At 40.4% G+C, this 57,671-nt stretch carries 15 protein-coding genes (1 of these 15 running past the window's edge); all 15 read left to right on the forward strand.

Annotation, left to right across the window (positions count from 1 at the left end; genetic code table 11):
* Nucleotides 1-110: 110 nt before the first annotated feature.
* Entirely contained in the window at nt 111-578 is a 468-nt protein-coding gene (locus CTT31_RS18115) for a hypothetical protein (RefSeq protein ID WP_039496664.1), read from the forward strand.
* Between the two features lie 1,794 nt (nt 579-2,372).
* On the forward strand, nt 2,373-3,182 hold the full coding sequence (locus CTT31_RS18125) for a sulfotransferase (RefSeq protein ID WP_211856486.1): 810 nt from the start codon (nt 2,373-2,375) through the stop codon (nt 3,180-3,182).
* A 248-nt stretch (nt 3,183-3,430) separates the two neighbouring features.
* Nucleotides 3,431-4,486 (forward strand): fatty acid desaturase family protein, encoded by a 1,056-nt coding sequence (locus CTT31_RS18130; RefSeq protein WP_130127679.1) that lies wholly within the window; start codon nt 3,431-3,433, stop codon nt 4,484-4,486.
* Nucleotides 4,487-4,597: 111 nt separating this feature from the next.
* Nucleotides 4,598-7,039: a penicillin acylase family protein gene (locus tag CTT31_RS18135; RefSeq protein ID WP_260492689.1), complete on the forward strand. Its 2,442-nt coding sequence runs from the start codon at nt 4,598-4,600 to the stop codon at nt 7,037-7,039.
* 11 nt (nt 7,040-7,050) lie between these two features.
* Nucleotides 7,051-8,757, forward strand: coding sequence for a cyclic peptide export ABC transporter (locus CTT31_RS18140; RefSeq protein ID WP_260492690.1), 1,707 nt, complete (start codon nt 7,051-7,053; stop codon nt 8,755-8,757).
* On the forward strand, nt 8,754-15,041 hold the full coding sequence (locus CTT31_RS18145; protein WP_260492691.1) for a non-ribosomal peptide synthetase: 6,288 nt from the start codon (nt 8,754-8,756) through the stop codon (nt 15,039-15,041). Before CTT31_RS18140 ends, CTT31_RS18145 begins: the two co-directional genes overlap by 4 nt.
* An 86-nt stretch (nt 15,042-15,127) precedes the next feature.
* Entirely contained in the window at nt 15,128-19,369 is a 4,242-nt protein-coding gene (locus CTT31_RS18150; RefSeq protein WP_260492692.1) for a hypothetical protein, read from the forward strand.
* Nucleotides 19,370-19,380: 11 nt separating this feature from the next.
* Nucleotides 19,381-25,806 (forward strand): non-ribosomal peptide synthetase, encoded by a 6,426-nt coding sequence (locus tag CTT31_RS18155; RefSeq protein WP_260492693.1) that lies wholly within the window; start codon nt 19,381-19,383, stop codon nt 25,804-25,806.
* Between the two features lies 1 nt (nt 25,807).
* On the forward strand, nt 25,808-33,721 hold the full coding sequence (locus CTT31_RS18160; RefSeq protein WP_260492694.1) for a non-ribosomal peptide synthetase: 7,914 nt from the start codon (nt 25,808-25,810) through the stop codon (nt 33,719-33,721).
* Complete coding sequence (locus tag CTT31_RS18165) at nt 33,718-47,655, forward strand: non-ribosomal peptide synthetase (protein ID WP_260492695.1); 13,938 nt, start codon at nt 33,718-33,720, stop codon at nt 47,653-47,655. Before CTT31_RS18160 ends, CTT31_RS18165 begins: the two co-directional genes overlap by 4 nt.
* Complete coding sequence (locus CTT31_RS18170; RefSeq protein ID WP_260492696.1) at nt 47,655-53,234, forward strand: condensation domain-containing protein; 5,580 nt, start codon at nt 47,655-47,657, stop codon at nt 53,232-53,234. Before CTT31_RS18165 ends, CTT31_RS18170 begins: the two co-directional genes overlap by 1 nt.
* 12 nt (nt 53,235-53,246) lie before the next feature.
* Nucleotides 53,247-54,218: a TauD/TfdA family dioxygenase gene (locus CTT31_RS18175; protein WP_039491320.1), complete on the forward strand. Its 972-nt coding sequence runs from the start codon at nt 53,247-53,249 to the stop codon at nt 54,216-54,218.
* Nucleotides 54,219-54,237: 19 nt separating this feature from the next.
* Complete coding sequence (locus CTT31_RS18180; RefSeq protein WP_039491318.1) at nt 54,238-55,503, forward strand: phenylacetate--CoA ligase family protein; 1,266 nt, start codon at nt 54,238-54,240, stop codon at nt 55,501-55,503.
* 25 nt (nt 55,504-55,528) lie between these two features.
* On the forward strand, nt 55,529-56,743 hold the full coding sequence (locus tag CTT31_RS18185) for an aminotransferase class V-fold PLP-dependent enzyme (RefSeq protein WP_260492697.1): 1,215 nt from the start codon (nt 55,529-55,531) through the stop codon (nt 56,741-56,743).
* A gap of 12 nt (nt 56,744-56,755) precedes the next feature.
* A protein-coding gene (locus tag CTT31_RS18190) for a TauD/TfdA family dioxygenase (protein ID WP_260492698.1) crosses the window boundary here: on the forward strand, nt 56,756-57,671 show its 5' portion. 113 nt of this gene lie beyond the right edge of the window; 916 of the gene's 1,029 nt are visible here — the first part of the coding sequence; its start codon is at nt 56,756-56,758; its stop codon lies beyond the right edge, outside the window.

Genomic DNA, 57,671 nt, shown 5'->3' on the forward strand with positions numbered 1-57,671 from the left:
CGCTGCAATTAAAGTACAAAAATTATTTTATAATGTATTGAAAATTTTATATACAAGTCCATAGTAGAGGGAGCTATCATCTAACATTTTCAAGAAGAAGGAATCACACAATGAAAGCAACTCTCGCAATAATACTTTCATTCGCATTTGTTGCAACATGCTCCGCTCAAGAATCACAACTTAATTTGAAAGATTTCGCACAGCAGTATTTTGATAAAATGACCGCTACTCAAGCACCAACAGCGAGCGAGAAAGAAATTGAGGCTTACTTAGCGTTACTGACAGATGATGTGGGTCATTCTCATTTACCTTGGGTAACTGACGATTCACGGCAACCGAATGGAAAAGCTCTTAAGCGAAAAGGCATGATGTTTTATTTAGGTGCGCACACGAATTACAGTGCCGAACTCTTAGATGTATTTGTATTCAACAGCTCAGCGATAGCAATTAGATACAAAAACTATGCGAAAGGTATCCACCCTGAAACCAAACGGCCAATTGAGTATAGCCAAACCATGATGGAAGTGCTAGAAATTGAAGATGACAAGGTTGCTGTAATTCGTAAATATCATGAATAAGCAGCAGCCCTTTTACACTTTGTTGTAGTTCAATGAACTTGGACACTATTTTAGAGGATATCATTAGCATTCGACTAAAGGTATCGGATGGCAAAAAAGTGTCGAACATTTAGTAAAGAAGTTAAACTTGAAGCAGCTTGTTTATTTTTGGATAAAGGCTACTTTCTCCGAGATGCATGTCACTTTTTGGATGTAGGTGAAATCGTTTTAAAGTGCTGAGACAACAACTTAGGCTTGAACGCGACGGTGAAACGCCTAAGTACAAAGTTTTGCTCCCGAGCAACAAGAGATTCAAGAGATTCAAGAGGTTAAAACCAGAATCAACGTCAAAGAGATTGAACTTAGAGCACAACTAGATACTTGCTTCAACCTCAGTCGAGGCTTTGCGGATAGTCGTAAACTTTCAGTAATGCTTGCGGATTTAGATATTGATGCTGGTTTAATTAAGGTCAGGCGGGTAACGCGTGATGTGCAACTTGTGTCAAAAAAGAACAGGAGCACACACTAATAAAGTAGCGCTGAATGAACGTTCTGATATATCAAACCTGTTAAATCGAGAGTTCGATCTGCAAAATCCAAATCAAATGTGGTGTGGAGATATTGCAGTAGACATTGATTTATACGCGAAGCGAGTTGTCGGGTGGGCGATTTCAGAAAAGCCAGATGCTATTAGATAGAGCATATTAACAAAGAGGCAAGCTTAGAGGAGCTATGTTGCATTTAAATAAGGTGAGCAAGATGTTAGCATTTACTTGGTGAACTATTACAACTGGGAAGGTCGCATAGTTTTATAACGAGATTCAAGCTCCAGCTGTAGCAGAAGAAAAACTTAATTTACTGTGTGGAATTGGTCAACTACTACAGAGAGAAGGATTGACCGAATTGATTTTTGAAAACTAGCCCAATGGTTAAGTTGAGAATACCGTTGCTATATAAGATTCTTAATGATGAAGTAGATAAGGTGGCGAGACCTAACCAACCTAAAACATGGGTAGTTGATGGTAAATCCGATAATGGAAACGTATTAGGACTGCTTACTATTGCAATTAGTGGGTAGTCCCGACATATGAGTCATGTGGTTGTTCATCTGAAACAAATCTGTATATGAGGTATGAAGCCAGAAATATTGTTACTTCACGTTAAAATTATGTCGCTTTGGCTGTTAGCTATCATTAAAGGAGCACCGAGTGAGAAATAGTTCGACTACGTTTGGTTTTTTACTCTACTAAAGACAAGTGAAAGTTGGATGTACCTTGCTGTTGGAATGAATTTATATTATCGTCGAACTGTTGGCAGGCATGATGACTGGTTTAGTTATAAAAGACGTGATTTAGGCTTTTAACTTGAGAAAGACAGTCTAGGATTTAATGCTTAATTCTGACTATACGAATAAGCGATACCGTAAGTTGCTAAAGCAATTTGGTATGCGAGCAAGCATGGGGGCTCGTTGTGATAGCGCTGTTGCTGAAAAGTTCTTTGGTAGCTTAAAACAAGCGTGGTTTCTAAAATTTTTTCAATCAACTCACGAATACATAAAAAATGATGTTGCTGACTAGGTGAGACATTACAATTTAGAGAGACTGTAGTCAGCTAATAATGATCAGCCACACGCTGAGTATGAAAATGTTTTAAGAAAAGTGTTCGGCTGGAGTTGACCAGAAAATTCAAGCAATGGTGCAAGTAGTTTAACGTTATGCCTATTTGTTTGATATTAATAGTTTTTACAAGCTTATTTGTAGCTATTTAATCGTGCACAGTTATTTTTTTTGCTTATTAATTAATAAGGAATAGTAAGTGGATTATACCGACGATATTATAATTGATAGTCCAAAGTTACATTGGCCAATGGCCGAATACACAAAAGGGCATGAACCTCACTTTCTTTTTATAATTACACCGCCTTATTCGGGTAGTACTGCTTTGGCAGAAATTTTAAATACGAGCAATAAAACGATGCTTTTGCATGAAAGTGGTGAAGGTCAATGGCTTGTTCCTGGCCTATGTGAGGATGATAGATGGAATAGCAATAAGGTTATAGATTATGCATCTGTCAAATCTGTTTGGTTAAATCAATATCAAAAAACAAAAGCTCAAAATCCAAGTGTAAAAGTTGTAGTTGAAAAGAGCCCGTCCAATATGGTGAGGATAAAAACGCTTGCTAGTCAATTTGATTCTTGTTCATTTTTGGCAAATAACCGAGACCCTTATGCAAATTGCGCGAGTACTCTGTATCGTCATCATGAAGCGGATGAGCTTTCTCAAAACGAAAGGCTGGAGATACTTTCGGTCATGGCAGCAGCATGGTTGAAAAGAAGTATGACCATTTTAGAACTCGTTACTTCACTCAATATCCCGTTGGTTACTTATGAGAATTTTTGCGAAGACCCAATAATTCTATCTAGGGTGTTGGAGTTACCTGAAGGAGTAGCTGAGAGTATTGATCCGTATGCAAAAGTTCAGGTGAAAGACTATATGACCAATCAAATAGTCAATAAAAATGATATACAAATCAACCGACTATCATCAGCGGAAATCTCACATTTAAGTAGCATTTTTGATTGTTACTCTTTCTTATTGGAGCATTTTAACTACAAGATTCTATAAGGAATGTCTAAATAGTGAACACTAAAAAACATCTCATGCGTGAGATTCTTCCGATGTTAAAGAGGAGCACTTATTTGGTTCTATCACTGACATAGTAGCGTCGTGAGCCTTTAAAGTTTTTAAGCTGAGTTATTATAAGATACTCACTTCTGTCTAATCAATTAGCGTAAGGCTGTATTCTAATACAGCTTTTTAAAGATAAATATTTTGCAAAAATAAAAATTATTACATTAGATTCAAGGATATTTATGAGTAATGCCAATTCATCTCTGGATATGAAAATATCCAGAGAAACACTGAGGAAGATATCAAAACTCAAACGTGACAATTATAGTTGTCTATTAATAATTCTTTTTAATTGTTTAATAGTTGCTGTTTCTATATATGTGTGTGTTGTAGTTTCTTACATATTTTATCCACTGGCTGTGATATTGATTGGTTCTGTGCATCGAGTTTTCGCAAATTTGTTGCATGAAACCTCACATAATACATTCGCAGAAAACAAAATACTCAATCATATTGGTGGCACTTACCTCTCTAGTTATTTAGTATTTCATATGGCTGTTCCATACAAATGTTCTCACATGAAGCACCACAGTCACCTAGGAGATAGACAAGAAGATCCTGACTTTGAGTTTCATATTAGCTGTGGGCTATATGATAATTCTCAGCCAGTTCATTGGTTTATTATCAAAAATATTTTACTGTCTATGATTGGGTATAGATCCATTCAGTACATCAAATACATATTTAAGGATAGAATCTTTTTTGATATGACCGGTCAGTCAGATAAAACAAAACGTGAAGCGGTTCGAGAGCGCTGGGCCTTCTTCGTTTATTGGGCCGTATTGGCGTCCTTAATTGTATATTTTGGAGTTATCACTGAGTTTATTTTGTTTTGGCTTGTGCCTATGTTTACCGCTGGAATAACGATCGGCTGGCTGGCAGAGCTAGCAGAACATTATCCGCTGCCGGAATTAGAAAAAGAGAGTTTGTTTTTAACTCGTAATCGAAATGGAACTTGGCTAGAAAACTTTATAATTGGAAGGCACGGAGACAGGTATCATCTTATCCATCATTTAGCGCCTAATATTCCCTGCTATAAATACAAAGCAGCCCATCAAGCGTTATTAAATGAAGAAGCCTATCGTAATTGGAATGATATGTGTGGCGGAATTTTTACGTGGCGTAATGACAAAGAAGAGAGCTTAATTTCATTTATAATCAAATATAGAGATTGGCAAAAAACAAACCCTGATAGTGAATCATTTTGTACGTATTTAATTCAAAAGCAGGCTAGTTAAATGATTAGTTTCAGTGCTTAACCAAAAAAATGCTATGTAGAACATGGAAATATATAGTCTAAACATTGAATAGAAGTTAGTTGATTACTTCTTTTTATAGGAACATTTATAGTGTTAAAAAAACCATTACTTAGTCGATTTATTTTTCTTATTCTATTGCCGTTAGTCGCATTCTTAACTTGGCTAGGCTTTATTGCTCTTAGTAGTTTACCAAAGACAGACGGCAGTTTTGAAGTGTCTGGTATAGAAGCTCCGGTAGAAGTATTGAGGGATGACTGGGGCGTTGTTTTTATAGAAGCTAACTCAGATAAAGATGCTTTTTTTACTATGGGATATTTGCAAGCTCAAGAGCGATTATGGCAACTTGAAATACAAAAACGTATGGCAGGCGGCCGTTTAAGTGAAGTGTTTGGCAAAAGTATGGTTGAGCAAGATGTTTTTATGCGTAGTTTGGGTCTATATTCCGCAGCAGAAGCCGCTTTTGACAGCTTATCACCTGATGCAAAAATAGCTTTAACCTCATATGCTAATGGTGTGAATGCTTGGATTGATGAATCAGATGCGTTACCTTCAGAATTTATGATGTTTGACATTCAGCCTCAATATTGGAAAGAAGTTGATTCGTTAGCATGGATAAAGGTTTTTGCACTAAATTTAGGGGGGAACTACCTCGATGAGTTGGAGCACTATGCTGCATCTCAAGTACTTGATAATGACAAACTACATTTTATTTATCCCGACCTCAAAGGGGAGACTTCGCCGACAGAGGTAGCTAGTTTTTCGATCGAAAGTGGCTATTTAGCGTTAGCAAATGAGCTTTTTAATAAACAGAACATGCAACTACAACTAGGTGGAAAATTTGTAGGAAGTAATGCGTGGGCTGTCAGTGGGAAAGCAAGCAGTAACGGAGCTACCATACTAGCAAATGATCCACACCTAGGATTACAGATCCCATCGTACTGGTTTTTTGCCAACATAAAGGGAGAAGAAATTAATGCAAAAGGTGCGGCTTTAGTAGGGCTTCCCGTGATTTTGTTTGGACAAAATACGCACATTGCTTGGGGAGGCACTAATTTAGGAGCTGATGTTCAAGACCTTTTTGTGGAACAAGTTAACGTTCATAATCCGGAACAGTACTTAGTCAATGGAAAGTGGCAAGCCATTTCCGAAAGAACTGAGTTGATCTCAGTGAAGCAAGACTTTCCTGCTGCGATGAATAAACCACTTAAGCCCTTAAAAGTAAAAGTAAGAAGTACGCGTAATGGCCCAATAATAAGTGATGTATATGGCTTGATCGAAAACCCTGTTGCTTTACGTTGGACTGCTCTTGATCCTGATGACACGAGTTTTCAAGCATTCTATGAGTTGAATTATGCGAATGACTGGGACGACTTTAAAAGCTCTGCAAATAGTTTAGTCGCTCCAGCGTTAAATCTATTGTATGCAGATAACGATGGCCTAATAGGGCTTGTCGCAGCAGGTAAAATACCGGTACGTAAAACAGGTAAAGGGTTACTGCCATCTATCGGTTGGGATGATAGGTTTCAATGGCAAGGCTTTATACCTAGAAAGCAGTTACCTGAAATTAAGGATCCTCATTCAGGGTACATCGTATCAGCCAATGATAAAGCCTTTAGTGACGATTACCCTTATTTTATCAGTGCCAAATGGGCACCAACAGCTCGAGCTGAGCGAATTAGTGAATTGCTAGCGAATAAGTTAGAGTCTAATAGTAAGGTGACGATGATAGACAATGCGACGATTCAGGGTGATATAAAAGATTTGGCTGTAGCATCAATACTGCCATTATTGAAAGAGGTTCACTGCGAAACCACCACTCAATGCCAGGCAATAGAAGTGATTAAAAATTGGGACGGCAATATGACTAAATCACACGTAGCGCCGACAATAGTGACCGTCTGGCTTGATCATCTTCGTCAGACTTTATTGCTTGAAGATCTTCAAGCGCCATACAATAAGCTAGAACTTGACATGTTTTTAGGCAGGATCATAGGTAACCTAACAATTAGTCAAATGTTGGACATGCTTAGCACAGGACAAGAACATTGGTGTGATGGACCTAACTCTAGTAGTCATTCAAATTGTAATGGCGTGTTACTTTCGTCTTTGGATAGCGCTATCGAAGAGCTTACCAAACTGGCAGGAGATGATATGGAAGGTTGGATTTGGGGGGAGTTGCATAAAACGGTTTACCAGCACCAGCCAATTAGCCAAATAAAGTTACTTAAAGGGATTTTCGAGCGAAGTATCAATAATGGTGGCAGTGTGAATAGTGTAAATGTTGCTAATGCATCTTATCAACCATCTCAAGGCTATGAGCAAAGCTTTGGTGCAGGTTTTAGACAGATAATATCATTGGGTGGTGCGAGCGGGGAACACTGGTTTATGAATAGTACTGGGCAGTCCGGCAATATTTTGAGTAAACATTATGATGACATGGTTGAGCCTTTTAATAATCTAGAATATGCAACTCTTCCTTGGTTGTTAGTAAGCAAAAATCAAAAGTTAAGTTTATTACCCAAAAATAAATAAAGGCCTAGTTAATGAAATTATTTGATGCATTTATCCATAGGTCGCCAAACAAACTGTTTGCTGCGATAGTTTTTGGTTCATTAGCTGGTGTTGCGTACAGCTTGCTTATCCCTATAGTGTTAAACAGTATCACTGGAGATAGTCGTTTTGTTGCCGAAGATACAGCTAATGCTATCGTATTCGGTATTGAAGTAGCTAACCAGAGTTTTGCCACTGCGTTCTTGATTATTTGCTTATTTATATTTTTTGCTAGAACATTTTCCCAAATAACGTTAACAAGGTTAGCGCTTGATGTGACTTCTGATCTGCGCAAAGACATTTATCAAAATATAGCAAAAGCTTCGTTAATTAATTTAGAAAATGTTGGTTCGCCTAAGCTGCTAGCGACAATCACTAAGGACGTTGAAGACATAATGAGAGGCGTGAAAGTGTTGCCTGATTTGATTATTTCAATGGTTACTATTGTTAGTATGCTGAGTTTTTTGTTGCTATTAAATGCTGAAGCCTTTGGTTTTGTGTTGGCGGCTATTCTATTTGGTGCATTAACTTATCAAATTCCAATGTTAATTGGGCGTAATTACTTTATCAAAGCCAGAGAGAGGGTTGATGATTTGCATGAGGGCATTCGAGGCTTAATTTATGGCGCTAAGGAATTAAAGCTCAATACAAGTCGAAAAGAGCATTATCATCAAGTTGAGTTAAATGATGCAGAGTCTGGCTTGATTAAAACACAAAAGACAGCTTTGGCAATTGTTCGTAGCGCGATGAACTATGGTGACCTTATTGGCTTTTTTGTTATTGGAGTCATTACGTTCGTATTTGTTAATTACAGTGATATTAGTAGCGAAGAGCTGATTGGCGTCATAATGGCAATGTTATATGTTACCGGCCCTGTCGGGTCGATTTTAAATACTTTTCCAGAGTTGTCTATGGCAAAAGTTTCATTGCGAAAAATAACACATTTACGAAAGCTATTAGCAGAAGAAGCGTTTAATGAGTCAGTCGAGCCGATAAAACCTTGGCAGTCAATTACAGTTGAAAACTTGCGTTTTATTTATCCTAGTCAGGAAGAGGATACATCATTCTCTGTTGGACCTGTTTCACTTCAACTCAAGAAAGGGCAGGTTACTTTTATCGTGGGTGGTAATGGTTCGGGGAAATCTACATTAGGCAAAATGCTTACCATGCACTATTTACCAACAGCGGGCAGCATTAGCTTTGATGATGTCGAAGTAACAAAAGATAATATTAATAGTTACCGGCAATGTATTTCATCTATTTATTCAGACTATTACCTATTTCAAAGCCTGCATGGCTTAGGTAACAAATTAGATGAAGACAAAGTACAGAAGTATTTAACCAAATTAAAGCTGCAAGACAAAGTGACAATAGAAAATGGCCGCTTTTCTACACTTAAGCTATCGGATGGACAAAGAAAAAGATTAGCACTCCTAGTGGCTTATTTAGAAGAAAAGGATTTGTATCTGTTTGATGAGTGGGCGGCGGATCAGGACCCTGACTTTAAACACTTTTTTTATTATGAATTGCTAAAGGAATTAAGAGAGGCTGGAAAAGCCGTGATAGTAATAAGTCACGATGATAGATACTTCGACCTTGCCGATCAGGTCATTGTAATGGAAAGGGGGCTGCGCAGAGACGAGTCCAGTGTGACTATTCCTACCGAGGCGCCAGAAGAAAAACAAGAGGAATTTGTGTGAACACCCATATGATCCCAAATAAAATAGCCTTGACTTCAACCCAACGAGATATTTACTTTGCCCAGCTTAGATATCCTGCCAACCCATTGTATAATATTGGTGGCTTTATTCGTTTTAAAAATATAGACCCAAAGCGTGTGCAACGAGCGCATGCTCAGATGGTACGAAATCACGACGCGTTTGGCATACGTATTCTGTCAGAAGAAAGCGGTTTAGGGCAATATTTAACTAAAGTGCGTGATACGAGTTTACCGATAGTAGATTTTAGTGATAAGTCTGAGAGCGAAATTGATTTATGGTTAGATAAACAGTTTCAAACACCATTTGAAATCCATGACGAACCTTTGTTTCGTTCTTTCTTGATAAAAATGGCCAAGCGACATTACCGTTATGTATCATTAGCTCACCATATAGCGGTCGACGGCTGGGGATTTGCAAATCTCGCTAGGTTGATTGGTGTTTATTATAATCAAGACTTGGCTGGCAAAAGTGCACCTGAGTTGGAAATCAGCTGGCCTGATATCGTCGAACTGGATAAGTCATATGTAAGTAGTACGAAATACCAAAACGATAAAGCATATTGGCAAGAAAACCTTAAGGATTTATCTACTGAGCCACTTTTTTCGCCAGATTTGAATGTGTCTTATGAAGGCGAGGACTGCATTCCAAGTCGTAGGGAAATTAGCGTTTTACCGAAAGAAAAAGTTGTTGCATTGAAAAAGGCAGCAGCCGAATTAAACATCGCTTTCCCGCAATTGTTACTTTCAGCTTACGCACTATATTGGATATTGTCATATCGAAAAAAAGAATTAACGATAGGTGTTCCCGTTCATAATCGTAGTGGTCATAAACAAAAGTCTAAACTAGGTGTTTTTACTAGTATGAGCCCTTTACGATTAAACCTAGATGGTACGAATAGTTTTAAGTCAATCGCGGTGGAGATATCATCGCAAATAAAGCGAAATTTTCGTCATACAAAATTTCCTATTGGCGACATTTATAGTTGTATTAGTCGTTCCGCACAGAGAGCACCTTTGTATGATGTTGCATTTAATTTTCTGCATCTGGATAGTGATATAGAAATCGAAGGGCAAACAGCTGATCTTGTGTATTGGTCACACAGTCACGAACAAACACCAGCGATGCTCAATGTTTGGGAATACGGTGCAACCGACTATGTTGAGTTGCAACTCGATCACAGCTTAAAATGGCTCTCGCAATTGGCAGCAAGGCGTGTACTTGACGGCATTGTTAAAATATTGGAGCAGGTATTAGTCAACCCTGTTATATCAATTGACAGGCTTGATACTTTTGGTGAACAAGAGCGGGCGTTGTTAAGTCACCTTTCAACACCTTCACTTTTGCCAAATAAGTTAGGGCAAGACTCAATTATTAGCGCTTTTGAACACCAAGTTTTACAGACCCCAGATAAGATAGCCGTACTTGATAGTCAACATGAAGTAAGCTTTGTTGAGTTGAATATAAAGGCTAATCAATACGCAAGAGTATTACAAAACAGTGGAGTGGTTTGCGCAGATATAGTCGGTGTTTCTTTAACGAGAGATAAGGACTTACCCGCAATTTTATTGGCTATTTTTAAACTAGGGGCTGCTTATGTTGCTCTTGACCCTTCAATTCCAGAGCATCGTCTTGCGTCAATTGTTAACGACAGTGGCTTGAAACATGTCGCTGTGAGTGAGCAAGTTACTTTTCCGCGTTTGTCTAATTATCAAATTGTTGAGTTAAGTTCGGAAAAGGTCGTTGAATTGAATGGAGAGAATCTTAATTTAACTTATTCACCTAACGATCTTGCTTACTTAATTTATACGTCTGGTTCGACTGGTATACCAAAAGGGGTGGAGATCTGTCATAAGAACTTAATGGCTTTGATTAATTGGTCTTTAGAAGAGTTTAGCAAGAGTGAGCTTCGTTGTGTCCTTGCAAGTACTTCGTTAAGTTTCGATTTATCTGCATTTGAGTTGTTCGTCCCTTTGTCGTCGGGAAATTGTATATATGTAGTCGAAAACGCGCTGGAAGCGATGAGTACGTGTCCTGTGGTGTCTATGATAAACACCGTTCCCTCCGCGATGAAAGTATGGTTGGAGCACAGAAATATCCCTAAATCTGTCGTTGCTATAAATCTTGCAGGGGAGCCATTGCCAATGGCTCTTGTAAACGATATCTTCGAACAAAACTCAAGTCAGACTGTGCGAAATTTGTATGGGCCCTCTGAGGATACAACATATTCAACTTGTATGGCTTATACCGAAAAGGTACACATTTCCCCCGCCATTGGTAAAGTCATTAGTGGTAGTTGTGCCCTTATATTAGATCAGAGAGGGAAGGAGCTACCTGTTGGACATATAGGAGAACTTTACCTTGGAGGTAGTGGCGTAGCCAGAGGTTACCGAAACCTTTCTCAATTAACAGATGAAAGGTTTCTTTTTCTTAAAGCAAGCGACAATGAATCTATGAAATGGTATCGCACTGGTGACCTCGTGCGATTGGATGATGACGGTATTTTGCATTATGTTGGCAGAATCGATGAGCAGATCAAACTGAACGGTTTTAGAATAGAGACTAATGAAATTTCAACTGTATTGACTCAATATCCCAGTATTAATGATGCGCTTGTCGTTGCTAAAGTTCAATCAGAGCATAAGTTTTTGGTAGCTTATTACTGCGCAGCACAACCTATTGATAATAAGTTGCTATTTGAGCATATTAGTAAAATATTGCCAATGTATATGGTGCCTCAACATTTTTGTTTTTTAGCAGAGTTTCCGCTGAACAAAAATGGTAAAATAGATAAAACCAAATTACCTGATATTAAAGTAGAAAGTTTAACTGAGGCGTTTGTTGCCAAAAACGAAGTCGAACGGATGTTGTTGACTCTATGGCAAGATTTGTTAGGTGTCCAATCAATTCCTATTGATCAGAGCTTATTTGAATTAGGTGGTAGCTCGCTGTTGGCAATGAGAATGTTGGCTTTAATCAATGAGACTTTTGCGACACAATTTACACTTGTACAATTGTTTTCGCATGATACTTTGCCAAAGCAGTCAACACTTCTTCAACAAAACTGCGTCAAAAAGCATCAAGTTGTAATCAAGCGCATTGACTCAAACCGCGCTCCACTTTCGTTGGCTCAAAAACGTATTTGGTTCACTGAGCAAATGGCTGGTAATCAAACGATGAATAACATGGTGATTTCCTATAGGTTATCAGGTGCTCTCAACGTTGCAAAACTAAGACAAGCACTTGCAGATGTGGTTAAGAATAATGCAATATTGAGAACGACTTATCATCTAGATCATGAGTTGCCTTATCAGTTGGTAAGACATAATGCTTCCGTTGAGTTCGTTGTTGATAAACTGCCCGCAGGCGATATGAAAGATGTCCTAAATGATCTTTATGCCCAGAGGTTAAATAGCAAGTTTGACTTAGAGTCAGATACCATGTTGCGGGCCCATCTGTTCACAGAAGATGCTAGTACTAGTTACCTATTTCTTTCCTCTCATCATATTGCGTTGGATGGCTATTCGATTAATCTCTTGCTTAAAGAGTTGTCTGATATTTATGACTGCAATCTTAGTGGCAATAGGCGTGATTGTGATTTACCGCTAGAAGCGCCAGAGTATGGCGATTTTGCGACGTGGCAAAACGAAAATAAGCATCAAATTGATATAGATTTTTGGCAAACTAAGCTTGAAGGGGCGCCAAATTTACATGGGTTGCCCTTGGATAATCCAAGATTAAATAATACTCGCATTGATGGACGATGCTCGCGTACATTTGTCGATGACCAAACAACTAAACAGTTGATCAAACTGTGTGAACAGCACAAGCTGACTCTTTCTAGCATACTGTTTAGTTTGTATAGTTATCTGCTGATGGTATACAGCCGCCAGCAAGATATTATTATCGGTATTCCTGTGCTAGGTAGAGAGCATACTAGCTTGCAAAAAGTGTACGGTGTATTTATTAATATGCTGCCAATCCGAGTTCAGGCTAAGCACAATGAGTCACTTGTGAATTGGATGAGCTCTATACAGTCTGAACTTTTCGACGCTTTACCTCACCAGTCGACACCGTTTGAGCAATTAGTTGAACAATTAGCCACGGCTCATGATTCGAGCTATGCACCTATATTTCAGATCATGTTTAATTATCAAGAATATAGTTTCGATAATATGACATTACGGGAAGTATGCAGTGAACGATTAGTGCATGAACATAGTGCTGTGAAGTATGATCTAGAACTTCATGTAAACACCATGTCGGATGGGTTAGAACTTAGTTGGTTATACAACCAAGCTATATTCGATAGCACTACAATCAAGCAATGGCAGAATAGTTTTGAACTGTTGCTAAATACCTTTGTGTCAACCCCAGAAGCCAGCCTACACGAGTTAAACTTACTTAGCAGATTAGATTCAAGCAAACTGGTCCAGTGGAACAAAAGCAGTCGTGTACAAAATGCTGAGAAAAACTTCCTTGCAGCAATTTATCAAAATTTTGATTCGACAAGTATAGCGTTCGTAATGGGAAAGGATGTGATGTCATATAAGCAAGTGGGTGAGCTGTGCACCCGCTTTGCAAAGTCAATTTTAGCGGCTGGTGTCAATCAAGGAGATGTGGTTGGGATTATGTTACCGCGTGGTCAAGTGTTGCAATGTAGTATGCTTGCCACGATGCTACTGGGGGTAACATTTGTTCCTTTGCCAATAAATTTTAATGACACGCGATTAGCTTACATTATTAAAGACAGTGGCATTAGTCATATTATTACCAAAGATGAAGTTCGAGCGAGCAAGTTGTCGTGTTCGACTTTGATACAAGTGCTTGATATTGAGAATTATGATTTAGTCGCTTCAACAACAAAAGCGCTGCCAATCCGTCAACTTCATCCAGATGCAACGGCCTATATTTTATATACGTCGGGCTCGACAGGAAGCCCCAAAGGGGTGCCGATACACTACGGTGCTTTAAACAACTTTTTAAACGCAATGTTATTGGCGTTAGACTTAGGTAATGCGAAAACTTGGTTGGCCTTAACTACTAATTCTTTTGATATTTCACTTCTAGAATGGCTAGCGCCTCTAATTAGAGCAGATCGTTGTGTACTCGTTAGTGATGAGCAAGCTGCTGACCCTTTATTATTAAAAGAGTATATCGAACAACATGAAGTCGATGTTATTCAAGCTACCCCATCAAGGTGGCGGCAAATGATAGAATCAGGCTGGCAAGGAGGTAAGCGTTTAACTCTATTAACAGGTGGTGAGGCTCTAGATACACATTTGCAGCAATTACTGTCTGAGCGAAGTGGTACATTATTCAATTGCTATGGACCAACAGAGGCAACAATTTGGTCCTGTATAAACAGAGTCGACAGTCAGGCTAGTGAACGATGCCGCTTAGCCTTAGGGAAAAGTTTAAGCAATTATATCCATGCTGTAGTTGACGAAAATAATCGATTATTACCCATGGGAGCTATCGGAGAACTAGTAATCAGCGGTGTCAGTGTTACAAACGATTATCACAACTTACCTGAGTTATCTGCAACACGTTTTTTTGTTTGTCAACAGCATCCATATCAAGGGAAGCGCTTTTATTTGACTGGAGATTTGGTTCGTTTAGACGGCTCGGGTCGTCTGAATTATATAGGCCGAATTGACAACCAAATTAAAATTAGAGGGACTTTAGTTGAGCCAACAGAGGTTCAAGGGGCGCTGTGTTCATTGCCAGAGGTTAACCAAGCTTTCGTTTGTGCATTTGATAACGGGCGAGAGCAAGAGCTTGCTGCATATTTAGTGCTAAACGAAATAGCTTCTCTTGTTGATATACGAAATGCGCTACTAAAAATACTGCCCGACTATTTAGTCCCTTCTAGATTTGAGGTTTTCGATGAGATGCCGCTTACCAGTAACGGAAAAATTGATATTAAGGCGTTACCAAGCTTCAGCAGGCAAATGATTGTTGAACCAACTTTGGCTCAAGGAAAGACTCAGAAAATACTTGTTTCTCTATGGTGCAGTGAACTTGATGGAATCAATAAAAATGTATGCGTAGAAACAGACTTTTACTCGCTGGGTGGAAATTCTATGCATGTGGTTAGGTTAGTACGAAAGATTAATCAGCACTTTGACTTTATCGAGTTTTCGGTAGCAGATTTTTTGGCTGATAGTCGGATAACAACGATAGCCTCGCTATTAGATGAACGTACTTTCTATCAAAATTTGACGAGTGACGCGAGCGAATATAGCAGTATAACTGTGATCTAACAGAAATAAAAAGATGTTTTGTACTCAGTCAGTTTTGACGGCGATACGAAGTGTGTTGAAAATAAAAATAAACAGAATTTATCACTATGAATAACCAAGATATCGAAAAAGAAGAGTGTCATTTTTACTCAAGAAGTCATGAAAAATTAGTTGCAGAGCTTGCTAAAGATAAAAATAAAGCTGTAAAAGTAGCGACTGAAGTTGAACAACGACCTTTTCCAAAATTTGCTCTGGCCGAATTAGAATTATTTGAGATAAGTCCGTGGCCATTAGTTATCTCGCAGAAGTGGGAAGAACGCTTTGATAAATTCATAAAAGGAATTGGTCCAATATTGTGGAAGTCACTCTTGCTATATTTTGGTGATGATGCCGAAAAGTTTGCTGATAACACTGGACTCCCCGTTGTAGTTCTAAATATTCTCAAGGAGGCAACACTGGACCCTTACAATTTATTTGTTAGGCATGATGTGATGGTAAGTGGCAATGAGATCAAATTATTGGAAGTCAATGCAGGCACTGCGATTGGTGGTTGGGAATTGAGTTTAATTGAACGGCGAATGGCGGATGCATTGCACTTGATGACTGGTCTTGATTCTGATTCTGTTGCAGCAGCCTTGATATTTGAAAAGCTCTTTAATAGCTTGGCAACACAAATTAAAAGACTTAAAACACCTTACCATACAGGTAATATTCTTTTTGTTTTTGAACGAGAGCCTCCGCAGGATCTACTAAGACTGATTGGTAAACAATTACAAGAATATTACGTTAATAGTTCAGATTATGTGGCTGGAGAGGTTATTTTAACCAGCGGAAGCCTGGGGATTAGTTTTGGGGAAGAGGGTGAAGTCCGGTTTAATGGTACGGTGATTAACGGATTGCTGATGGCTGGTGCTAGTCTTGGTGTTTCTCTAACGCTCGCTGAGGTTAGCGGACATTTAGTTTTTCCTGATAGTTTTATTTATAAAATACTCGGTCAAAAAGCATTACTCGCTTTACCTCATAAACCTCAAGTAAAAGCAAAACTGGCTAGTAATGAGCGTGAATTTGTTGATAGGCATATACCTTTTACCGTCACAATGGATGAAGAAAAAGTAGAGTTTCGGGGACAAATTAGCGATTTAGCATCACTTTTGAGCGCACGACGTTCGGATTTTGTCATTAAAAAGTCCAGTTCTCTAGCTGGTAAGGATGTATATGTAGGTTGTTTTACTGAGCCAGAATTGTGGCAAGAATTAATAGAAATACTCTGTGGTAATGCACATTGGGTCGCACAAGAATATTGTGAGGCGGACAAATTCTTAGCCGCCGATAAATCCTGTAAAGTGGTTAAGTATACGCCGGTTTGGGGGGTTTTTGGCTTTGAAAATAGTTATTGTGGCGCTTTTGTAAGAGCTAGTATTGACTCAACTGAGGAAGGGAACGGAGTGATTAACTCTGCAACTGGGGCGTTGGAATTTGCGGTATTAGAGGAACAAAATAGTCAGACCGAAGAAGTTGGAGAACATCACTCAATTGATATTGCAGCGAGAGAAAACAGCTATAAGCTTGCTGCTTCTTATGGTCAATTAACCGATCAACTTGTTCAAAATAAATCGAAATTGGCACCGTTAGTTTCTGCTTTGTCAGAGCGTCGCTTTCCAGAATTTGCTCAGCGTGGATTAAATACATATCCATTAAGCCATTGGCCCTTGTTGATTGATCAAAACACTACTTCTAAGTTTGAAACATTCGTACAAAACTTTGAGTCGTTAATACGCCATGTTGTTGACTATTGTTTTGTTGAAAACTTGCAAAGTTGGAAAGATTACTTCGGTCAAGGGCAATTCTTACTTTCTCTATTTTCAGAGCAAGAAGTGAATTATGATAACTTGCTTATTAGACACGACACCCTTATCAGTAATGGTACGGTTAAGATGTTAGAAGCAAATGTTGGTTGTTCAATTGGCGGCTGGGAAATAGATTTATTTGAGGCATCTACTTTAGACGCTGTCGAAAAGCTTTTACCAATCGACAGGAGTAATTTTGCTGCGAGGCCTTTCTTACAAAATCTTTTTAATCACTTTTCTGTGGCGATAGAAAGATTATCGTTGGCAAACAAAAGTCGCAATGTGTTGTTTGTTTCTAAGCCAATGGAGCCTCACTTAGAAGAGTTATTTCAACAACAACTACAGCAGATGTATCAGTCGCAAAATGATTACTTGGGAGGCGAGGTTCTTTTTGGAACTGACCCACATCAAATTACATTTGAACAAGACAATACATTAACTTATCAAGGAAGGGCGTTTAATGCGCTAGTTATGCCTAATTTAAGTGCTTACCCTGAGTTAGCTTTTAATATCACCCGAGCGGTAATTGAAGGGTATGTTATAAGTGCTGATAGCCCTATGTTTGAGTTACTCGGTAATAAAGCAATGATGGCGCTATTTCACGAGGAGGATGTTAAAAACTCCCTTCCTGATTTACTTCGAGACTTTGTTGATTCCAGCATTCCATATACTGTAAAACTAGATAGTCCCGCGGTTAGTTTTGACGGAAAAGCCTGCTCTATAAAAGATTTATTATTATGTTATCAAGATCGGTTTGTCCTCAAAAAAACAGATTCTTCTCATGGTGTTGATGTCTATATTGGACGATTTTGTGATAAGGCAGAATGGCAAAAGCTGGTCTTACAACTTTTGGGAAGTACAGAGTGGATAGCGCAAGAGTATTGTGAACCTGATAGCGTAATTGGTGCAGATTACTTATCCAATGTTTCAGAGTTTTTACCTGTATGGGGATTATTTTCAGTTGAAGGACATTATGCAGGGGCACAAGTTCGAGCTGAAGACGTAAATCATAGGCATGGTGTCGTTAATACGCATCAAGGAGCTAGTGTATTTGTAGTTTTGGAAGACAAAAGTCCTCTTGCTAAAATATCCAATACTGCAAGCGATGCAAAAAAAAGCGCTACCAATATGCTTTATTCTGAAACATTTGCAGCTATGAGCGATTTTTATACAAGAAAAGGAACTCATACCGGTCATGTATTACCGTTTACTTTGGATGGCTTACCTAAGTTTATGGGATTTCATGAGGAGTTACATTACTTACCATTAGTTGTGTCTCAAAAGTTAGTTTTAGATTTCGAAGGTCTTATTTTGGGTTACCCAGGCGTTGTACTGCGAGCAATTCAGAGCATGTTACCTGATGAACAGACTTTTATTGAATTGCTGGATGAGTCACCTTTGCTTTTTGACGTGATGAGGGATTACGCCCCCAATCCTGCCGAACTAATGTTTAGATTCGATATTCATTGTGATGGCGAACAATTAACTATGCTGGAAGCTAACTTAGGTACAGTGATAGGTGGTTGGGAGGCTGACTGGTTAGAGCCAAGGGTGAGAGCACGTATTGCTGAATTTGAAGAGCAAAGCGAGCCCGAACTATATTACCGTCAAGTTACGCCTCAGATGTTCCGCAGTTTAATTGACTGTATTCTCGAAATGAAGCGAGAAAATGCAACGGGCATTATTTTGATTGGAACTGAAGCTGAAAGAAGTGAAGAATGGCTTAGCTTTGAAAGTGCACTTGAGCAGGTATTTGGTTCGGTCAAAAAAGGTGGATATGACCATGGGCGTCTTATTTTTTTCCACGAATGGCAAGAACTTGATTTTTCTTCACAGGGAAAAGTTTTTTACCAAGAAATTGAAGTTGATACCGTATTTACGGTAACTCCTCGATTGGAAAATCAAAAGGTAGGATTGTTAAATGCACAATTGATGTCAGCCTATTTAGCTAAAAACCTGGTTTTCCCCGACTCTCCGTTACACCAAGTCTTTGGTAACAAGTTAGTGATGCCTTTGCTCCATGACTACAAGAGCTCCGGTAAAGCAAGTAACGAGGATATTGCATTTATTGAGCGGTACATTCCTTGGTCGGCTAGGTTGAATTCGTTACTGCAAGAAAGTCATATCGACAAATTGGAACAGGTCAAGCAACACCGTCAAGATTACGTATTGAAAAAATCAGCTTCTAGTAAAGGGAGTGATGTTGTGGTTGGTAAGTACAGCGGGCAAACCCAATGGCTGGAGGCAATAGAAAGAGCGTGTGTTGAGGATGATTGGCTTGTGCAGCGCTATAGCCCAGCGTCAAAAGTTTACCTGCCTGATGGGGGAGAATTAATCGAGAATGACATGGTTTTGGCCGTATATGGTATGAGAGACCGTTACAGTGGTGCTTGGGCAAGGTTAGTGCGCAAATGTGATACAGGAGTTATCAATGTTGGTACCGGCGCTGTACCAATGTTAGTTCTTGAAGAGCTTAAACAACAGCAAATCGTAATTATTTGAAGGTAGTAAAGATGGAAATTAAAGAAATATTAGAGAAAAGCGTTGCGGCTGGATTACGAATTACGCTAAACCAACAAAACCTTCAAATTCACAGTGATGCACCGCCAGCACCTGAGCTATTGGCGATGATCAAGCAGCATAAAACGGCTATTGTGGCCTTTTTGCAAAAGCATATAGGTGATGTCAAGCAAACCGATGAGATTGCTGTAGTTAATGTGGATAATGGCTTTCCGCTGTCTATGCAACAACAAAGTTTGCACTTTATTGGACAATTATATTCTGATCATAGTCAGTACAATTTATGCCGGGTTTTTTCTTATCAAGGGCAGCTGGATATTAATGTAGCAAACCAAACTATTCATTATTTGGTTAATAGACATCCAATGTTGAGCTTACGCTTTGATGAACATGAAGGGGAAGTTTCACAACAGTTTGTCGATCTTGCTTCGGTATCTGTGCGCAGTGAAAGTGGAAATATAGAAAGTATTTTATTGAATGAACAGAAGCATCAGTTTGCGTTAGATGGTACACCGCTGATTCGTGTTATTCATGTTCCAATCGATGATAAAAGTGGTTGGTTATTGTTTAATTTGCCACACCGTGTGGTTGATGGGAAATCAATATCAATTGTTACTCAAGAGTTCGTGGAAGTATACCAAGCGATCTCGCAAGGTAGAGAAGCGTCATTGCCAGCACTGCCTATCAGGTATAGCGATTACGTCGCGTGGCAAAACAGCGCAGAACAGTTGAAAAAACACAGCGATGAATTACATTATTGGTTAAATAACTTACAGGAGTGTCCACCGCTTCATTCTCTTCAGTGTGACTTTCAACGACCTGCAATAAAGTCAACCGATGGAAAGATGTTCACGACAGAGCTCTCGGCAGAAATGAACCAGCGCATTGATGCGTTTTGCAAAGTAAATGCTGTGACACCGTTTATTTTGCTGCAAACTTTAATGGCTGTGTTAGTTAGTCGCTATAGCGGCGAAAAAGAGGTGGTTATTGGGACGCCGGTTGAATGCCGAAGCCACAAGCAGCTCGAAAATTTGGTTGGTTTATTTGCAAATAGCGTAGCGATTAAGAGTTCAATAAGTCGCAATATATCGTTTCGTGAACAGCTCGAAAATAATAAATTGCAAATACAACAAGCGATGTCGAATCAAGATGTCCCTTTGAGAAAAGTAGTTGAAAGTGTTAACCCAGACAGAGCAATGAGTCACTCACCTTTATTTCAATTATTTTTTAGCTTAGATAATGACTCTATCAATGATATTTTGCTTGATTCAGTAACACTCACTCCCGTATCACTTGGTGAAACCACGAGTAAATTCGACCTAGAACTAATGATAAAAAGGGGAGATAAGAAATCATTAGTTAATTGGCATTACGATCATAGGTTATTTACCGAGACGTCAATAGCTTCCTTTGCTCAAAGTTATTTGCAGTTGTTGGAGGAAGTACTCGATAATGTTGAAGTTCAATGCGAACAACTGGATTTAGACAGAAGCAGAGTGATACCTATAGCACTAGATCAGTCTGAAGGAGAGCTCTTACATAAATTGATAGAGCATCAAGCAGAGCGTTATCCAGACAAAGTCGCTATTGAAGGTGCTGATTCAAATATCAGCTACAAAGCTCTTAATGAAAAGGCAAACCAAGTTGCTCATTTCTTAATTAAGCAAAAGTTAAGTGCAGATGAATTTGTTGGGGTGTGTATTGAGCGAAGTATTGCGTCAGTCATTGCTATTCTAGGGGTTCTTAAAGCTGGTATTGCCTATTTACCAATTGATCCAAAACTACCTCAAGCTCGCCGTCAATACATTGTGAACGATGCTAAGATTTCACTGGTTTTGAGTGAGTTAAATGAAGACTTTTGGACATCGGTCAGTTTGTCAGACATCTTGCAAAGAGAGTATGCAACTTGCAATCCAAATATTGTTATACACCCTGAAAGTACGGCATATGCTATATATACTTCAGGCTCAACTGGTAACCCTAAAGCGGCGGCGATAAGTCATAGTAATGTATTTGCATTACTCAAAGGCTGTAACCGTCACTATGGTTTGAATGAACAAGACAGAGTTACTAATTTCCACTCTACATCATTCGATTTTTCAGTGTGGGAAATTTTCTCAGCGCTTACCAACGGCGCTACGTTATACATAGTACCAGAGCCACTTAAGTTAGATATTCGTTTGCTCACTAAATATATTACAGACAATGAAATAACCTTATTAAGCTTAACCCCGTCAGTATTTTACTTATTTGCAGATGAAATGCTGAAGCAAGGTAAAGCTCACAAGCTTCGTTATGTTGTGTTGGGTGGTGAAGCATTAGATAAACAGAAAATTCTTCCTTGGCTTGAAAGTCAGCATGACGGACAAGTACGTTTGATTAATATGTACGGAATTACCGAAACTACAGTACATGTGACTTTTCATGAGGTAACTCTTGATTCGAGTGACGCTTCTATCGGCGTTCCAATAGATGGTTATGAAGCGTATGTGGTCAATGAGCAAGGTAGCTTGCAACCTTGCAATGCTGTTGGAGAATTATGGATCGCGGGTAAAGGAGTTGCTAAAGGGTACTTAAATCGTGAGCAGTTAAATCGTGATAAATTTTCAGTGGTTGATCTAGGTGGCTACTCTAAACGTGTGTACAAAACAGGAGATTTAGCCTGCTGGAGCCCTGACGGAAGTTTGCGTTATTTAGGTAGACGTGATCAGCAAATTAAAATCAGAGGCTATCGGATTGAGCCTGGAGAGGTAGAAGCTGCAATACTGTCTTTAACTGAAGTCACAGGAACGGTAGTTGATAAAATAACATGCTCTACAGGTGAGCAGTTGGTCGCCTTTGTTAAGTGTAATTCTTCGAAAATAAAAAATATAAACGAAGTGATTAGCGCTAAAGTGAAGCAGTCTTTGCCTGCATATATGGTTCCTAACATCATTAAAGTAATCGAAGAAATACCTGTTACTCGCAATGGTAAAGTAGACAAACAGCGACTAATGGATACATTACAAGATATGGCTTTTGTTGAACGACTACCTTTATCTACAAATACAGAAGTTGAACTTGCAAATATATGGAAAGAGTTGATTGGTGTTTCACAAGTATTTGCAGATGATAACTTTTTTTCGCTAGGAGGACATTCACTCGTTATTGCTAAACTGATCGCGTTAATAGAACGCCAATTCGGTAAATCGCTTTCATTGACGTCTGTTTACGAAAACCCTCAACTTGCAGATCTCGCTCGTGTAATTGATGCGGCCAATTCAGAGAAACATATTATCGACAAGGTAAATGCACAGGTTGATGTTGAACCGACTCCAATGCAAAGCTCAATGTGGCTTGCATGTCAGATAGAAGAAAATTCGAGCAAATATAATATTCCAGTCACGCTAAAACTTGAGGGTACGGTAGATCAACAAGCTATTGTTGATGCATTGACCTCGATCGTTGAGCGTCATGAATCGTTGAGAACTCGGTTTTTGAAACGCGATGACAAATTGATTACTCAAGTTAACCCTGATATCAGTTTACAACATGAGTTTGTAGATCTAAGTGATCTAAGTCCAAACCTAAGGTTTGAAGCGCTCGCTGAGCATAAACGAATTGAAGGAGAGCGCAATTTCGATCTCAGTTCAGATACATTGATAAGAAGTCGGTTATTAAAATTTGAACCACTCGAGTATTATTTATTGTTAACGGTTCATCATCTGGCTTGTGATGCATGGTCAATCGATATTTTGTTTGATGAATTTAGCCAATTATATAATTGGACACACGATCGTCACACGCCAAAACTACCAAAATTAGATATACAATATTGTGACTACGCGGCGTGGTATAACGAGAAAAATACGTCGGCAGATATAGGGAAAAGCAAATCGTTTTGGCAGCAAGAACTGGCAGGAGCACCCTTGGTTCATAGCTTACCTTTGGACTTTGCGAGGGAAAAGTTGGTCAATAATGAAGCCGCTTATCATAAACAAGTGATTGGCGGTAAAGTGTATAGAGGATTAAAAGAGTTGGCACAAAGAGAAGCGCACTCTTTGTTTAATGTCGTTCAGCCACTGATAGCTTTACTATTAGCCCAACTAAGCAACGAAGATGATATCTTGATGTTATGTCCGTTTGCAGGGAGAGGTAATAATCAAACGGAAAATCTGATCGGTTTATTTAACCAAAACATTATTTATCGTACCACCCTATCAGCTAACGCTAGCTTTTCAGAATTGATATCAGACAGTCACGCGTGGTTTAAAAGGGCTGTTGAGCACCTAAACATCGCTCATGATGAGGTTGTCAAAAGTGTGGCTCCACTGCGTCAATACGGATTTACACCTTTGTGTCAGGTAGCTCTAAACTTTTTAGTAAAATCATCGCCAAAGCCCCAACTCAACGAGGTAGTCTGGACTGATATTTCACAAGAGTACGGTATTCAAGATTTAGATCTGCATTTTACTATTGTAGATACTGGAGAAGCGCTAGAGGTTCGGTGGCTATATAAAAAGTCTCTTTTCAAAAATGATACCATCTGTAATTGGGCAGATAAATTAGCAGCGCTCAGCGCTGTGACTGTAAATAATTCTGAAAAACCACTGGCTCAATGGCCTTCTTCTTCGTGGAAACATTATGAAAAGTTAAATAGCTTGTCTGTGTTTCCTACTGAAAGTGCAAACTATATTCATGAAGCGGTAGAGAAGATGGCTGATAAGTTTGCAGACAAAGTTGCAATCGTTGCACAAGACGCTCAGTTAGACTACAAAACATTGAATGATACGGCAAATCAATATGCTGCGTGCTTGATCGACAAAGGGGTAAAACCTGGACAGTACGTCGGAATCTGTGCTGAGCGCAATACTAACTTTGTTATAGCAATGCTTGCAGTACTAAAAGCTGGTGGCGCTTACGTTCCTCTTGTTCCAGATTTACCAGAAGATTATTTGGAAAATATTGCGTCAGACGCCGAAATAGACATTATTCTGACGGAGCAGGCTTTGTTACAGAAGTTTAATTTTCTGTCGTATAAACGAGTTATTCCAACAGATATGGCTTTTAGAAAAGTACTTTTAGCCAAGTACTCTACCGACAATGTAAAGCTAGAATTGCAACCTAACTCAGTACAACCTGCTTATGTGATTTATACTTCAGGTTCTACAGGTCAACCTAAAGGTGTAGAAGTCAGCCACAATGCGCTCGGTAACTTTGTTAAGCATGACCAGAAATTACTAGGAATGGATCAGCATAGCCGGTTACTTAATGTGTTCTCCTTCAGTTTTGATCCCGCTTCAGGCGTAATTTTTTCAGGGCTCACTGCGGGGGCTTCAATTAATATATGCCCGACACATGAAGAACTAGCTCCTTATATCGAAGAACACAAGCTAACTCACTTGATTTTCCCAACAGCCCTTGCGGCAGCTACGCCAGTAGGAGATTGGCCACATGTTAAAGTAGTGAGCGCTGGGGGAGAGGCCTGCTCTCCATCGCTCTCTCAAAAATGGGGAAATCAGTTTGAGTTTTTTAATCTATACGGACCTACAGAAGCAACTATTTACGCGTTAAATGATAAGTATGTTGCAGGCAAAAAGTTGACGATAGGTAAACCGATAAGTCACTCTGGATGCTACATAATAAACAAGCTCGGCCAGATTGTTGATGTTGGTCAAGTCGGCGAGTTGGTTATATTTGGAGCTAGTGTCGGGACGAGGTATTTAGATAATGAGTTAAATGAAGTTAAATACCCCGTGATACAAACACCTAGAGGCCCTGAAAAGGTTTATAAAACAGGTGACTTAGCACTGCTAAATGAAGATGGAAATGTCGAATATAAAGGAAGAATAGATTCACAATTAAAAATACATGGCTACAGAATAGAGCCTGCACAAGTTGAGGCTCAAATAATGACGCTACCTGAAATTAAAGAGGTAGCTGTAGTGGTACATAAGCCTGAAAAGGGTGAACCACAACTTGTTGCCTATTATAGCTCAAGTGACGGCAGCAATATGTTTGATTTTGATTCTCATCTAGAGGGGAAATTACCACATTGGATGTTGCCGTCATCGTTCATTTCTGTAGAGGCATTGCCACTGACTATAAATGGTAAATTAGATGTCAAAGCGCTCCCTCAGCCTTTATTGGAAAAAACAGAGATGGTTCTGCCAAAAAGCCAATTAGAGCAGGAAGTGAAAAATATTTGGTGTGAAATACTATCACTTGAAGATATGTCGATGTCCGATGACTTTTTAAATGTTGGGGGAAGTTCCTTAACGGCTATGGTTTTGGTTAACCAAATAAAAAGTAAGTATAAGATTGATATTAAAGTGAAAGATTTATTTGAGCATTCAACCCCTACTAAGTTTGCAGAGTTACTTGAATCATTAAACGATAGCGTTGAAGAGGTTGAGCATGCAGTTGAGATGGAGTGGTAAAATGCAAACTAATAATAATTTTGAACATGTACAAGTTTTCTTGTCAGAATTAAATCAATTGGGAATACAGCTATTTTTAGCAGATGGAAAACTAAAAAGTAAGAGTAAAGCTGATGCAATAACACCAGAAATAGCTAAACGCATAGGAGCGTTGAAAGAAGAGCTGATTAGCTATTTATCAAGCCATGTTTTCGACTCGGGTAATATCACTGCTGTTAACAGGCAAGGCTTGTTAAAAGCTTCATATGCTCAAAATCGTTTATATTTTGTAGATGCTCTAGAGCAACAGTCAAATCATTATCACAATATCGTCGCGTTGGACTTGAAAGGTACACTTGATTCAGCAGCGCTAGAGCAGTCATTAAATGATTTGATAGAAAGGCATGAAATTTTACATAGTGTTTACTGTGAGCATGAAGGAGAGGTATACCAGAGTGTTCAGCCAGGACGAAAATTAGTATTAAGCCAGGTTGAAATAGCATCTAATGAAAATGAAGTGCTTAACTTGATCGCAACCGAGGCCGACGTTCATTTCGATCTATCGAAAGACTTATTGCTGAAATGCATTCTAGCAAAACATGATAAAGAGCATCATACGTTAATTATCGTGCAACACCATATAACATCAGATGGTCGGTCTGCCGATATTTTTGTTGCAGAATTAGGAGAGTTGTATCGCGCTAAGGTGACAGGTACATCTCCACAATTACCAGAGTTAACTCTCCAATATGCTGACTTCGCTCATTGGCAAAAGCACCCAGCTAACATTCAAGCTATGCCTAGTTTGCTAGAGTATTGGGACAAACAACTTGAAGGATTACCACAAGTTCACAGTTTAAATTTGTGTTATAAACGGCCAATACAAAGAACTTTTGAGGGAAGGTCTTTAGATCAGCCCTTCGAACATACAGTATATAAAGGTGTAAAGGACATTTGTTCAGCTTTTAATGTTACCCCCTTTATGTTGTTAAACTCGGTGTTTGCAGCGTTAATAGCAAGGTATAGTAATCATCAGGACATTGCTATTGGTACACCTGTTTCTGGCAGAAACTTGCAATGTCAAAATATGATAGGACTCTTTGTGAACAGCGTAGTACAAAGATTCAAAGTAGACTTAAAGGAACCTTTTACGCAATTTTTAGCGCATAGTCGAGCTATGATGAGTGAGGCGTTGAGCCACGCTGATGCACCATTTGAAAAGGTTGTTGAGCGAGTCAATCCAGAGCGAAGTAGTAGTCATGAGCCATTATTTCAAATTCAATTTTCTTATGAGAATATCGATGGAAGAACGCTTAAATTACCAGGGTTGCAAATTCAACCCTTAAATATCAAGGCGAAAGTAAGTCGATTTGATTTAGAGTTAGCGATTGTTGAGAAGGAAGGTGAATTTCACGCAGTTTGGACTTATAACAAAAATTTATTTCAACACGATAGAATCGTTTCGTTATCTCAACATTACAAAAATATAATTGAAGCCATCATTGCAAACCCTGAGTTACCAATAGAATCTTATCCTTTGATGAATGATGCACAAACCTTAGCATTGCAGGAAAAGACAAAGCCAGAACAAAGCTTTATTAGTGATTGCGATAGTGACAAAACACTCCATGAACTATTTATTGACTCTGTGATTCGAACGCCAGAGGCTATTGCAGTGTGTGATGAACAAGGGGAGATTAGCTACCGTTCGCTATTTGACTCAGCAGCTAGCTTGGCTAAGATAATAAAACCAAAGATTACGGCAGAAGAGCTTGTTGCTGTTCGATTGCCAAAAGGTCGTGAACAAGCGATCGCAACACTCGCTGTTGTTATGGCTGGTGGGGCGTATTTACCCGTAGAGGTTGACTGGCCCTGTGCTCGCTGTGAAGGCATATTTGAACAAGCACAGTGCCGCATACTTATAGGGCAGGAAGCATCGGGCCAATTAGCGCATATAAAGGAATTCATTGATATAGATAAGCTTGTCGTTGTGCCAGAGGAACCTTCAAAATGGCAAAATGATGTTCAGTCAAAACGCTTGGCTTATGTTATTTTTACTTCAGGGTCTACAGGAAAACCGAAAGGTGTGGCAATAGAGCATAGGATGGCTGTAAACACCATTCTTGACATTAACGCCCGTTTTGCCGTTACTAATCATGATAGTGTGTTGGTTGTCTCTGCATTAAGCTTTGATCTTTCAGTTTACGATATTTTTGGCTTACTCGCCTGTGGCGGCCGGGTTGTATTTCCGCAACAAGATCAAGCGAAAGAGCCTGCCCACTGGTTAGCATGTGTAGAAAAGTTCGGCATCAGTATTTGGGATACGGTACCAGTATCTGCTGGTATGCTCGTCGACCAATTGGTATACCAAAATCGAAAGAGCACAGCGTCTTTGCGCCATATTTTAATGAGTGGTGACTGGGTTCCACCTACACTACCTCCTATGCTTAAAGAGCATTTTCCAGGTGTACGTACTCATAGCTTGGGGGGGGCGACAGAAGGGGCTATTTGGTCAATTCACTATGATATTCATGAAGATACCACTCAATGGTCTAGTATCCCTTATGGTAAACCAATTACAAATCAAAGGTTTTTGATACTGAACGATGCACTAGTACCTTGTCCAATTGGTGTAGACGGAGAGCTATTCATAGCCGGTGAAGGCGTAGCGAGAGAATATTATAAGGCTGAACAACTCACGCGTGAGAGATTCATACACCACCCTGTGACTAATCAGCGGTTATATCGTACGGGTGATATTGGTCGTTATCGTGATGATGGCAACATCATTTTTGTTGGCCGTGTAGATCAACAGGTAAAAGTTAGAGGATATCGCATTGAGCTGGGCGAGATAGAAGTTCAATTAAATAAAATTACAGCAGTAGAAAAAGCGATTGTTAGAATTGTTGGTGAAGGAAGCCAGTCACGTATTACCGCTTACATACAACCTAATATTGGTGACATGGTTTGGATTGAGAAATCAGATGAACGAGATTTCTTTGAGCAAATAAAAGCGGTTTTAGCTACTACATTGGCAGATTACATGTTGCCGTCAATTTTCGTAACTGTCATGAAGTTTCCTTTAACGGCCAATGGAAAAGTTGACTTTAAAGCACTGCCTCAAGCAGAAGAAGTTACAGATAAACCAATCGTTTTACCTAAAACACCCCTACAAACAGCAATGTGTAAAGTATTCTGTTCTGCCCTGCAAATAGACACGATAAGTATAGACGACGATTTTTTTGCAAAAGGAGGACACTCTTTACTCGCTAGTAAAATTGTGAATGAGTTATGTGCCCAGATAGGACTTCAGATTCCACTTCGAGTGTTATTTGAAAACCCGACAATTGAGCAATTTAGTAAACATGTTGCTACTCTCAACAAAGAAGCTAACGTGAACCAGCTGATTCAACCTGATACTAACCCGGTTAAAACGCCGTCATTTGCTCAAGCTCGAATGTGGTTTGATGAAAGGTTAGAAGGCAATTCATGCAAGTATAATATGGCGGCGGCATTTGAATTTGAAGGTGACTTAGATGTATTAAGGTTATCAAAAGCGTTTAATACAGTCGTTGAGCGAAGGGATGTATTAAGGAGTCGGTTTTTTCTTGTAGATGGCGAATTAAAAGTAGATTTTCATGACGATTCTACGTGCGAGTTTACCCAAGAAGATATCTCTCATTTTGATACATCAATTCAGCAAGATAGACTAAAAGCCATTTCTCGAGCGCATGTAATGACGCCTTTTGATTTGGCAAAAGATATATTGCTTAAAGTTAAAGTCGTTAAATTGAGTGAAGGTCGTCATTTGCTATTGGTATGCGTCCACCATATCGCTGCGGATGGGCTTTCTGTAGAGATACTTACCAATGAGGTTATTGGCTGTTATAAGAATAATGAAGAGGAAGTTAACACGTCTGCAATTAGCTACTACGATTACGCTCGGTGGCAACGAGAGCAATTGACAGAAGAAAAAATTAACAGGCATATTGACTTTTGGCGTGGTTATTTGTCGCAAGCTCCAAAAGTCCATGGCTTACCATTAAAAAATAGTCGTCCAGCACATCAAACTTTTGCTGCGACCTCTAAATATTTCCGCATTGAAGAAAACGTGTATCAAACATTGAAGTCTTATTGTGTGAAACAAAAGGTGACATTGTTTAGCGTATTGCAAACATCATTTGCAGTATTGCTGTCTAGCTATAGCCAAGATAGAAGTATCGTAATTGGCACACCTTTTAATGGCAGAGAACAGCAACAATTAACCGATATCGTTGGCTTGTTTTTAAACCTGATCCCAATTCATACACACTTTGAATTAGAGCAAACATTTAATGAGCTATTAAAGATTAATGGTCAAGGAATATTGTCAGCTTTTGAGCATAACCAACTGCCATTTGAGCATATTGTGGAAGCGTTAGATGTGAAGCCCAGCTTGAGCCATAATGCGTTGTGCCAAATAAAGTTTGTGCTGCAAAACTATCAGACTGGTGAGCTAAACGTGCCGGATATGAAAATAATGGCAAAACAGCTAGACAATGAGGTTACTCGGTTCGATCTAGACTTGACTGCAATGGAAGATGCAGATGGTATCTCATTAGAGTGGACATTTAAGGATGAATTATTCAGTCCAGCTTTAATAGAGAAAATGGCTCTCGGGTACAATCAGTTGCTTGAAAACATATGCCGTGATCCAGATGTAGCAATTCAGCAGCTTCTACCTAACGAAAACTCGTTTTTGATTGACGGTAATGAAAACAATATAGACAGAGAAAAAACCGTCATAGAGCTATTTAGTGATGTGTTGAGACACTCAGAACATAAAATAGCGATTACTGATGAACTTGGCGAGTATAGTTATTTACAGGTGCATAACCGAGCAATAAGACTTGCTGCAGCCTTAGAGCAAATGGAAGTTGGAGCTAATTGTACCGTTGCGATTTTAAGTACTAGGAAAGCACATTTATTAGTAAGTATGTTAGGCATCATGATGAGTGGTGCGAGTTACATTCCTATTGAACCAAGCTTAAATCAAAACCGAATCGAAGCTATTTTGATTGATGCGGATGTTGATGTGGTATTGGTTGAGGAGTCATTTGCTGAGCAGAATGCGTTATCAAGTGTCGATTATTTTACACTTGATGATTGTTTTTCTGAGGGCTGGTTTGAAGAATATGCTCAAGATAGCATAGATGTAGCGTTTCCTAATCCAAATGATACTGCATATATTGTTTATACATCAGGATCAACAGGAACCCCAAAAGGTGTGGAAATTTCACATAGGGCGCTCACAGATTATTGTGTATATGCCCGAGAAAACTATTACAAAGACTGTTCAATAGGTAGTTTTGTCGTTACTTCTCATGGTTTTGATATTTCTGTGCCATCACTGTTACTCCCCTTACTCTGTGGTGATCAGGTGATACTGTCGACACCAAATAAAGAAATAGAGCAGTTGGCAGAATATGTATCAAACCCTTCGAATAGTCCTGTATTGGTAAGAATGACGCCTATGCATGTAGTAGCACTAAACATGCTCTTGGAAAATAAAGAGGTTAACGAAACTCCCCATGTGTTTGTAATAGGGGGCGAGCAGCTATACTTTGAAATGGTCAACAAATTAAAACATAGGCTACGTAAAGCTAAAATCTATAATCATTACGGCCCAAGTGAATCAACGGTTGGTTGTCTGATATACCCACTAGTTGGGGAGAACACGATTTCTAGTGGCCCTGTGCCTATCGGTAGACCGATGGAAAATACCTCCGTATTAGTTTTAGACCACAAAGGGCGAGAAGTACCTTTTGGTGGTAAAGGTGAATTATGGGTGAGTGGGCCTTGTTTGGCAAAGGGGTATGTTAATCAGCCTGAGTTAACTGCAGACAAATTTTCTTATCGTGATCAAGTAAGGTATTACAAGACAGGAGATCTCGTTTCAGTGAATGAAAGTGGTCAACTTGTCTTTATCTCACGCATTGATAACCAAGTCAGTATAGATGGTTTTCGAATAGAGTTGAACGATATCCGTTCTAATATTATAGCTTGCGAAGTTGTTGATAATTGTGCTGTAAATACTGTCGAAGTAGAAGGTAGAACAAGAGTTGTAGCGTACGTTATATATAGCGACTCGGAGCAAACAGTAGAGCAATTGGAACAGCACCTCTTATTAGAGTTAAAGAAACGGTTACCTAAATACATGATGCCTTGGGCTATTGTTCAAGTGGAAAGCATTGCTACAAATCAGAATGGTAAAATTGATTTTGATGCTTTACCGCTACCAAAGGAAGAGCAAAAACCTCGTGAGGTGGTAGAGCCTAAAACTGAGTTAGAAACTTTACTTTGCCATATTTTTACTAAGGTTCTTGGACGAACAATAATTAGTATTGAGGATAACTTTTTTAATTTAGGCGGTGATTCAATCTCAGCAATACAAGCTGTTGCAGAAGGACAGAAAAAAGGTGTCAAATTCTCTCTACAAACACTATTTGACTATCCAACAGTTAAAGAACTATCAACTATGGTAGAAGAACCAGATAAACTGCAACCTAATCAAAAGAGTGAAGGGGAAAGTCTGTTGTTGCCTATGCAGCAGCAATTTTTTAACAGAAAGTTAGTTAATGAACATCACTACAACCAATCTATTTTATTAACTGTACCAGAGTCTTTAAACCTAAAAGTATTGAGACAGATGTTTGAATGTTTGGTCAATACCCATGACTCACTGAGACAGTATAGTGTTGATGATAAAATGTACTTTGAACCAAACGAGGGCGAACTGTTAGATAAAGCGATAAGTTATTCCTCGATGAAGAATATGAAAGCGGAAATTGATGCACTTCAATCAAGTTTTGATTTAAGCCAGCCTCCGTTGTTTAAAGTTTGTCTTTTTGAAGATAATGGGCAGCCGGAAAGGTTGTTTATTGTTCTCCATCATTTGTTAGTAGATGGTATGTCGTGGCGCTTAATGTTGGACGATCTGAATTGCTTGTTTGAACAAATTGAGCAAAACTCTTCTTTAGAGCTTATACCACAAACGCTCTCTTTAAAACAGTGGAGTGAACATGTTGAGCGATATAGCCAATCCATTGAATTTGAAAAAGAGTCTAGTTACTGGCATAGTCAACTTGCTAAAAAGGTCGACAATTGGCCTCATCGTATCGTAAATTTCGATGCTAATACGCAAAATGAACTGATCTCGCTTCAGTTTGAGCTGGATGAAATAATGAGTAATGAGCTTGTAAGTGCTGCTAACACAGCTTATAGAACAGGCACGCAAGAATTACTGCTTTCTGGAGTAATACTCGCATTAAATTTATGGACAGAAAATAATCGTTTTATTACCTATTTAGAAGGCCATGGTAGAGAAACATTGGATGAGGTAACTCCAAGTCGATTAATGGGATGGTTAACGACCTACTACCCTGTGCACATTGATATATCTCAATGCACTAATACAGGGGAGGTGATCAAGGTAGTCAAAGAAAGTATGCGCGTTGTACCTTCCAATGGACTTGGCTTTGGGTTGTTAAATAAACAGGGTTCTGTGATTCAAAATCAAGAATTGGCTGTTGAATTCAATTATCTTGGTCAATTTGATGCGACATTTTCTGATAATAGTGCCTTTGGCGTTGCTCAAGAAAACCGAGGTAATGAGCGTTGTCCTATGCAACAGCAAAGAAACGGTATCTATATAAATGCGGTTTTAATTGATGGTACGTTGAAGTTTTATTTGTCGATTGACACAGCGAAGGTAAATAAATCGTCAGCTTTTGATTTGTTGGCGCTTATGCGTACTCAAGTTGAGCTTATCGCTACACACTGTTTGATGGTGCTAGAGCTTATTGATAACGAACCTGAAAATTCTGCACGGTTGGATAACCATTCAATGGCAAATTCTACAGAAGAAGAACAAAATATTGAGGAATTTACAATTTGAATACGTTCAATCTGTTAAGAGAGCTAAGAGCAAATGGCGTTAAAATTTTTCTTGAGAGAGAGAATATTCGCATTGGTGCTGCTAAAGGCAAAATATCTCAGCAACAACTTGAGTTGCTAAAGCAAAACAAATCTGAGCTAATAAGTTTATTAAAAGAAGAGCAACGGTTGCTTGCAGAACAAAAGAATATTCAAACTTTAACGGTTTCTGACTTCCCGCTTGCAACTGTCACTTCAAGTCAGCTTAGTGCATGGCAAGAGAAGTATGAAATCGAAGATATATATGCTGCAACCTCTATGCAAGCTGGGATGATCTTTCATAGTCTAAAAGACAAAGGGGCCTCTCTGTATGTTAACCAACTTTGGTGTCGACTTGATAAGTCTATAGATTTAGATGACATGAAATTGGCTTGGGAGTTCCTTTTACAGCAACACTCGATATTTCGTACAGCTTTTGTTGGTCAAGAATCGCAGTTGCAGCAATTAGTTTGCAAATCGTCCGATATTCCATGGAGTAACTACGATCACACACATTTGAGTGAGGCTGAGCATGAGCTACAATTTCAACAGTTTTTGGAAAATGATCAGTTAGTAGAGTTTGATTTTGAACATCCTCCTTTATTAAGGGTTGCGACGTTTAATTTAGCTGATGGTAGTCACCGAATGGTATGGACATACCATCATGCGTTAGTGGACGGCTGGTGTTCTAACTTGGTATTGCAAGGCTTGATTGAAAATTACAAGACAATACAACAAGGGAAGTCTCCGAGGAAGGTTGCGTTAGAGAGTGATTACAAGCGCTATATTCATTGGTTATCCAAGCAAGATCACAAAGAAACTGCAAGTTATTGGCGCAATAAATTACAGCCGCTCAATCACTTAGTTTTATTAGCTGACCAAGATCAGGGGGGGGCTCCGAGGTTTAACGCATGTAAGATTAATCTATCAGAACGTCTAACTGAACAATTAAACCAGTGTTGTCGTAATCAAAGTATTACACTAAACAGTTTAGTAATGGGCGCTTGGGCATTATTAGTTCACAAAGAAAGTAATAGTAACATAATCAGTTTTGGTGCTACGGTAGCTGGTAGGCCTGCGACGTTAAGAAATGTTGAAAAGACAATTGGATTATTCATAAATAGTATTCCTGTTGTTAGCCAGTTCACAGGAGAGGGCTCGTTAGTAGACTGGTGTAAAAGTATTCAAGATTATCTTGTCCAAAGCAATGAACATAGTTACTACCCTCTGACAGAAATTCAAAAACAAGCGCCTATTAATGGCAAATTATTTGAGTCTTTAGTTGTTTTCGAAAACTACCTAGTAGAAAAAAATGACTCAGATGAAACACCCTTTGTTCAAGATGTTGGTCACAAAAACCAAACAAGTCAGCCCTTAGCGTTAGTTGTATTACCTGCTGTTTCACTTGGCTTTCATTTAGGTTATCAGCAGCAATTATTTTCAGATAAAAAAGCTAAGCACTTATTGGACGAGCTTCAAAGTATATTGGAAGTTTTTGCTCACTCTGAGCCTAAGGCATCCATTAGTCAGATGTTGAATTCATTGGGTGTAGCGAATAGAGAAACGGTAACTGTATTGGAAGGAAGGGATAGGGAAGAGGTATTACACCGCTGGAATGATACACAGCTTGATTACCCTAAAGACTTACTTTTGCATCAATTGTTTGAGTCCCAAGTTAGTAAATCACCTGATAGAGTCGCGTTAACTTTCAAAGGCAGTAGCCTGACTTATGCTGAGCTTAATGATAAAGCTAATCAAGCGGCTAAATTACTTAGACGAAACTATTTTGAGAAATATAGTCACGATATGCCTGCGGAAACCTTAGTTGGTTTATATTTTGAACGTGGTTTTGAAATGGTGGTGGGGATCTTAGCCTGCTTAAAAGCTGGTGCTACCTATGTGCCCATCTCTCCCGACTTTCCTCCTGCAAGAACGCAGTACATAGTGGACGATACAAATACTTCATTTATTCTGTCGCAATCTTCGCTCATACCTAAACTAGATATTGAATTATCAGATATGATAAATGGTCCTGATTTAATTGAATTAGATCTAGTAATGAGTAGTGCTGATGAATCAATAGCACCTTTTGTTAGTGATGCCAGTTCCTGTAATCTCGCATACGTAATTTACACTTCAGGTACTACAGGAAACCCTAAAGGTGTAATGATTGAGCATTGCAATGCCGTACACCTTGTTTATGCTCAACAACTAGCTTTTCATGCGTCCGAATGTCAGCGTTCATTACTGTTCGCAAGCTATACCTTTGACGCGTCTGTATCAGAGCTGTTTATTGGGCTAAGCAATGGTCATGAGGTGTTTATTTGTAGTGATGAAGATCGCGAAGCCGATAACTTAAGAAAGTTAATTCAGAATAACAATATTGACTTAGCAACCATACCACCTGCATTGCTACAAATTATGGCAGAACAGGGGGGGTTAGCATTAAAAGTCCTCGTATCAGCCGGTGAAACTCCAGCTAAAGGTGTCCTAGAAACGTTTCGTAAGAATTCATGCGTCATTAATGCTTATGGTCCAACGGAATCAACTGTTTGTGCGAGTACTCATAAATATCAGTGTGAAGGGGATGACGCACTTATTGGGTTGCCAATTCGAAATGTCTTACTTTATGTTCTAGATGAACAATTACAGCCAGTGCCCAATGGTACGCAAGGTGAATTGTACATAGGGGGCGCAGGACTGGCTCGAGGGTATTTAAATCGAGCAGAGCTCACGGCGGAGCGCTTTATTGACAACCCGTTTGTAGACGATGCGGCAAGGGCATTGGGCTATACCCGGTTATATAAAACGGGGGATGTGGTACGTCGTCGAGAGGACGGCAATATAGAGTATTTAGGGCGTAATGATTTCCAAGTAAAGATCCGCGGCTATCGCATAGAGTTAGGTGAGATAGAAGCGGTGTTGTGTGAGGAGACATCAGTACGTCAAGCAGCTGTGATAGACCGAGCCAGAGATGATGGTAGTGTGTATTTAGTGGCATATGTGGTGATGCAAGAAGGGCAGACGTGTGACTCGACACACTTAGTGTCGCAGTTAGGCGCAAAACTGCCAGAGTATATGATACCGAGCCACATAGTCACGTTAAGCACACTACCGCTGACGTTAAACGGCAAGTTAGATAGACGCGCATTACCGGCCCCGGAGATAGACAGCGAAGAGTTTGTGGCGCCTCGTAATGAGACAGAGCAAGCATTGTGTCAGGTGTGGCAAGATGTGTTGGGGTTAGCGCAGGTGGGCATAGAGGATAACTTCTTCCGCTTGGGTGGGGACTCCATTGTATGTATACAGTTGGTATCACGTCTGCGTCAGGCTGGTTATGTTTGTCAGGTAAAAGACATCTTTAATGCCCCAACCGTTGCGCAGTTGTCTTGTTTATTAGCAGACAACATGCTGAACGGAGTTGCTCAGGTTGAAGCTGAGCAAGGCGAGTTGGTTGGGACATTTGATTTATTACCCATTCAGCAATGGTTTTTTGATAAGGCATTACCAGCACCTCATCATTGGAATCAAGCCTTTATGGTACGTCTTCCTAGCACAGTAAGCCCCCAAGCATTGCAAGCTGGGCTCGAAGCACTAGTTGCGAGACACGATATGTTGCGCTGTCGATTTATCGATAATAAACAACAGTATTATGGGATGGATGAGGTAAACACCGAGCTGTTAACATTAGACGTTAGTAACTTAGATGAGGCGCAGTTACACCAGCAACTTACAGCTTTTCAGTCTGAGTTTGATTACCAGTTTGGGCCATTATGGTGTGCTGTACACTTAACGGGCTATGACGATGGAAGTGCTCGACTGTTTATGGCGTTACACCATCTGATTGTGGATGCTGTTTCTTGGCGTATTTTAGTAGATGACTTGAGCATGATTATGCAAGGGCATACACTGCCAGATAAAACAAGTAGTTATCGCCAGTGGGTTCATGCATTAAAGGCATTAGAACCAGATACAGAAGAAATACGGTATTGGCAGGGGGTTATGGCAACCCCTTGCAGTTTGCCAACTGCTGAAGAAACAATCATGGTTGATGTATTACAACAGTCTTCAGAAGTAACAGCGCATCTATTACGAGATACTAACGAAGGTTTTAATACCGAGATTAATGATGTGTTGTTGAGCGCTATGGTATTAGCGTTAAGTGAAACACTGGGTGAGCAAGCGTATACGCTAGGATTAGAAGGACACGGTAGAGAGCCAATGGACGAAACATTGGACTTATCGCGTACTATAGGTTGGTTTACCACACTGTATCCAGTGCGTTTGTTAGGACAAGAAACCGTTGCGGATACGTTAATTGCAACGAAGGAAACATTACGTCAGGTGCCAAATAAAGGATTAGGGTTTGGTGCGCTGCGTAACAAAGGTGAACTTGGGGGAGCCTTGCCAACTATCATGTTTAACTACCTCGGCCAATTTGGAGATGGCTCAGGACAAGTTGAAGATTGGTCTTTGGTAGGAGAAGATGTGGGCATGACTAGCGCTGCAGGCAACGAAGACAGTGTACTGTTGAGTGTTACTGGCGCGATATATGAGGGACGCTTGCGCTTTAAAGTGGTAAGTCGACTATCTGAGTTAGTGCATCACAACTTTAATGAGGCGTTTACATCAGCGTTAGCAGCGGTTGTGGCAGCAGGGTGTGCGCAAGCCAAGCTAGGGGGGCGTAAAACGCCGAGTGATTACGGGGTTCCGACATTGTCAGCTGCTCGTTTGCAGTATTTACAAAAGACGCATGACATTGAAGCCTTATACCCTGCCAGCAGCTTACAGCAGGGCTTTATCTACTATCACCTGAATGAGCCAGACGACGATGCGTATAGAGTCCAAGTATTATTAGATTATCATTGTGCTTTGAATATTGCGCACTACCGTCAAGCATGGCAAATGGCGTCACTGCGTTTCCCCAGTTTACGCGTATGCTTTGATTGGCAAGATACCCTAGTACAAATAGTGACTTCAGGGGTTAGCCTAACCGACGAGCACTTTAGTGTGGTTGACATTAGTCAATTGGCGTCAGATGTACAGGAGCAAGAAATCGAGCGGTTGCAGCAAGAGGCACGGATGATTGGCTTTGACTTGAGTCGTCCGGGACTGGTTAGGTTAACCATCGTTAAACGAAGCGATACCTTGTACACGGTGATTAAAACAGAGCATCACAGTATTTCGGATGGCTGGAGTGGGCCGGTACTGGGGCAAGCGGTACACGAATATTATGAAGCATTGCAAGCAGGTCTCACGTGTGAGATAAAACCAGATCAGGCTTACTTAAATGCACAGGCTTACCAAATGAGCCGTCAGGCGCAAAGTGAAGCATTTTGGCAAGCACAAAAGCAGCAGTATGGTGAAGCAAATGATCTAAGAGGCTTGTTTGATAGTTCAGTTGAACTGGCGGATAGCCACCTTAATACGGCTCCTAAAGAGCAGGCCCTGGAGCTAACAGGGAATGCATTAGCTCAGTTGAAGAACATGTGTCGGGAAAGCGGGACGACGGTGAATGTTGCGTTGCAGTTTGCTTGGCACTACTTACTTCACGGCTATACCCAAGATAATCAAACATTAGTGGGGACAACAGTATCAGGTCGTGATTTACCGATTGAGGGTATTGAGTCGAGTGTCGGTTTATACATCAATACGTTACCACTTTCGGTGTCGTGGGATGAACAGCAGAGCGTTGAAGGCGTTTTACAATCAATTCAGCAAAGTATCGCGATGTTGAACAGTCATAGTGCGATATCGTTGGCGAAGTTACAGGAAGGGGGTCATCGCTTATTCCATAGCTTAGTCGTATTTGAAAACTACCCAAGAACGGCCTCAGAGGGGGCAGAAGGGATCATCAATCAGGTTCATTTTAGAAAATCAGTGGAGAAAATGGACTATCCGCTCACATTACGTGCGTTTGAGCGTGATGAGAGCCTAGTGATGGCCTTGTGTTACAACGGAGATTGGCTAAGCAACAAGCAAGCAACGCGTTTATTGTCTCAGGTAATGCGTATTCTCACGCAATTACCCCAGGTGGAGAGGTTATCTCAGTTATGTCTATTGGATGAGCAAGAGCGCACTGCGACCTTATTAGAAGGTAACGATACACAAGCGACTTATCCCATTCATGGTACTCTGGTGAGTGAGTTTGAACGACAAGTATTAGCAAGCCCAGAGCATATCGCTTTAGAGATGGGTGGGGTCCAATTGAGTTATCAGCAACTTGATGCGCAGGCGAATCAGCTTGCACGAGAGTTGCGTGATAGGTATCAGCAGCGCCATAGGCAAGCGATGCCAGCGAATACCTTGATTGGTCTGTATATGGACAGAAGCGTCGAAATGATGGTTGCGGTGTTAGCTGTGCTGAAAGCAGGGGGGGCATATGTGCCAATTTCACCAGAATTTCCAGCAGAGCGAACGGCCTTTATCCTAAAAGATACGGGGTGTCCGTTTGTCTTAACGCATGCGGCGGGTACTGAAGCTTTGCAAGGCGGATTAGCAGAGCAAGAGTGCGCAGCAGAATGGTTAGCCGTTGAACAAGTGATGAAGCATACTGTGGCCAGCGATACAGCACTGTCGTTGAAAGCAGGGCCAGAAGATCTAGCATATGTTATTTATACCTCAGGAACGACAGGGCAGCCGAAAGGGGTAATGATAGCGCATCGTGCAATAGTTAATCGTATCAACTGGATGCAAAAGCGCTATCCGTTAAGTAGTGAAGACAAAGTATTACAAAAGACGCCTTACATTTTTGATGTATCAGTATGGGAGTTATTTTGGGCGCACTGGGCGGGCGCCTCGTTGGTGATGGCAGCACCTGATGTGCATAGACAGCCAGAAGCCTTGCATACATTGATAGAAGAGGCAGGAGTGACAACATTACACTTCGTGCCTTCGATGTTAGCGGCATTTTGTGCAGAGATGTCGAGTGAAGGTAAGGTATTACCGCGCAGTGTTAAGCAAGTTTTTAGTAGTGGAGAGGCACTGCAGGTGAGTCATGTGGATGCTTTTTATGGTTTAGGGCAGCATGATGCGGTATTACACAATTTATATGGCCCAACGGAAGCGTCAGTGGATGTGAGTTATTTTGACACACGAGAAGCGTTTACGAGCCATGTACCGATAGGCAAAGCGATAGATAACACGCAACTCTATATCCTTAACAAACAATTACAGCCAGTGCCCAATGGTACGCAAGGTGAATTGTACATAGGGGGCGCAGGACTGGCTCGAGGGTATTTAAATCGTGCAGAGCTCACGGCGGAGCGCTTTATTGATAACCCATTTGTAGATGATGCGGCAAGGGCATTGGGCTATACCCGGTTATATAAAACGGGGGATGTGGTACGTCGTCGAGAGGACGGCAATATAGAGTATTTAGGGCGTAACGATTTCCAAGTAAAGATCCGCGGCTATCGCATAGAGTTAGGTGAGATAGAAGCGGTGTTGTGTGAGGAGGGAACAGTACGTCAAGCGGCTGTGATAGACCGAGCCAGAGATGATGGTAGTGTGTATTTAGTGGCGTATGTGGTGATGCAAGAAGGGCAGACGTGTGACTCGACACACTTAGTGTCGCAGTTAGGCGCAAAACTGCCAGAGTATATGATACCGAGCCACATAGTCACGTTAAGCGCACTACCGCTGACGTTAAACGGCAAGTTAGATAGGCGCGCATTGCCGGCCCCGGAGATAGACAGCGAAGAGTTTGTGGCGCCTCGTAATGAGACAGAGCAAGCATTGTGTCAGGTGTGGCAAGATGTGTTGGGGTTAGCGCAGGTGGGCATAGAGGATAACTTCTTCCGCTTGGGTGGGGACTCCATTGTATGTATACAGTTGGTATCACGTCTGCGTCAGGCTGGTTATGTTTGTCAGGTAAAAGACATCTTTAATGCCCCAACCGTTGCGCAGTTGTCTTGTTTATTAGCAGACAACATGCTGAACGGAGTTGCTCAGGTTGAAGCTGAGCAAGGCGAGTTGGTTGGGACATTTGATTTATTACCCATTCAGCAATGGTTTTTTGATAAGGCATTACCAGCACCTCATCATTGGAATCAAGCCTTTATGGTACGTCTTCCTAGCACAGTAAGCCCCCAAGCATTGCAAGCTGGGCTCGAAGCACTAGTTGCGAGACACGATATGTTGCGCTGTCGATTTATCGATAATAAACAACAGTATTATGGGATGGATGAGGTAAACACCGAGCTGTTAACATTAGACGTTAGTAACTTAGATGAGGCGCAGTTACACCAGCAACTTACAGCTTTTCAGTCTGAGTTTGATTACCAGTTTGGGCCATTATGGTGTGCTGTACACTTAACGGGCTATGACGATGGAAGTGCTCGATTGTTTATGGCGTTACACCATCTGATTGTGGATGCTGTTTCTTGGCGTATTTTAGTAGATGACTTGAGCATGATTATGCAAGGGCATACACTGCCAGATAAAACAAGTAGTTATCGCCAGTGGGTTCATGCATTAAAGGCATTAGAACCAGATACAGAAGAAATACGGTATTGGCAGGGGGTTATGGCAACCCCTTGCAGTTTGCCAACTGCTGAAGAAACAATCATGGTTGATGTATTACAACAGTCTTCAGAAGTAACAGCGCATCTATTACGAGATACTAACGAAGGTTTTAATACCGAGATTAATGATGTGTTGTTGAGCGCTATGGTATTAGCGTTAAGTGAAACACTGGGTGAGCAAGCGTATACGCTAGGATTAGAAGGACACGGTAGAGAGCCAATGGACGAAACATTGGACTTATCGCGTACTATAGGTTGGTTTACCACACTGTATCCAGTGCGTTTGTTAGGACAAGAAACCGTTGCGGATACGTTAATTGCAACGAAGGAAACATTACGTCAGGTGCCAAATAAAGGATTAGGGTTTGGTGCGCTGCGTAACAAAGGTGAACTTGGGGGAGCCTTGCCAACTATCATGTTTAACTACCTCGGCCAATTTGGAGATGGCTCAGGACAAGTTGAAGATTGGTCTTTGGTAGGAGAAGATGTGGGCATGACTAGCGCTGCAGGCAACGAAGACAGTGTACTGTTGAGTGTTACTGGCGCGATATATGAGGGACGCTTGCGCTTTAAAGTGGTAAGTCGACTATCTGAGTTAGTGCATCACAACTTTAATGAGGCGTTTACATCAGCGTTAGCAGCGGTTGTGGCAGCAGGGTGTGCGCAAGCCAAGCTAGGGGGGCGTAAAACGCCGAGTGATTACGGGGTTCCGACATTGTCAGCTGCTCGTTTGCAGTATTTACAAAAGACGCATGACATTGAAGCCTTATACCCTGCCAGCAGCTTACAGCAGGGCTTTATCTACTATCACCTGAATGAGCCAGACGACGATGCGTATAGAGTCCAAGTATTATTAGATTATCATTGTGCTTTGAATATTGCGCACTACCGTCAAGCATGGCAAATGGCGTCACTGCGTTTCCCCAGTTTACGCGTATGCTTTGATTGGCAAGATACCCTAGTACAAATAGTGACTTCAGGGGTTAGCCTAACCGACGAGCACTTTAGTGTGGTTGACATTAGTCAATTGGCGTCAGATGTACAGGAGCAAGAAATCGAGCGGTTGCAGCAAGAGGCACGGATGATTGGCTTTGACTTGAGTCGTCCGGGACTGGTTAGGTTAACCATCGTTAAACGAAGCGATACCTTGTACACGGTGATTAAAACAGAGCATCACAGTATTTCGGATGGCTGGAGTGGGCCGGTACTGGGGCAAGCGGTACACGAATATTATGAAGCATTGCAAGCAGGTCTCACGTGTGAGATAAAACCAGATCAGGCTTACTTAAATGCACAGGCTTACCAAATGAGCCGTCAGGCGCAAAGTGAAGCATTTTGGCAAGCACAAAAGCAGCAGTATGGTGAAGCAAATGATCTAAGAGGCTTGTTTGATAGTTCAGTTGAACTGGCGGATAGCCACCTTAATACGGCTCCTAAAGAGCAGGCCCTGGAGCTAACAGGGAATGCATTAGCTCAGTTGAAGAACATGTGTCGGGAAAGCGGGACGACGGTGAATGTTGCGTTGCAGTTTGCTTGGCACTACTTACTTCACGGCTATACCCAAGATAATCAAACATTAGTGGGGACAACAGTATCAGGTCGTGATTTACCGATTGAGGGTATTGAGTCGAGTGTCGGTTTATACATCAATACGTTACCACTTTCGGTGTCGTGGGATGAACAGCAGAGCGTTGAAGGCGTTTTACAATCAATTCAGCAAAGTATCGCGATGTTGAACAGTCATAGTGCGATATCGTTGGCGAAGTTACAGGAAGGGGGTCATCGCTTATTCCATAGCTTAGTCGTATTTGAAAACTACCCAAGAACGGCCTTAGAGGGGGCAGAAGGGATCATCAATCAGGTTCATTTTAGAAAATCAGTGGAGAAAATGGACTATCCGCTCACATTACGTGCGTTTGAGCGTGATGAGAGCCTAGTGATGGCCTTGTGTTACAACGGAGATTGGCTAAGCAACAAGCAAGCAACGCGTTTATTGTCTCAGGTAATGCGTATTCTCACGCAATTACCCCAGGTGGAGAGGTTATCTCAGTTATGTCTATTGGATGAGCAAGAGCGCACTGCGACCTTATTAGAAGGTAACGATACACAAGCGACTTATCCCATTCATGGTACTCTGGTGAGCGAGTTTGAACGACAAGTATTAGCAAGCCCAGAGCATATCGCTTTAGAGATGGGTGGGGTCCAATTGAGTTATCAGCAACTTGATGCGCAGGCGAATCAGCTTGCACGAGAGTTGCGTGATAGGTATCAGCAGCGCCATAGGCAAGCGATGCCAGCGAATACCTTGATTGGTCTGTATATGGACAGAAGCGTCGAAATGATGGTTGCGGTGTTAGCTGTGCTGAAAGCAGGGGGGGCATATGTGCCAATTTCACCAGAATTTCCAGCAGAGCGAACGGCCTTTATCCTAAAAGATACGGGGTGTCCGTTTGTCTTAACGCATGCGGCGGGTACTGAAGCTTTGCAAGGCGGATTAGCAGAGCAAGAGTGCGCAGCAGAATGGTTAGCCGTTGAACAAGTGATGAAGCATACTGTGGCCAGCGATACAGCACTGCCGTTGAAAGCAGGGCCAGAAGATCTAGCATATGTTATTTATACCTCAGGAACGACAGGGCAGCCGAAAGGGGTAATGATAGCGCATCGTGCAATAGTTAATCGTATCAACTGGATGCAAAAGCGCTACCCGTTAAGTAGTGAAGACAAAGTATTACAAAAGACGCCTTACATTTTTGATGTATCAGTATGGGAGTTATTTTGGGCGCACTGGGCGGGCGCCTCGTTGGTGATGGCAGCACCTGATGTGCATAGACAGCCAGAAGCCTTGCATACATTGATAGAAGAGGCAGGAGTGACAACATTACACTTCGTGCCTTCGATGTTAGCGGCATTTTGTGCAGAGATGTCGAGTGAAGGTAAGGTATTACCGCGCAGTGTTAAGCAAGTTTTTAGTAGTGGAGAGGCACTGCAGGTGAGTCATGTGGATGCTTTTTATGGTTTAGGGCAGCATGATGCGGTATTACACAATTTATATGGCCCAACGGAAGCGTCAGTGGATGTGAGTTATTTTGACACACGAGAAGCGTTTACGAGCCATGTACCGATAGGCAAAGCGATAGATAACACGCAACTCTATATCCTTAACAAACAATTACAGCCAGTGCCCAATGGTACGCAAGGTGAATTGTACATAGGGGGCGCAGGACTGGCTCGAGGGTATTTAAATCGTGCAGAGCTCACGGCGGAGCGCTTTATTGACAACCCGTTTGTAGATGATGCGGCAAGGGCATTGGGCTATACCCGGTTATATAAAACGGGGGATGTGGTACGTCGTCGAGAGGACGGCAATATAGAGTATTTAGGGCGTAACGATTTCCAAGTAAAGATCCGCGGCTATCGCATAGAGTTAGGTGAGATAGAAGCGGTGTTGTGTGAGGAGGGAACAGTACGTCAAGCGGCTGTGATAGACCGAGCCAGAGATGATGGTAGTGTGTATTTAGTGGCGTATGTGGTGATGCAAGAAGGGCAGACGTGTGACCCGACACACTTAGTGTCGCAGTTAGGCGCAAAACTGCCAGAGTATATGATACCGAGCCACATAGTCACGTTAAGCGCACTACCGCTGACGTTAAACGGCAAGTTAGATAGGCGCGCATTGCCGGCCCCGGAGATAGACAGCGAAGAGTTTGTGGCGCCTCGTAATGAGACAGAGCAAGCATTGTGTCAGGTGTGGCAAGATGTGTTGGGGTTAGCGCAGGTGGGCATAGAGGATAACTTCTTCCGCTTGGGTGGGGACTCTATTGTATGTATACAGTTGGTATCACGTCTGCGTCAGGCTGGTTATGTTTGTCAGGTAAAAGACATCTTTAATGCCCCAACCGTTGCGCAGTTGTCATTAATACTGCAACACACTGAGAGTATCGCATTATTAGAGCAAGCACCCGTTGAAGGGCGCACTCCATTGTTACCTGTACAGAGGATGTTTTTTGATGAAAACCGTAAAAACCCTCATCATTTTAATCAGTCATTATTATTGAATGTTAAAAATGGCATGTCTGAAAGTGATCTACATCAGATAGTTGAAGCGATACTAACAAGGCATGATGTTTTTAGAATGCGTTTTAAAGACCTTGAGTCTGGGACAAACTTCTATCAAGAGCTAGATTCTGCAATGGTTTGTAATTCGGTAGAAATGATAGAGCTGTCCTCGTATGAATACATCGTATCGACATGTGAGCAGATGCAACGGTCTTTGGATTTACAGCAAGGACCATTATTTAAGGTGGTTTGTATCAAATTACCTGATGGTAAGCAGAAGTTACTAATCCTAGCGCATCATTTGGTGATAGACGGTGTGTCTTGGAGGATTTTACTTAGAGACCTCCAAGTGGCAGTCGAACAAATAAAGAATGGCAGTGCACCGAAACTAGCGGCGAAGACAAGCTCCTATAAAAACTGGTCTCAATTTATAAAGCATTTTACAAAAGAAAAAGGGTTCTCAAGTGACCAGGAATATTGGCTCGATAAATTATCTGAATACGCTTGCGTTTCAAAAAGTAATCGGATATATATTGAAAATAGTTATACAAAACAAGTTCGTCAAAGCACATTTACCTTAAAGCCGTTGATTACCTCTCGACTTTTAGGATCTGCCAATGATGCCTTTCGTACTCGTCCAGAAGAATTGATGCTAGCCTCATTATTTAGAGCTTGTAATCAAGGTTTAGGCTTGGATGCAGTTCAGATCAATTTGGAAGGTCATGGGCGTGAAATGTTATCTAAAGATTTGGATGTATCAGAAACAATAGGCTGGTTTACGACTTTCTATCCTTTGATATTGATTAATTCCGAATTAGATAATGTTGAAAGCTGGGTCAAGTATACAAAAGAAACGATTCGCAACGTTCCTAACAAGGGATTAAGTTTTGGGGCGTTATCTTATTTTTCACCAGAAGAAGATGTCAGAGAAAAATTACAAGGCCAAGTTGATAGATCTATTGTATTTAACTATTTGGGGCAGTTCGATAACGTGTTATCGGATCTGGATAGTTCATTTTCCATAGCATCAGAGTCAAGAGGCCAAGAGACATTAGAGCATGACACGAGTAGAAGCGTTATTTTTAATGCTCGTATTGTAAGTAAACAGTTCGAGGTAACTGCAATCGTATTTTCATCTGATGAGGATGCGAACAAAGTGGAATTACTTTTGACTTATTTTCAGCAAGCGTTATTAGAAGTTGTTGATTTTTGCGAAGAAGTAAATCAACGCAACGATCTTAAGAATAAAATTAAAAACCTAGATTTATTAGAGTTAGAAAGTAGCGACTCAGCTTCCTTAATAAAATTAGAAGAGATTATAGGATTGGAAATATAATGTTAAACAATTTGTTGCAAACTTTACATGAACGGAATATCAAACTTCAAGTTCTAGAAGGTAAACTTAAAGTATTTGATGTCGATGGTAACTTAGATAACACAATACTTTCTGAACTAAGGACTTATAAGGAAGACTTACTCGCTATTTTCAGCCAAAGTAAGGGGTTTACACCAAGTGATTTTCCATTCGCAAATTTAACTCAAGAACAACTAGACGCAATAGAGAAAAATTACACCGAAGTAGAAAATATTTATCCAGCAGTACCCATGCAGCAGGGGATGTTATTCCATGGGTTTGAAGATGGAACTGGTGAGTCTTATACCAGCCAAACTGTATATAAGTTGTTTGGTAATTTGGACGACATACAATTTCAAAAAGCTTGGCAAATGGTAGCGCAGCGGCATGATACTTTTCGAACTTGTTTTGTAGGATTTGAAACTCATACTATTAATCAAGTTGTTCTGGAAAAAGCCAATATTCCTTTTAACACACTAGAGTGGAAAGATTTAGATAGAGATGAATTTCAGAGAAAATTGAATGAGTTTAAAAAAGCAGACAAAAATAAAGGTTTCGATTTTGCCGTAGCTCCTCTCATGCGATTGACAAAAGTCATGGGGAGAGACGATGAATTTTATTTGGTTTGGACAAGACACCACTCCTTGTTAGATGGTTGGTGCCAAAGTATTGTCTTTAAAGAAGTGATGCAATGTTATGATCATTTAACTATTGGTTCACCTCTTCAACTTACCGATACACCGCCTTATCAGAGCTATATTGAATGGTTTGTTGAGCAAGACCAAACGAAAGCGAAAACATATTGGCAAGATTACCTACAAGGTTTTAGTTACCCCACACCACTCGTTGTAGATAAGCAGATTGAATTGGCTGAAAATGAAGATTCTGTTGGTCGTTATTATTTTAATGTAGATAGAGACACTACGAAAAAGCTTTCCTCGTTGGCGAATCAATATGGCGTAACAATCAATACTGTGTTTCAAGCTGCTTGGTCGTTATTGTTAGCGAGTTACAGCGGTGAAAAAGATATCGTTTTTGGCGCGACGGTTTCAGGTAGGCCAGCAGAAGTTAAAGGTGTCGAGTCAATCGTTGGCTTATTCATTAACTCATTGCCTGTTAGAGTGAACTTTAACAATCTTACATCTGTGTTAGATGTACTCGAAAACTTAAGTGCTTCGTACTCAAACTCAAACGCTTATAGTTATTGTCCACTCAATGAAATCCAGAAAAATAGCGAAGTGAGTAATGGAGCATCTCTATTTGATTCGTTAGTCATATTTTCAAATTTTGCAGAGTTAGATCAAAAGGGGGTTGATGTACAAGCTGCAAACTCGCTTACATTAGATTCTGTACAAACAGATGAATATACAAATTACGGCCTTACGTTTATGGTAACGATGTCAGACACCTTGTCGGTTCGTATTACCTACCCACGGAATCGATTTTCTGAAGATGTACTTGCGCCTTTGGGAGACCATATATGTAATTTGCTTATCTCAATGAGTAATGGGTTTGAACAAAAGCTGAGTGAATTACAGTTGTTGAACTCTCAAGAGTTAGGATTGATAGCTGAAGATCTTCAAAGTGTGCATTCTATTTCGAAATCAAAAACTAGGTTTAATGAGCTATTCGAGCGACAAGTTGAGAAATCACCTCACGCACTCGCAATAAGGTTTTTAGATCGAACATTAAGTTATGAAGAGTTAAATGGTAAAGCTAATCAGTTTGCGCACCTATTAAGAGAAAAAGGGGTTAAGCCAGGTGATAATGTTGCTTTGTGCTTAGAGCGATGTGAAGATATTCCTATAAGTATTTTGGCAATTATGAAAATTGGTGCAGCGTATGTGCCTGTTGATCGCTTCTATCCAAGCCAACGATTTCAGAATATTTTTGTTGAGGCCAATGTTAAGCATTTAATTGTCCATAACAATTTATGTATGTTACCTGGTTTAGAGGGACCTGAAGCCATTGCTATTGACCACCCTGACACTTTGGAGCGTTTAGTGTCGTTACCAAATACAAACATTAACGCAACTGCTGAGTTCGGTGAAACAGCATACGTGATTTTTACATCTGGCTCACGTGGCAAACCAAAAGGCGTAGAGGTTACTCACAGTAATATTTGCCATTTCCGTGACGTATTTGCTAGTCAAATGGCAGATTTAGACCTGCCTTCTCACAGTTCTTGGTTATGGCATGTTAGTTATACATTTGATGCGTCTTTAAAAGGTATGGCCGCACTTTCTTTGGGTGGGGCTGTCACTATCGCTGCCGAGAGTCAGTATCAAGATACGGCTTCTTTACTTCGTCTTATGCGCGAAGGAGACATTCAAGTATTCAACGGTATTCCTCAGTTAGTTGAGCTAATGATTGAAGAGTTTGAAGAACAGGATCGTTATCACCTTATTTTAAGTGGCGATACCATTTCTAAAAAAATCCACTCAAATACGCTTGAATATATTAGTAGAGTAGATAAGAAAGCAATTAATGCATATGGGCCGACTGAATTATCTGTCAATATCTCATATGGGCTAATTGAAGAAAATGTGGCAAATAATGTGATTGGTAAGGTTGTTGAAGGAAACTACCCGATCGTTATTTCTCCGTTTGGGGCGATTTTACCAAAAGGTATTCCTGGTCAACTTTGTGTCTCTGGCGCGAGTGTCAGCATAGGTTACATAAACAACCCAGAGTACAACGAATTGGCGTATGCAGAATATAATCTGCTTCATGAACCTAGTCGCTTCTACCGTACGGGTGATAGAGTCGTTCTAAATCACGATGACACGATGCAATTTATAGGTCGTACCGATGATCAAGTTAAAATTCGTGGTTTTAGAATTGAACTAGACGAGGTCAGAGAGGCACTTACACAAGTTCCCTCAATCAGAGAGTCATACTTATCTGTATTTAGTGACTCTGCTGGCATCAACCATCATGTAGCGTATTGTCAATTAAACGCGGATGAGCAGGGGGAAGAGAGTGAACAGACAGAGGAAATTCGTAGAAGTCTTTCGAAGTTAATACCTGAATACATGCTACCGAGCTATATCATATTGCTTAGTGAATTGCCCAAAACACCAGGTGGTAAGGTAAACAAGGCGAGTTTGCCAAACCCTCTCGACGCGAAGAAGTCTGATCTGGAAACTGATCCTCAGTCGGAAGTAGAAAAGACATTGCTGAAAATATGGTGTGAAGTTCTTGGCCATGAAAGCATTGGCCTCACTGATAACTTTTTCAGTATTGGTGGTGACTCGATTATGTCAATGCAAATCATGGCAATGGCTAAGCGTAGTGGCATAGTCTTTAGTGTTAGACAGTTATTAATAGGGCAGTCAATTAGAGGGTTGGCTAAGATGATTGAAACAGATCATCAAGAAACATCTAAACAGTCAGAAAGTGAAGGGTTTCAAAAGCTATTGCCTATTCAGCATCGTTTTTTCGATATCGATTCTGATCACGTGAACCACTACAATCAAAGCTCTTTGTTGAAAGTATCAGGAAACTTTAGCTTCTCCCACTTAGAAAAAGCTGTCCAAGCAATTGTTGAGCGGCACGATGTATTACGACTAAAGTTCTTTAAAGATGACAACAAATGGTATAGCAAATACAACCCATCGAATAACTTTAAGTTAAAGCAACAATGTATAGAAGAAGATATTAGCCATATTTCTGATACCGAGCTTGCTGAATTCATGTGGTCTAGAGGGTCTGAAGTACAAAAAAGTCTAGATATTGAAGCTGGTATATTGTTTAAGGTCTATTACTTCAATAGGGGTCAAGAGAACTCAGGTCGTGTGCTATTTTGCTTCCATCACTTAGTCACTGATGCAGTTTCTAGATGGGTGATGATGTTAGACATAAGTCAAGCCTTAAAAAGTTTGGAAAAAGGTGAAGAAATAGTTCTTAAAAGTAAAGCCGCATCGTATCAACAGTGGGCTGAATATCTTACTACAGCAATGGATGAAGGAAAATTCGCAGAGGATAGAGAATATTGGCTCAATAATTACATCCCTGTTGAAGACAAATTGCCTGATGAATCTGCATTTATCACAGAGCCTGATCCAAACAACTTTGAATTTGTTGAGCTGCAACTTTCAAAGAAGCATTTCCCGGCAATCGCTTCTATGGACAAGTCAGCAATAGAAGACATGTTGTTGAGCTCTTTAATGCATGGGCTGGCGAAATGGAGTGGACAAGATACCCAGCATATTGATTTAGAAAGCCACGGCCGTATTAATTTGGATGGTGCTCCTGATGTATCTGAAACAGCTGGGTGGTTTACCTCTGTATACCCTTTAAGTGTAAAGGTAGCGCAGCAAAGTCCCGAGCAAGTATTTAACATTGTAAGAGCTCAGCGCTCAAACATACCAAACAGTGGAATAGGTTTTGGTCTATTTAAGTATTTCGCTAATGACTTCCAAATGCGTGACCAATTAAAGGGCCGCAGTTCAAATGTTGTATTTAACTTCTTGAGTGAAAGTTTGAGTTCTTCTTCTAGTGAACAAGAAATAGAAGTAGCACCTGAGGCGGTGGGTCCTCAGTATGATCTTAATCGTGTCACTCCTTATCAGTTTAATATCTTGTCCTTTATTGCAGATGGTGTATTACATATTCAATTTAACTATAGCAACGTTGAATACAGTTTAGAGAAAGCTCAGACTCTATCTGAAAATGTTAGTCAAGCGTTGCAATCATTATTAAGAAACGATCAACTGAACACAAACCATGGCTTGAATGCTCAAATTGCGGCTGGGCAAGATAATATCTTAATTGAACTTAATCAATCTAATGCAGACACAAACTTATTCTGCATTCATCCGATTGGTGGCTATGCAAACCATTATGAGTCAATGGCTGCTAGCTTGGCGGACACATGCAAAGTCTTTGGCTTACAAGCACCTGATATATTCGTTGATTATCATACAGAGAAGATAGAAAGCTTAGTGGAGCAATATATCCAGCTAATTAAGCGTGTACAGCCTAAAGGTCCTTATCATTTGTTAGGGTGGTCAGCCGGAGCAAGACTAGCTTATGAGATGGCAACTCAGTTGGATAAGTTAGGGGATGAAGTCGGTTTGGTTGGGCTGCTAGATCAACCTCCTACAGAAAGTCAGACTTCAGAAGATAAGAATGAATTTGCAAAAGTACAGAGCTTCTTTGGTAATACATTGGAAATTGATTGGAATGAAGTTACGCAACTTTCTACTGAGCAAGCGATTAAACAGTTAGCTCTTACTGCCAAAACACAGGGATTAGCACATAAAGGGTTAAGCATTGAACAAGTGGAGAATTACATACGCTTCTTAGTTACTTTCCCACATGCTATGGATAAGCTAAAGATGAAACAATCAAGTTTGAACCTTCATCTATATAAAGTATTAGATCAAGAAGAAGCAGACAGGTATGAGTTAAACCAATATTACAATTGGGATCAAATTACTTCAGGTGACATTTCAGTGAAAAGAGTCGCTGGCAACCATAGTAATATGATTGAAAGACCTTACGTTGACTCGCTAATCGAGCCGTTGAAGTCAGATTTAACCAAAGTGAAAGGGTAAGCTGACTAAGTTATGACTCTAAATAGTGAAATAACATTACATGAGTTAGCGGGAAACAAAATGTTGTTTCACGCTAACTTAGATGGCCGAAAACTTAAAGATTGGGTTGATGACAATCAACGCCTGATTCAAGCTGTAATTAATGAAAGTGGTGTAATCTTAATACGAGGTTTAAAACGGATGACTTCGTCACAGTTCTCCGGAATTTTGGAGCAGCTTTTTGCTGGGCCATTACTCGATTACACCTACCGCTCAACACCTCGAACGCATTTACGTGGTAATGTTTACACGGCATCTGAGTATCACTCAGAGCTTACAATCGTTCAACACAACGAAAGCTCTTACTCTAATTGTTGGGCAAGTCGTTTAGGGTTTTACTGTCAGCAACCTTCCAAATCAGGAGGCGAAACGCCAATCGCAGACAGTTTAAAAGTCTACGAATTGATACCGCAAGAAATTAGGGAAGAGTTTGAACGTAAGGGGTTGCGTTATGTCAGAAATTACGGCTTGGTCGATCTACCATGGCAAGAAGTATTTCAAACAGAAGATAAGGCTGTCGTAGAAGCTTCTTGCATAGAAAATAATTTAGATTTTGACTGGACTGAAGGTGGCTTACGAACGACTCAATTAAATCCCGCTGTTGTTATTCACCCTAAGTTAAACAAGAAGGTTTGGTTCAACCAAGCGCATTTGTTCCACGTGAGTGCATTGCCCAAAAAGGTTAGAGAGAACTTAATCAGCGTGTACGGGGAGTGCAATTTACCTCGCAATTGTACATTTGGGGATGGTAGTTATATTCCAGATGACATGATAGCTGAAATTTTAGCTGTGTATGAGCGTCAAATGATTGTATTCAAGTGGGAACAAAATGATGTGTTGTTATTAGACAACATGCGCTTTAGTCATGGTCGTTTGCCGTTCACTGGTGCGAGGAAAGTTTTAGTTGGAATGACAGGTAAGACAGGGTGGACGGAGTGTACTTAATCTAATGGAGTTAACATAAATGACGACAAGCACATCAGAAGCTTTGCTCGATGAAGTCTATTATGCGTACAACAAAGTACCATTTTTTAAAAAGCATATAGATAAAAGCGGAGTAAGCATTAATCAAATAATGGATAGTAAAGATATTTCACTTTTGCCTTTGACGGAGAAGCGAGATTTCAGGAAACACTTTCCCGTTGGTGTATTTGCCCAAGGGTATAGTATGGGCTCTCCATTATTAACTCGTTCGCAAAGTTCCGGAACAACAGGTGATAGGTTAGTTACTTTTGAGCTAGGTATGCTGTTAATAGGGCGAGCCGTTGCTTGTACTGAAGTGAATGCAGAAGTTGAACACGCTTTTGTAAAAACACAGAGAAAAATAGTACGCTACGCTGCACCAAATTGCTCCGATGTCGAGTGTGCGAATCCCAATAGTAGTAAAGAAGATAGAACGTTATCAGATGGTACACTGGTTTTGCCTGTCTATCATGATCTTTTGACAACATCTGAGCATCTTATAGAAACGGCAATTAAAGAGATTATTGAATATCAACCTGACCTATATTATGTGGATCCAACACATTTTGCTTTCTTAATTGGAGAATTTCAAAAGCGCGGCATAATCCCCCCAAAAGCGCCTATTATTTGTTCTTACTCGTCGGTAACCGCGTTAAATCGTCGACGTATATTATCTGGGTTTGACCAAGCCGTTACCTTTTCCGAACTCTTGTCTTGCTCCGAGATGGGATGGGTTGCAATGGAATGTTGCCATGGTGCACTTCATCTCAATGATAGTTCGTTCCATATAGAAATTTTAAATGATAATGGCGAACAAGTTGAACACGGAGAAATTGGAGAGCTAGTAATTAGTAGTATAGATCAAGGAGCTGTTCCGCATATTAGATATAAAACGGGAGACTATCTTCGCCTTGATGAAACGCCATGTCGATGTGGTCACTCACATCGAAAAGTGTCAGTAATTGGTCGTGCTTCCAATTGTATTGCGTTGGGCGATGGAACACAGGTTTGGGCCAGTACGCTAGATAGCTTAATTGGTGCACCCAAAGGTCTAAAAATGTATCAGTTGCACCAGCATACCAATGATTATTTTTCATTGAAGCTAATAGCTGAAAAAGACTTTGAGCAAACGCAGCTATCAGCTAGCTTGGCTAAATTAAAATCTTTGCTTGGATTAAATAGTCATTTGGATATTAGTTATGTTGACTATATAGCGACGGAGCGATCTGGAAAATTTCAAATAATAAAAACAGATTTAAATGGGTAGCCTTGTGATTAATAAAGAAACCAACATGAATAGCATAACAAATGAATTTCCTGGATTGAATGCGGAGATAGATGGTGAACCTGTCTTGTATTTAGATAGTGCAGCAACCTCATTAAAACCCAAAGTAATGATTGACGCCATAAGTCGATATTACAGTGGAGTTGCCTGTAACGTACATAGAGGCAAGCATTTCGCGATGGAAGAAGTATCTAATCAATACGAGCAAGTTCGTTATAACGTCGCTAATCTGATTCAATGTCATGGAAACGAGGTCGTCTTTGTTAGCAATACAACAGAAGCAATTAATATGGTTGCTTCTGGTCTAGAGCTGCAAAAAGATGATTTAGTGTTAGTAAGTGAGAACGCACACCATTCAAATTTACTTCCTTGGTCAAGTAAAGCTAAGACGGAAATTATAGTGAGCTTACCCAATGGCGCTATTGACATTGAACAGTATGAAAGGCTTTTACAGCAAAAACCAAAAGTTGTAGCTTTGACTCATTGCTCGAATGTGACTGGTATATATATTGACTTAGAGCGCATGGCTGCTTTGGCTAAATCAGTAGGCGCCATTGTCCTGGTTGATGCTGCTCAGTCTATACCTCATCGAAAAGTGTCAGTGAAAAGTGGCAACATTGATTTTATGTGCTTCTCAGCGCACAAGATGTTGGGTCCAAACGGTGTCGGTGTGCTGTATGGTAAAACAGACATGCTTGAGTCATTAGTTCCTCAAACTTTAGGTGGGGGGATGGTTGATTGGGTTGAGTATGATTCTTTTAGATTACGTAAAATACCGCATAGGTTTGAAGCTGGGACACCAAATATAGCCGGAGTGATTGGTTTCGGTGCGTCAATTGACTATTTAAATAGAGTTGGAATTGACGTAATAAGTGAGCATGACAGACGTTTAGGCCACTTTATATTAAAAGAGGCTAAAAAAAGGGACTATATAAAGGTCATTTGCGATGATGAGAGCCTTGATAGAGGTGCGGTGCTAAGTTTTGCTATCAGAGGATTAGACGACTTAGATGACGTATCTAGATACTTAAGTGATTCGTATGGAATCATTGTGAGAAATGGTCACTTATGTGCTCAACCATATACTCAAAGCCAAACTGATGGGCAGGTACTTCGTGTATCAGGGTATATCTACAACAGTGAGGAAGACATTAAAACTTTCTTTTCTGCATTAGATGAAATCTGCACGAGCATGCTGAATATAAGTTCGGTTTCAGCGTAGAGGGGGAAGCAAATGGATTACTTAGCATTGTTAAACCAGGGGAGCGTAACGACTTCCTTTTTTGATCAGAACAAACCACTTCCTTTAGTCATAACTGATACCTCTAATAGTATTTCGTTAATAGAATGGGCATCAAATAATAGTGAAGTGATTAAGCAATGTGTATTCAAGTATGGTGCAGTATTATGTCGAGGCTTCGTAGTAAAAAGCCATAAGGATTTTGAACGCTATATTAGGCTAACTTCAGCAGGCGCGTTACCATATCATGAACGCTCATCTCCAAGAGATCAGGTGGAGGGTAATATTTATACGTCGACAAGCCAACGAGCAGATCAATCTATATTTTTGCACAATGAGCAGTCTTACAATCTTAACTTTTCTCGTAATATTTACTTTTATTGCGAAGTACCTGCAGCAGTTGGTGGCGAAACACCGTTAGCTGATACCCGAAAAATACTTGAGAGAATTCCAGAGCCGTTAAAATTAAAACTCGTAGAGAAAGGATACCAGTATCAAAGGAATTTTTCTGAGCTTTTTGGCTTAACATGGCAAGAAGCATATCAAACCAGAGATCGTAATGAGGTTGAAAGTTACTGTACACAAAACGACATTCAGTTTGAATGGGCGGACGGAGATATAGAGCTGCGTACGAGGCAAAAACGAGCAGTTATTGCTATCCATCCTTTTACAAAAGAAAGGTGCTGGTTTAATCACTGCACATTTTTCAATTTCAAAACTTTGTCAGAGCAAGTGCAATCTTCTTTGAGTGCTATTTTCGACATGAAAAATGTGCCAAACCAGACTTGCTTTGGAGACGGAACTCCTTTCTCTCACTCTGAAATTATTCAATTGCAACAAGCTTATTTAGCGGAAAAAGTGAGTTTTAAGTGGGAGTCTTCTGATGTGTTAATGGTAGATAACATGCTTT

This window comes from Pseudoalteromonas maricaloris (genome assembly GCF_024746855.1).
Taxonomy (GTDB): domain Bacteria; phylum Pseudomonadota; class Gammaproteobacteria; order Enterobacterales; family Alteromonadaceae; genus Pseudoalteromonas; species Pseudoalteromonas maricaloris.

Excerpts from the sequence above, each read along its gene's own strand:
- CTT31_RS18155 (WP_260492693.1), top strand. The coding sequence starts at position 19,381 with ATGGAAATTAAAGAAATATTAGAGAAAAGCGTTGCGGCTGGATTACGA.
- CTT31_RS18140 (WP_260492690.1), top strand. The coding sequence starts at position 7,051 with ATGAAATTATTTGATGCATTTATCCATAGGTCGCCAAACAAACTGTTT.
- CTT31_RS18160 (WP_260492694.1), top strand. The coding sequence starts at position 25,808 with ATGCAAACTAATAATAATTTTGAACATGTACAAGTTTTCTTGTCAGAA.
- CTT31_RS18175 (WP_039491320.1), top strand. The coding sequence starts at position 53,247 with ATGACTCTAAATAGTGAAATAACATTACATGAGTTAGCGGGAAACAAA.
- CTT31_RS18185 (WP_260492697.1), top strand. The coding sequence starts at position 55,529 with ATGAATAGCATAACAAATGAATTTCCTGGATTGAATGCGGAGATAGAT.
- CTT31_RS18115 (WP_039496664.1), top strand. The coding sequence starts at position 111 with ATGAAAGCAACTCTCGCAATAATACTTTCATTCGCATTTGTTGCAACA.
- CTT31_RS18180 (WP_039491318.1), top strand. The coding sequence starts at position 54,238 with ATGACGACAAGCACATCAGAAGCTTTGCTCGATGAAGTCTATTATGCG.
- CTT31_RS18170 (WP_260492696.1), top strand. The coding sequence starts at position 47,655 with ATGTTAAACAATTTGTTGCAAACTTTACATGAACGGAATATCAAACTT.
- CTT31_RS18150 (WP_260492692.1), top strand. The coding sequence starts at position 15,128 with ATGAATAACCAAGATATCGAAAAAGAAGAGTGTCATTTTTACTCAAGA.
- CTT31_RS18130 (WP_130127679.1), top strand. The coding sequence starts at position 3,431 with ATGAGTAATGCCAATTCATCTCTGGATATGAAAATATCCAGAGAAACA.